This is a genomic window from uncultured Clostridium sp., assembly GCF_900547735.1.
Lineage (GTDB): Bacteria > Bacillota > Clostridia > Lachnospirales > Lachnospiraceae > Otoolea.
Map to the genome: position 1 here is coordinate 57672 of NZ_URHZ01000006.1, position 43661 is coordinate 101332.

Annotated in this window: 33 protein-coding genes (1 of these 33 only partly in view); 23 read left to right on the top strand and 10 right to left on the bottom strand. The window is 50.0% G+C overall.

Annotated elements, in window-relative coordinates:
- The 4 genes from QZT18_RS03155 to QZT18_RS03170 form a co-directional block, all read left to right on the top strand.
- Positions 1 to 496: the 3' portion of a response regulator transcription factor gene (locus QZT18_RS03155; protein WP_294144132.1), read on the top strand. It extends 188 nt beyond the left edge of the window; the window shows 496 of its 684 coding nt (coding positions 189-684); its start codon lies beyond the left edge, outside the window; it ends in the stop codon at positions 494 to 496.
- Positions 490 to 1635 (top strand): cell wall metabolism sensor histidine kinase WalK, encoded by a 1146-nt coding sequence (locus QZT18_RS03160; RefSeq protein ID WP_294144134.1) that lies wholly within the window; start codon positions 490 to 492, stop codon positions 1633 to 1635. Before QZT18_RS03155 ends, QZT18_RS03160 begins: the two co-directional genes overlap by 7 nt.
- 248 nt (positions 1636 to 1883) lie before the next feature.
- A complete protein-coding gene (locus tag QZT18_RS03165) occupies positions 1884 to 2630 on the top strand; it encodes a TraX family protein (RefSeq protein ID WP_294144135.1) in 747 nt (248 codons plus the stop codon).
- A gap of 83 nt (positions 2631 to 2713) precedes the next feature.
- Positions 2714 to 2974: a hypothetical protein gene (locus tag QZT18_RS03170; protein ID WP_294144137.1), complete on the top strand. Its 261-nt coding sequence runs from the start codon at positions 2714 to 2716 to the stop codon at positions 2972 to 2974.
- Here the strand turns inward: QZT18_RS03170 and yeiL are convergent, their stop codons facing one another.
- Entirely contained in the window at positions 2975 to 3634 is a 660-nt protein-coding gene (yeiL, locus tag QZT18_RS03175) for a transcriptional regulator YeiL (RefSeq protein ID WP_294144139.1), read from the bottom strand.
- Positions 3635 to 3726: 92 nt separating this feature from the next.
- On the opposite strand from yeiL, the gene QZT18_RS03180 reads away from it, so the two are divergent.
- The 3 genes from QZT18_RS03180 to proC all read left to right on the top strand — a co-directional run bounded on the left by QZT18_RS03180 (position 3727) and on the right by proC (position 6368).
- Positions 3727 to 4359: a class I SAM-dependent methyltransferase gene (locus QZT18_RS03180; RefSeq protein WP_294144141.1), complete on the top strand. Its 633-nt coding sequence runs from the start codon at positions 3727 to 3729 to the stop codon at positions 4357 to 4359.
- Positions 4360 to 4536: 177 nt separating this feature from the next.
- On the top strand, positions 4537 to 5517 hold the full coding sequence (locus QZT18_RS03185; RefSeq protein ID WP_294144143.1) for a hypothetical protein: 981 nt from the start codon (positions 4537 to 4539) through the stop codon (positions 5515 to 5517).
- 53 nt (positions 5518 to 5570) lie between these two features.
- Positions 5571 to 6368, top strand: coding sequence for a pyrroline-5-carboxylate reductase (proC, locus tag QZT18_RS03190; protein WP_294144144.1), 798 nt, complete (start codon positions 5571 to 5573; stop codon positions 6366 to 6368).
- A gap of 273 nt (positions 6369 to 6641) precedes the next feature.
- Here proC and QZT18_RS03195 read toward each other — a convergent pair whose 3' ends face one another.
- From QZT18_RS03195 to QZT18_RS03205, 3 genes are read right to left on the bottom strand one after another with little or no spacing between them, the layout of a single operon-like run.
- Positions 6642 to 8528, bottom strand: a complete 1887-nt coding sequence (locus tag QZT18_RS03195; RefSeq protein ID WP_294144146.1) for a GHKL domain-containing protein — start codon at positions 8526 to 8528, stop codon at positions 6642 to 6644.
- A 49-nt stretch (positions 8529 to 8577) separates the two neighbouring features.
- Complete coding sequence (locus QZT18_RS03200; protein ID WP_294144148.1) at positions 8578 to 11070, bottom strand: hypothetical protein; 2493 nt, start codon at positions 11068 to 11070, stop codon at positions 8578 to 8580.
- Complete coding sequence (locus QZT18_RS03205) at positions 11067 to 11789, bottom strand: LytTR family DNA-binding domain-containing protein (protein ID WP_294144150.1); 723 nt, start codon at positions 11787 to 11789, stop codon at positions 11067 to 11069. The genes QZT18_RS03200 and QZT18_RS03205 overlap by 4 nt, the downstream gene beginning before the upstream one ends.
- A gap of 231 nt (positions 11790 to 12020) precedes the next feature.
- On the opposite strand from QZT18_RS03205, the gene QZT18_RS03210 reads away from it, so the two are divergent.
- The 6 genes from QZT18_RS03210 to QZT18_RS03235 all read left to right on the top strand — a co-directional run bounded on the left by QZT18_RS03210 (position 12021) and on the right by QZT18_RS03235 (position 19431).
- Positions 12021 to 12749, top strand: a complete 729-nt coding sequence (locus QZT18_RS03210) for a LytTR family DNA-binding domain-containing protein (RefSeq protein WP_294144153.1) — start codon at positions 12021 to 12023, stop codon at positions 12747 to 12749.
- Between the two features lie 292 nt (positions 12750 to 13041).
- On the top strand, positions 13042 to 15834 hold the full coding sequence (locus tag QZT18_RS03215; protein WP_294144154.1) for a leucine-rich repeat protein: 2793 nt from the start codon (positions 13042 to 13044) through the stop codon (positions 15832 to 15834).
- 176 nt (positions 15835 to 16010) lie between these two features.
- On the top strand, positions 16011 to 16988 hold the full coding sequence (locus QZT18_RS03220; RefSeq protein ID WP_294144156.1) for a hypothetical protein: 978 nt from the start codon (positions 16011 to 16013) through the stop codon (positions 16986 to 16988).
- Between the two features lie 130 nt (positions 16989 to 17118).
- Positions 17119 to 17721 carry an NUDIX hydrolase gene (locus tag QZT18_RS03225; protein WP_366925784.1) on the top strand — a complete coding sequence of 201 codons (603 nt, stop codon included), beginning with the start codon at positions 17119 to 17121 and terminating at the stop codon, positions 17719 to 17721.
- Positions 17722 to 17821: 100 nt separating this feature from the next.
- Positions 17822 to 18367, top strand: coding sequence for a stage II sporulation protein M (locus QZT18_RS03230; protein ID WP_294144158.1), 546 nt, complete (start codon positions 17822 to 17824; stop codon positions 18365 to 18367).
- 215 nt (positions 18368 to 18582) lie between these two features.
- Entirely contained in the window at positions 18583 to 19431 is an 849-nt protein-coding gene (locus QZT18_RS03235) for a site-specific tyrosine recombinase (protein ID WP_294144160.1), read from the top strand.
- A 168-nt stretch (positions 19432 to 19599) separates the two neighbouring features.
- On the opposite strand, the gene QZT18_RS03240 is transcribed toward QZT18_RS03235, so the two are convergent.
- On the bottom strand, positions 19600 to 20922 hold the full coding sequence (locus tag QZT18_RS03240) for a GntP family permease (protein ID WP_294144163.1): 1323 nt from the start codon (positions 20920 to 20922) through the stop codon (positions 19600 to 19602).
- Between the two features lie 140 nt (positions 20923 to 21062).
- A complete protein-coding gene (locus tag QZT18_RS03245; RefSeq protein WP_294144165.1) occupies positions 21063 to 22034 on the bottom strand; it encodes a LysR family transcriptional regulator in 972 nt (323 codons plus the stop codon).
- Between the two features lie 250 nt (positions 22035 to 22284).
- Between QZT18_RS03245 and QZT18_RS03250 the strand changes: the two genes are divergently transcribed.
- The 4 genes from QZT18_RS03250 (at position 22285) to QZT18_RS03265 (ending at position 25418) form a co-directional block, all read left to right on the top strand.
- On the top strand, positions 22285 to 23223 hold the full coding sequence (locus tag QZT18_RS03250) for a hydroxyacid dehydrogenase (RefSeq protein ID WP_294144168.1): 939 nt from the start codon (positions 22285 to 22287) through the stop codon (positions 23221 to 23223).
- Between the two features lie 45 nt (positions 23224 to 23268).
- Complete coding sequence (locus QZT18_RS03255) at positions 23269 to 24192, top strand: fumarylacetoacetate hydrolase family protein (RefSeq protein ID WP_294144169.1); 924 nt, start codon at positions 23269 to 23271, stop codon at positions 24190 to 24192.
- Between the two features lie 113 nt (positions 24193 to 24305).
- Entirely contained in the window at positions 24306 to 25100 is a 795-nt protein-coding gene (locus QZT18_RS03260) for an SDR family oxidoreductase (protein ID WP_294144171.1), read from the top strand.
- A gap of 60 nt (positions 25101 to 25160) precedes the next feature.
- Entirely contained in the window at positions 25161 to 25418 is a 258-nt protein-coding gene (locus tag QZT18_RS03265) for a hypothetical protein (RefSeq protein WP_294144173.1), read from the top strand.
- An 882-nt stretch (positions 25419 to 26300) separates the two neighbouring features.
- Here the strand turns inward: QZT18_RS03265 and QZT18_RS03270 are convergent.
- On the bottom strand, positions 26301 to 27353 hold the full coding sequence (locus tag QZT18_RS03270; protein WP_294144175.1) for a HAMP domain-containing sensor histidine kinase: 1053 nt from the start codon (positions 27351 to 27353) through the stop codon (positions 26301 to 26303).
- Positions 27350 to 28027, bottom strand: coding sequence for a response regulator transcription factor (locus QZT18_RS03275; RefSeq protein WP_294144177.1), 678 nt, complete (start codon positions 28025 to 28027; stop codon positions 27350 to 27352). Before QZT18_RS03275 ends, QZT18_RS03270 begins: the two co-directional genes overlap by 4 nt.
- A 487-nt stretch (positions 28028 to 28514) precedes the next feature.
- On the opposite strand from QZT18_RS03275, the gene QZT18_RS03280 reads away from it, so the two are divergent.
- The 4 genes from QZT18_RS03280 (at position 28515) to QZT18_RS03295 (ending at position 35344) form a co-directional block, all read left to right on the top strand.
- The gene (locus tag QZT18_RS03280; RefSeq protein WP_294144179.1) at positions 28515 to 29696 is read left to right on the top strand and encodes an efflux RND transporter periplasmic adaptor subunit; all 1182 of its coding nucleotides are present in this window, start codon (positions 28515 to 28517) and stop codon (positions 29694 to 29696) included.
- Complete coding sequence (locus tag QZT18_RS03285) at positions 29696 to 32710, top strand: efflux RND transporter permease subunit (RefSeq protein ID WP_294144180.1); 3015 nt, start codon at positions 29696 to 29698, stop codon at positions 32708 to 32710. The genes QZT18_RS03280 and QZT18_RS03285 overlap by 1 nt, the downstream gene beginning before the upstream one ends.
- A gap of 150 nt (positions 32711 to 32860) precedes the next feature.
- Positions 32861 to 34036, top strand: coding sequence for a TolC family protein (locus QZT18_RS03290; protein ID WP_294144182.1), 1176 nt, complete (start codon positions 32861 to 32863; stop codon positions 34034 to 34036).
- 87 nt (positions 34037 to 34123) lie between these two features.
- Positions 34124 to 35344 (top strand): TolC family protein, encoded by a 1221-nt coding sequence (locus QZT18_RS03295; RefSeq protein ID WP_294144184.1) that lies wholly within the window; start codon positions 34124 to 34126, stop codon positions 35342 to 35344.
- Between the two features lie 479 nt (positions 35345 to 35823).
- On the opposite strand, the gene QZT18_RS03300 is transcribed toward QZT18_RS03295, so the two are convergent.
- Positions 35824 to 36306: a hypothetical protein gene (locus QZT18_RS03300; protein ID WP_294144186.1), complete on the bottom strand. Its 483-nt coding sequence runs from the start codon at positions 36304 to 36306 to the stop codon at positions 35824 to 35826.
- A 262-nt stretch (positions 36307 to 36568) separates the two neighbouring features.
- Complete coding sequence (locus tag QZT18_RS03305) at positions 36569 to 40816, bottom strand: acyl-CoA dehydratase activase-related protein (protein ID WP_366925785.1); 4248 nt, start codon at positions 40814 to 40816, stop codon at positions 36569 to 36571.
- Between the two features lie 397 nt (positions 40817 to 41213).
- Here QZT18_RS03305 and QZT18_RS03310 point away from each other — a divergent pair, with 397 nt between their 5' ends.
- Positions 41214 to 42059: a rhomboid family intramembrane serine protease gene (locus tag QZT18_RS03310; protein ID WP_125143975.1), complete on the top strand. Its 846-nt coding sequence runs from the start codon at positions 41214 to 41216 to the stop codon at positions 42057 to 42059.
- A 76-nt stretch (positions 42060 to 42135) separates the two neighbouring features.
- A complete protein-coding gene (pyk, locus tag QZT18_RS03315) occupies positions 42136 to 43572 on the top strand; it encodes a pyruvate kinase (RefSeq protein ID WP_294144193.1) in 1437 nt (478 codons plus the stop codon).
- The last annotated feature ends 89 nt before the right edge of the window (positions 43573 to 43661 follow it).

Here is a 43661-nt window from a genome sequence, read left to right on the forward strand (position 1 = left end):
AAAATATATCCACTCTTTGAATAAATCCACAAAAGTGCTGATTCTATCCGCCCGTTCCGAGATTTCAGATAAGATTACGGGTCTGGACGGCGGAGCCAGCGATTATCTCACCAAACCGTTTCACTTTGACGAGCTGGAGGCGCGCATCCGTGTGCTGCTGCGCCGCTCCTTTATCCAGGAGGAGGCTGCCCTGAAATGTGGGAATCTTCTTCTGGATACAAACTCAAAGACCGTGACTTACGACGGCCGTCCGGTGGAATTATCCATGAGGGAGTTTGCCATCCTGGAATATCTGATGGCGGGAATGGGACGGCCAATCAGTGCGGAGGAGCTGCTGGAGCATGTGTGGGACAGCGATGCCGATCCGTTTTCCAATCAGGTTAAGGTTTACATCAGCGTCATACGGCGCAAGCTCCAGGCGGTCACCGGGAAAGAGATAATACGCAGTATCCGGGGAGCCGGATATGTGATTGACAGGGAGGAGGAGCCATGTTGAAAAAATTATCGCTCCGCATGAGGCTGACTCTTTTGTCGGCCATGGTCATGGCCGGAGTGGCTGTTATATTGACCAGCATGTTTCTGTTCGGCGCCGACCGGATCTTTGTACAGGATTTGCCGAATCAGATTACGTATGAGCCAAAGGATGTGACGATTTCCACGGAAATCAGTAATAAGAGCGGGGCGGAAGACATGCAGGCCGTCATATTCACGGTAAAAGAGGCGGGAAACCGGTTTAATCTGTGGGGGATGGCCGGCCTTGTTCTGATGCTTGTTTTCGGAACGGGCGCAACATGGTTTATGGCAGGCCGGGTACTCAAACCGTTGGGGGATTTATCAAATACGATCGAAGAGATAAGCGGCAACGATTTATCGCGTCGCGTGGATACGGAAATACAGGACAGACAGGACGAGATCGGACGGCTGGCTCTTTCTTTTAATCATATGATGGATAAGGTCAGTGCCTCGTTTGAACGGCAGAAACGTTTTTCGGCCAGCGCGGCCCATGAGCTGAAGACGCCGCTTGCAACGATTCTGGTGAATCTGGAGGTAATGGAGCTGGACGGGCAGACGCCTCCGGCGCGGATGGAGAAGGTTCTGTCCGTGGTCAGGACGAATACGGAGCGGATGATACGGCTGACGGATGATCTGTTCCGGCTGACATCCGATAAGGACAGTGAGATGGGGGAGGAAGTGCTTCTGGAGGAGGCGGTTGCGATTGCGGTGGATGAACTGTCGCCTCTGCTGAAGGAAAAGCACCTAACGGTAACGGTTCAGGATCTGGCGGGGATTAAGATGACCGGAAACCGCGTAATGATTTACCGGGCGATGAGCAATCTGATTGAAAACGCGGCGAAGTATAACCGTGACGGCGGCATGATCCGTGTTACGGCGGAGGCTGCGGAACACGATATTAAGATAAAAATAAAAGATTCGGGGATCGGAATTCCCGCGGAGAATCTGCCCCATATTTTTGAACCGTTTTACCGCGTTGACCGTTCGCGTTCCCGTGCGGTGGGCGGAGCCGGCCTGGGACTTCCCCTGGTGCGTGACATTGTTGAAAAACATGGAGGAAAAATAGAGATAGAAAGCGTACCCGGCGAGGGGACGGAGATTACGGTTGAATTTCCGGCTTGATTTCCGGCTTACATTCCGGAAGAAAGAGAGTCCAGGGGGAACCGGATGGGAAAGATTTTCCATTTCCTGAAGCAATATCCATGACCGGCTCGTTTTAAAAGCAGGAACCATTTTTAGTAAGAAGGAATATCCGGCAGGAAAGAAGGATAATCCGGTACAGATAAACAGGGTTCCGGCGCCGTCTCTTACCGATGCACGGAAAACAAGAGACAGGGGCATTAATTTCATGGGAATGATGGGGGAATGGCATGAATACATTTGAACTTAAGATTACGGCTTTGATTCTGATGGTGATAGACCATATCGGTCTGTATTTTGAGGGGACGCCGCTGTGGTTCCGCCTGTTGGGGAGGGGCTCCTATCCTCTTTTTCTGTTCTGTATGGTATGGGGATACCATTATACCCGAAACCGCAGGGCCTATCTGCTCAGGCTGTATCTGATGAGTGTCTTTATGGGCTTTTTCTGCTATTATATGAATAAAAAGATGCTCCCTGCCAACGGATATGGGAACCACAATATCTTTGTACCAATGCTGCTGACCGGGCTTTTGATCAGCGCGATTGAACTCTTCCGGGAGGACAGGAAAAAGGGAATTGCCCTGCTTTGCGGAATCTTCGGGGTACAGGTGGTGTATTATATGATTCCGTCCATCCTCCCGTTTGTGCGCAGTTTAAGCGGAGATGTCGTGACCTCGTTTATTCCCAATCTTGGATTGAATGAATATGGTTTTCCATTCATTGCCCTGGGTGTTTTGATGTACTTTTTGAGGGATAAGAAGGATATGCTCTGTGCGGCCTATCTTATTTTCTGCATCAGCCAGTTCAGCCAGGAAATGATAGGGGAGGGCACCTTTTATCAGAGCTTTATGATCATCGCCCTGCCGTTTATGATGAAGTATAATCAGGAAAAAGGTCCGGGCATGAAGTATTTCTTCTATATCTTTTATCCTGCCCATACATTCCTGCTCTTTTATCTGGCAAACCATGTTTTTTAGTCCGCCTGGGGCTGCCGGCAGGGATATAGAAGGAAGAAAAACACAATTCAGAAAGACAGAGTCGGTTTGATTCAGGAGGGATTATGAAAAACAGAAAGATGAATAAGGCCTTATACAGCGCCGTTGTGTTCTATATGGTTATGGCGGGAGACATCCTGCTCAATTCTTACGTGGCAAACAAATGGTTTCAGGGAGTTCCGCAGATATGGCCTTCCATCCGGCTGGGATTCCTTGTTGTCAATACAATTTCCGTACCGGCTGCTTTTATGCTGGGCACCATTTTCCTGCTGACCGGGCTGAAGATCAACAAAAGAAAGAAGGCAAACGTCACGGCAAAACGGTAATCAGCGCGCCAGGGAGCGCAGAGCCTCCAAATCCAGGATGAGATATCCCTGTTTTGTCTTTTGCAGGATTCCCTTTTTGACAAAACCGGCCAGTACATAGAGCAGATGGCGGTAGGTAACGCCGAGAAACTCGGAAACCTCCGTGTGCCGTTCCCGGTACAGGCCGTTATGGGCCGTCATCAGAATAAAATCAGCCAGTCTGTTTTCCAGGGGAAAAGACTGGTTTTTTGAATAATTGCTTGTATTGCCCAGCGCCTTCCGGCTCAGGGAAAGACAGAGGTGGCGGAGAAACGTCCTGTCGTTTAACAGCCGTTCCCTGCATTCGCATATCCGTATGGCATAGCAGGTGCAGGGGGTAATGGCCGAGACGCCGTTTGAATATGTCTGGGCCCCGATCAGCTCCATTTCCCCGATAAAACAGGGGGCATTGATAAAATTAATCAGGGAAATCCTGCCGTTTTCCTGGGTCAGATAAAGTTTGGCCCGGCCGTCAATCAGATAATAGAGGCAGGAGGGGATGGAGCCTTCCTCAAGAAGCATTTCCCCGCTTTTAAAGGTTTTGACCGTGGTAAAGGGCCGCACGTCAAAGTCAAAAAAACCGGTCAAAGGGAAGTGATTATAATATTCTTCGATCGGTCCGCCGCCTTCTTTTAAATTCATCTGAAAATTCCTCCCGTATACAGTGTGAGATTTCTCATATCACAGTATCATCTTTGCTGATATAATGCAAACAAAAAAGCAAAGGGAGCAGGATGATGGAACAGGAATTTTACTGGAATGAGGCATCGGAGACAAAAACATTTACCACACCGTTTCACGCGGAGGAATTTATCCGGTATGTGGATAAGGAGAAAACCATTCTGGATGTGGGATGCGGGTATGGCCGCACCTTGGAGGAAATGCACCGGCTGGGTTACCGCCGTCTGATAGGGATCGATTTTTCAGAGGGAATGATCAACCGGGGGCGGGGGCAGTATCCATGGCTTGACTTGAGAGTAATGCAGACGGAGGAGATTGACCTGCCGGACGGGAGCGTGGATGCGGTGATACTGTTCGCTGTATTGACCTGTATCCGGGAGGATGAGAAACAGAGGAAACTGATCGGGGAAATACAGAGGGTTTTAAGGCCCGGCGGTATTTTGTATGTCAATGATTTTCTGCTGAATACGGACGAAAGAAATACGGCCAGATACGAGAAATACAGGAAACGCTATCAGACATACGGTGTATTCGAACTGCCGGAAGGCGCGGTGTGCAGGCATCATGAGGAGAGCTGGATTCAAAGTCTTTTATCCGGGTTTACCGGCTTACGGTATGAACATCTTGTATTTACGACAATGAACGGGAACCGGTCGAACGGATTTTATTATATCGGGAGAAAATAACGAAGACCTGTTGTTACTGTTCACAGATAGTATTCCGCTTACGTTCACCGTCCCTTTTTTTCTTGTATATTTGGGCGGTCTGGGGTATGATAGTTTTATAAGACAAATAGTGGAAAAATCCGGGTAAACTGCGAAGACAGGGGTTCGCCCGGTTTTTATACGTGAGAGGAGAAGTCTATGAGAGCAGGGAAAAAGTGGTACGCAGCGGCGATGACATTGATGCTGGCTGCCGGGGTATTTACGGTAACATCCTTCGGCGCCAGTAAAAACAAGATTACTTCGGTCAAGCTGGAGCTGAAGGATAATCTGCAGCTTGGGAGCGCGCTGGATGAGGATGAAGAACTGGAGATCGATACGACGGCGGATAATTACAGCGTTACGGAGTGGGAGATTGACAACGAGGGATTTACCTGGGGGCCTGAGCATAAGCCGAGGGTAAAAGTGACGATCTCTGCGGAGGACGACTATTATTTTTCAGTATCCAAAGACAAGGTGAAGATCAAGGGCGATGAGGCAACCGTATATAATACGAAAAAGGAAAATTCCCAGACCTTAATCGTTACGCTGGATCTGAAACCGATGTCCCAGAGAGTCGGCCCCATTGAGTACGCGTATTTAAACGGCACGGTTGCAACATGGGCTCCGGCACAGGGGGCAGCGGCATACGAAGTTTACCTTTACCGCGACAGCAGGGCAGTGGGCAGCAAGAAAATCACAACGGAAACTACGCTTGACTTTGGTACGGCGATACGAAAAGACGGCGAGTATTATTATAAAGTCCGAGCCACAGGCGGCGAGGGGATGAAGGAAGGTAAATTTACGGAGTCCGAGAGCAAATACGTCAGCCCTTCCGACGCGGCGGCCCTGGCCGGTTCGGGTAACGGCGCGGCGCAGAATAATTCGGAAGTCACCCCCGGACAGTGGGTGCAGGATCAGAACGGCTGGCGTTTCGTCAATCCGGATGGGTCCCAGACCACCAATAACTGGGCATTAATCAACAACAAATGGTATTTCTTCGGAGAGAACAGCTATATGGTTACCGGATGGGTTCAGTGGAAGGAACTCTGGTATTACATGGGGCCGGACGGCGATATGCAGACGAATTGCCAGACCCCGGACGGCCATACGGTGAACGGAGACGGAGTCAGGATCTCGTAGCCGGACAAAAATAAATGAAACAGACGAAATGCGACAAAATGGAGGACAGAGAAATGGCAGAAATAGGGTTTATCGGAATGGGAAATATGGGATATGCCATTCTGAAAGGACTTTTAAAGGTATACGGTAAAGAGGAAATTATTTTTACCGATGTCAACCGGGAAAGATGCGGGCAGGTCTCGGAGGAGACGGGGGTTGCTTCGGCGGCGGATAACGCGCAGTGCGCCGCTTCGGCCAAATATATTGTGCTGGCGGTCAAACCCCAGTTCTTTGCACCGGTTCTCTCCGATATTGCGGGGATACTGACAACGGATCACATAATTATTTCCATCGCCCCGGGCATCACGGTGGACAGTCTGAAGGAAAAGCTCGGGGAGGATAAGAGAATTGTCCGCGCAATGCCGAATACACCGGCTCTTCTCGGAGAGGGGATGACGGGAGTCTGCTATGAACCGTCCCTTTTCAATCCGGAGGAGCAGGAAACAATTAAAGCCTTTTTTGAGTCCTTCGGCAAGATGCAGATCGTGGAGGAGCGTTTAATGAACGCCGTGGTCTGTGTGAGCGGAAGTTCGCCTGCCTACGTTTACATGTTCATCGAAGCTCTGGCCGACAGCGCCGTTAAATACGGCCTTCCGAGGGAGGCGGCGTATAAGATGGCCGCCCAGGCCGTAGCGGGCAGCGCCAGGATGGTGCTGGAGACGGGAGAACATCCCGGGGCACTGAAGGATAAGGTGTGTTCCCCGGGCGGTACGACGATTGCCGCCGTATCCGCACTGGAGGAGTACGGGTTCAGAAATGCCGTTATCAAGGCATCGGATGCCTGCTATGACAAATGTACGAATTTAAAATAAGAATTACCAGGCTGAAATAAGAATTACCAAGCCCGCCATGGAACCGTAAATACGGCATCATGGCGGGCTTTTTCTTGATTCATAGGAAATTACGTCCTATGAATCAAAAACGCTCCGCGAGGATGCACATGCCGCGCAGAGGTAAATGGTTGCAGAAGCAACCGCGCGGCAGCGCAAGAGTTCCGCGAGCGGAACTCTTTGTTCAGTGGCAATGAAAAGTTCGCAAAAAATGCTTTTCGTTGTTTGCCGGCGGACTGTTTTGCTGACGGATGCTTACCGTGTATCCTCCGAATCCCCGGATGCAGCCTGGTTCCAGAGAACAATGGAAACCTCGAATTCCTGATCCCCCGGAGTCAGATAGAACTGGCCTCCGTTTTCCTTCACAAGGCTTTGGACACTGGAGAGCCCGATTCCAAATCCCTCATGTTTGGTTGAATGAACCCGGCGGCCTTCGGAGGAATACTCACCATTCCAGTGATTTTTAACACTGATGAGCAGATTTCCCTTTGAAATCCTGGAATATACGCTCACGTTCCGCATTTCACACGGAAGCTTTTCAGACGCCTCGATTGCATTTTCCAGGAGGTTTCCAAACAGGAGGCCCAGGCTCCAGCCCTCCAGTTTGAGTACGGGAGGCAGAGTGACCTTCAGGATCAGCGGAACCTTTTTCTGTACGGCCAGCCGCTGATAATAAGCCAGCACCGCGCCAGCTGCATGGTTTTCACACAGAACCGGCCAGGAGGACTGTTCCGTGCTGCTCTCATAGCCCTTTATATAACTGTGCAGTTCATCGTACTGTTTCTGCCGTACCAGTTCATTCATCGTATTTAAATGATGGCGCAGATCATGCCGCATTCTTCTCGTCTGTTCAAAATTATCGGATATGAGGCGGTAGTTTTCCTCCTGAAGGGAGAACTGCCGTTTCATAAGCCGTATATTTTCCGACAGGGCGGCCCGCTGTGCATAGGCGGAAACCGTGTCGTACCATAGACCTCCGGCCAACAGGAGGATGAAGAGAAAACCTGCGTTTTCAACCGGCCAGCCAAAGCGCACCGGCTCAAAGACGGGCGCAGCCTGCTGGACCAGAATGGCGGCGGCGAGTACGCACAGGCCGGTAAGCAGCAGGCTGTTCATCCTTTCCCTCTGCTCTCTGTTGAGCAGGGCGGTGGTAATAAGCCAGCCGAAGAGAGCCAGTTTGTAGATGCCGAGAAACGCTGAGTAAATCATCATGGCATTCAGGCTGTGCCGCAATAACAGGGCCGGTACGGCAAAGGAGAGGCCTGCCGCAGTATAAGTGACGGCCATCACAAGGCGGCGCGGCCGGCCGTTTATCCCGCACAGGCTGCAGTGAAGCAGTGCGGCCTGTGCCAGGAACAGACAGAAGCTCACGTCTTCCAGATGATAGGTCCAGTACCCCGCCCCGAACAGATGGAAAAGAGGGTACATTACGTGGAAGGCGAACAGCAGGCTCACGGAGGCAAACTGACTCATCCCTTTTCCGTCTTTTCCGATCCGGATCCCGATCAGCAGATAGAGAAATCCAATGGTAAGGGAAGAAATTACCATGATACAGGTGCGCAGAAAACGGAAGGAAATTAAGTCCGATACGGCGGCTGCGGTGCCGAAAGCGGGAGGGTAGACCATGCCGCTGTAGTAGTGGTAGGAATCGGCTGCCTGAACTACAATTTCCGCCTGTCCTGCCGCCTGAAACGTGATCATTCCCGTACGGATTGACGGTTCTTCCAGCAGATCCGACACATTGCCGAGGCTGCTTACAAGACGGCCGTTCACGAAAACACGGGAAGCGGAGAAAATTTCAGGAAGTTCCAGTGCATATTCCCTTGTTTCCGGGGGCAGCAGGAGCTTCAGGCGGTAAGTGGCACAGCCGTGAGGCGAACCTTCCTGCCTTTGTCCCTGATGTCCGGCCTCAAAGCCGCCGTATTCGCCCAGGTAGATTAAAAGTGGTTCTCGGCCGTCAAATCTGCCCGGGTCAATCAGTTCCTGGGAGTAGAATTCCCAGCCGTAGGTCAGGATGGACAAAAAATCCGTCTGCTCTGCACCGCGCAGATCCAGCACGCCGTTTTTTCCATATGGTTTGGAATATTGATATTTGTTGTCAAACCGGTATTGCAGGAAAATAAGGGCTGCGGTAAAAGCCACGGTGCACAGCAGCCAGGAAAAGCGTTTGACACAATTTGATGCGCTGATATTACCGCCTCCTTATCATAAAAAAGCCGATTGCAGCGCCCGAGACGACTGCAGCCAGGCCGGCGGCAGCCCGTAAGAGATCGGGGGGAAGTTTCCGGCTGTTTGCAGAGACATTGCCGGAGATGTCTTCTTTCGCTGGGGAGTTAATTCCGGATTCACGGCAGGAGGCGTCAGTCTCTCCCGCGGCTATTGCCGCCGCTGTTGTCTCGTCTGATATAATACCTGAAGCGTCCATTCTTGTCCCTGATTCCATACCTGCCCCTGCTTCTGTACCTGTCCTTGCTTCTGTACCTGTCCCTGATTCCGTACCTGCCCCTGACTCCGTTCCGGGTCCGGTTAAGCCACCTGTCATGCTGGCGTCGGGCTCTATCGAGCTTCGGTTATCCTCATCTGAATGAGCGGATGAATCGCCGTTGCTGCTGTTTGAACTGCCTGATGAGCTACTGCCGCCGCCGGAGCCACTGAAAGAACCGTGATTTCCGCCCGGATCCGTTTCACAGCCGCTATCCGGTGCGGGAGGGACCGGTGGATTGTCAGGTTCGGGCGGACTCGGTGGATTGTCGGGTGCGGGTGGATTCGGCGGATTGTCGGGTTCAGGCGGAGTGGGGGAAGGCTCCCCTTCATCTGAACCGCTGACGTCAAACAGACCTTCGGGAGCCTTGTTATGGCGTTTCCCGCCGCCCCGATCTCCATCGACTGTCTGACTGAAGGAAAGTCCCCATATACCGTGGCTCACATTGAGCCCGCCGGAAAAGGGGTTAAGATCAGAGCGGGAATTCTGTTCCACCTGGAACGTATAGCCGGTCCCATTTCTCAGTATCTCCTGCTTCAGGCCGGATATGGATAAAAAGTGATTGTTAACGGTTACATTCGGGGCGTCTGTGATATTATACCAGTCAAGATTGGCGTTATCACAGCACCAGACGGTGAGTTCGGAGGTATCCGGGAAATAGACGGGATCGAGGTTATCATTTTCGAACAGGAACTCCACCCGGTTGTTTTCATAGAGCTTCTCTTCCTTTGGGACTATGACAAAGGAAGGAAATTGCTCATAAACGGTAATTTTCAGAGTCAGCTCCGGCATGGAGGAAAAATCGAGAAGCCCGGAGTATTCACTGATGGAATCTTCTGAAAATTGTCCCCGTATGAAAGTATCGCCCGTCTGGTTCCAGTCGATGTGATCGAGAGCCTGCCGATCCCAGTCCACGTCGAGACGGACACTGTTCTTCCAGAGCCCCTGCCGCTCTCCGTAGAAAGCAAAGATTTTATTGAAAAAATCAATCTGCTCCTGTTCCTGTTCGCCTTTCAGCACTAATGTGTATAATGGCTGGATATTTCTCGGCGAGGTTCCGTAACCGAGTACCCGATAAGGTCCCTCTTCAATGGGAGTTGTATCCCAGCTGCCTTCATTCCAGGCATCTCCGCCCATCATGCCGCCGGAACTGATAAGTTCTGCTTTCAGGTCATTTTCTCCGGTTATCCGTACCAGATCCGAGCAGGGATAATCCAGATTTTCCAGGTGCATATCGACGGCCTGAAACAGAGAATTCCCGCTGACACCGGAAATCATGAGCCGGTTATCCGAGATTAGCACCCGATTGGTGCGGGTAATATTGCTCCAGTTTTTACCGTCATCCACACTTTCATATAATTCCATTGCCATATCCGGTAAACGATAAGGCTCTCCCTCCATCAGGTAGTGAAGCGTCAAGGTATTTCCCGACACTTCCGGTTGGAAGGACAGAACACGTCTCTTCACAATCTGAAGAACAAAAGAAGGGAGAGCCGCATTGCCCCAATCGACCGGATAATCAATCAGACCCGGATCAAAGGTTCCGGTGATGGTGTACGTTCCCTCTCTGTCGAAATCCACTTCGGAAAAATCCCAGTCCACATCCACATAGAAAGAATCATCCAGATGGCCGTCCGGACCGTCCAGGTAGACTTCAACCGGATTCACATCCGATTCAAATGCTTCAATACCGTCACCCGGCTCAATGAGAACCGGCCTGCTGTCATAGAGGAAGTAATAACTGCAAAGCGTATATTCCAATTCCTGCTGTCCGGATAGCGGAGAAGATATTTCCTCCGGGGCGGCCTCGGACGGAGTGGCAGGCGCGGGAATCGGAGACGGAATGGGGACGTGGATGATATCATCAGCCGGTTCCTGCTCTGGCTCTGTAACATGATGCGTGTCATCCGGCGGTCCTGGCTTTAGATGATCGTCCGGTAAAGCGTCGCCTGGTGTCGCCGGTTGGGGCCGAAGGTTGTTACCGGCATCGCCGCCTGAGTTCTTATCAATATCATGCTCGCCTTCTGCATCTGCATTTCCGGGCGTCGCAGGATTCCCTCCTTTCGTATTTTTGCCCTCCGCGATTTCGGATTCCTGTCCCGAAGCAAATGCCTGGACAGAAGCGGCGCCTCCGAGCACCGAAGAAAGCAGAAAGGCAGTGCCCGTCACTGCGCAGATTAGAGCCCTCTGTTTTCGGTTCATAGCGGTGTACCCGTCATAGAGGCGGTCAGAAAACGCCCATACTCCCTTTCAAAGATTTTTTCACACGTACGGCTTAAGGGGATTTTTTCCCCGGTTTTAAGATAGATATCGCAGCCACACCGTTTGTCGATATAGTCCATGTTAAGCAGAAAGCTTCTGTGAGTGCGCAGAAAACGGCTGTCCGAGATCTGTCCGGCGACGGTTTCTAATGTGGAACGCAGAGTAATATCCCTGCCGGCATGGACAATGGTCTGATTTCTGAATACTTCCACATAACGGATATCCTTAAGAGGTACGAGAATTTCACGGCCGCCGGAGAGAAAGGAGGCACATCTGGCCGAGGAGGCGAGTACGTCCCGGCATCGTGAAAGCGCCTGGCAGACGTGTTCGTATGTAATCGGTTTGACCAGATAGTGCTCCGCGTCCACTTCATAACTTCTGGCATAATGATCCGTACTGACGGTCACAAAGATGATAGAGCAGGAATTGCCTTCTGCACGGAGCGTTTCCGCCAAATCCATACCGGAAACAGGGGACATATAGATATCCAGAAACAGGATTCCGATATCCGGATCCTGACGGGCTTGTTCTAAAAGTGAGTCGCTTTTGCTGAATTCTAAGATTTTATAATCAAGGGTATTCTCACCCGCATAGCGGCATATAAACCCACGCAGTTGGTTTCGTATTGTTTCATCGTCATCACAGATTGCAATTTTCACAAAAAATCTTCCTTTCAGGGGTATTGTCATATTCTTTTTTTATAGCATAGAAAATTAACTGCCGCAAGGGAAATTAAAGCCATTTGTCCCGCTTTACTTCCAATTATCCCCAGTTGGTTGCCGGAAGCGGAATTTCGCCCTATTTTTATATTATTAGGAGGGGAATATTCCGCGAAGCGGCAGCTTAGATGGTACTGAATAGTTACGAATGCTTAACATGGGGGACTGGTTATGGTAGTGGCAATTTGTGATGATGACAAAGCGGATCGGACACTCGTCGGCGTTCAACTGGCACAGAAGATGAAGGGACGCAGCGAAGCCCTGGAAATTACATATTTTGATTCTGGGGAAGATCTGATTGAGCAATACGAGGACGGCAACAGGAAATACGATCTGATTTTCCTGGACATCTGTATGAAGTTTATGAATGGGATCGAGGCGGCGCGTCAGATACGCGGCTATGATGGAAAAGTGGCAATCATTTTCCTGACATCCAGCCGGGATTATGCGATTGACGGATACTCGGTCCGGGCCATTGATTATTTGCTGAAACCGCTGGAGACGGGCAGGCTGGAGGAGGCCTTAAACCGTTTTATGGTAGAACGCTATCCCAGGATCAGGCAGAGTCTTCTGGTGGTGGGCAAAAACACGGGGCGGAGAATCGCATATGACGATATTATGTATATTGAGAGCATCAGGATGAACCTCCGGATCGTCTGTAACAATGGGATAGAACATACAATCCGCAAGAAGCTGGACGATGTTCAGGCCGAATTGACCGGCGCCAGATTTTTAAGATGTAACAGAAGTTTTATTGTCAATATGGATTATATTGCAGATGCAAAAGACGATTTTACAATGGATAACGGAGATAAAATACCGATTAAAGTACGTGAAAAGAAACAGCTTCGGAAACAGTATTTTGACTATATTATGAGTCAGGAATGGAGGCTGGCTTAGACGGCCACCGTGCAGGGAGTGAACCGTAACCTTAGACGGGACGGGGCTTTAAGAAAGGGATGAAAAACGGCATGATTTTTGTATCGTAAAACGTGACTTTTAGCACACCCGGACGGCTTTGACAGGGAACTGTGATATATTTATCCTAAAATAATTCCCGGCATGTTAAGGGCAGTATATCGGACAGAAATATGGCAGGGATAAGATTATGAAATCGGGAGGTATACGGAAAAAGAATAGAAAAAACAGTCATAAAGATGAAAGGATGAAACAGGAAAAAGGAGGAAAAAAGATGAAAAGGAGATTGCGGAGTACGTTGAGCACTGCGCTCATTGTAGCAATGCTGGGAACCATGTTCAGCGGAACGGCGTTCGGCGCGGGAGTAAGAAAAGCGTCGGGACTATTTGAGAAGAATATAGTACCATTCCTGATGGTTACTGAGTGGCTGGGAGATTATGGAGATATAGAGCCGGAGTATCAGGAGATATCTGTCAACCTTGCCAGCCCGGCAAATGCGTTGATGGCATCCGGATCTGAACTTGCCGCATCCAGCTCTGAACTCGCCGCATCGGCGAGTGATCTTATAAACTGGGAGTATGATGAAGATGCTTCGGAGCTTAACGTTGCACTGAATAATGAATGGGATTATTTCTACAAAGAGAAGCTCCCGGCCAGAGTGAATTTCAGTGTAGGGGAAGGAAGCGGGCAGTATCAGGGAGAAGTTGAGATCAGAGGAAACTGGTTCCTGCGTGTATTTTCAAATAATATTACTAGGGGCTATGACAGAAAAACACAGGAAGTAATGCTTGAGAAAAGTGAGTACTGGGCAAGCCCAAGCAATTTGTCCGATAGCAGTTATACAGTAACCATTACAGAGAATGGAGCTTCAGTATCGGGGGCAGACGTTGAAATTAACAAAAATGCCACTTATGGGATCTCCTTAAATTTCAAGAAGGATCTGGTTGATCCTGCAAACAGAAGGTTTGACAGGATATTCAAAGCAGAACTGAAACATGGAAAAGAACTGATTGGGTATACCTATTTCGTTCTTCCGCAATACAGCAAAATAAACGGGACTGTCTATCCCAGCATAAGCAAGTATCTGGCTGATTTGAGTGACAGCGAAAAGGGGAATATAAAAGAACTTAAGATAACGGAAGGTGATATAACAGCCAACGAGTGGTATCAGCTTATAAACCTGCCCAATCTCAAGAAGCTATACCTGTCAAAGGATCTTGACAGAGTATTTATGACCGGACTTTATGATGATGCTCATAACAATACCCTGGAAGAGATTTATTTTAACTGGAACGGAGAAACTGCGACGAAGAACAGTCCGGCCAGGTCAGGTTATAATACGAGTGTAGAAAACATTGTAGAGGGAGCGTTCAAAGGGTTTGACAAGCTTAAAAAAGTAAGCATGCCAGGAGTCACATCTGTCGGCCGGTCTGCTTTCTATGGCAATGCGGAATTAGCCGATATAGATGCACCGGATTTGCAAACCATCTATAACAGTGCATTTGAGGGCTGTACATCTTTAAGTACGGTCGATATGCCGGAACTGGAAAAAACGGGAGAAAGAGTGTTCTCAGGCTGCACCTCCCTGACTTCGGTTGATATGCCGAAACTTGATACCCTTGGACAAAGAGCGTTCTTAGGATGTACATCGCTGAAGGGGCTGGAGCTGCCGACAGCGGAGACTATAGGAGATAGTGCATTTGAGAACTGCACAGGCTTAGAATCAATCGCCCTTCCAAAGATTGACTGGGTACCGGATAAACTGTTTAAAGGCTGCGAGAATTTGAGGGTGGTTGATATTTCATCTGCAGAGTATGTGCGGGGCAGCAGTTTTACAGGGCTCAGTACTTCTCCTGAAAACCGTATCAAACTGATCCTGCCTGAGTCTGCACCTTATATTTGGAATAATTTCCAGGAGGAGCAGAGGTTTGACTACAGCCTGGTGAATGAAAGGGGAGATGCGCTGACAGGCAGCAGGCTTGATGATGCGGTCGCCGGGTATTCCCGTGTTCCGGAATGGAGCAGGGTTCTGGACTTATCAAGCATATCAAGCAAAGAGATGACTGCAGAGTACATTTTCGCGGGAGAGAGCGCTTCTCATTTTGACAGAGGAGAAAATCTGCATGAAATTATGCAGAAAATAAGCGGAAATGGGTCGTTGTCCAATGTGAAATGGTTGAGTGTGGCCGGTGCAAAACTTACGGCGGAAGACTGGAGCCAGCTTGAGAATTTGACGGCCCTCGAGACTCTGACAGTGGGAAGATCGTCGGAGGCGAACAATGCTAAATATGCAACGGAAATTCCTGAAAACTGCAAATTACCTGCATCACTGAAATGGGTATTTTTAAATACGGTAACCAAAATCCCGGCCGGCGCTTTTAAAAACAATACCGGACTGGTACAAATGAGGCTTGAATCAATTAAAGAGATCGGCGATGAAGCGTTTGCAGGATGTACCTCCCTGCATTGGCTGGCAGTGCCCAATACACCGCCAACCCTGGGGAATAACGTATTTGCAGGATGCACTTACCAGGGCAAGACGATTGAGACGCTGAGGTGGGTAGGTGATAGAGAATTACAGAATTTCTATGAGAGATATGTAAGCTCCGATCAGCAGTGGCTGCCATGGATCCCGGGAGATAGGCCGACACCGCCGCCGACTCCCGACACTCCTGACACCTCTTCTCCATCCACTTCGGGCAGGGACAGAGGAACCCATTACGGAAGCTGGGTTCAGGATGCACGCGGATGGCGTTATACACTGAACGGACAGATACCGTCCGCCCAATGGGGATACCTTCCATATAACGGAAAGTTTGCATGGTACTATTTTGACCAGGACGGCTATATGAAGACCGGCTGGTTTACAGATGAAAAAGGCAGAACCTATTATCTCCATCCGGCGGCAGACGGAACAAGGGGGTATATGTATACGGGTTGGAACCTGATTGACGGAAAATGGTACTATTTCAGCACGGAAGAGGGCTCCGGCAACGGAATGCTTCTTAAGAACACAACAACACCGGACGGATACAAAGTAGACGGGAACGGAGTTTGGGTTCAGTAGAACGGTTTAAGAGCTGACACAAGGGCGCGGCAGAATTTCCTGCCGCGCCCTTGTGCCGGTACTTGAAAAACAGCGGGGACTGAGGTATGATGAATTAAGAACCCCGGTCACCGGCAGCAGCCATGCGGCATTAACAGAATCCGTGAAATGGCTGTTTACGGATAGGGAGAGGTTTTATGAAAAATAAAAAGAAACTTTATGCGGCCATGCTGGCCGCTTTGGCGGTATCCGGGTTTGCGGCGATGAATTCGTTTGCGGCGTCCAGGAATAAAATATCGTCAATACGCCTGGAGGTAAAGGATCATATGCAGCCCGGCAGCGCCCTGGATGAGCCGGAGGAACTGTCAATTGAAACCGGCGCGGAGAATTATGCGGTAAGCGGCTGGGAGATTGAAAATGCCGGCTATACCTGGAAACGCAGTGACAAGCCCAGAGTCAAGGTGAGAATCGTTACGGAGGATGACGGGTATTTTGACGTTTCTAAGGCTCAAGTAAAGGTGAAGGGCGATGAAGCGACGGTTTATTCGGTACGGAAAGAGGAATCCCAGGTTCTGACCGTTACCCTGGATTTGAGGCCCATGTATCAGCGGGTGGGAGCCGTTGAGGACGCCTGGCTGAAGGATACGGTTGCGGCCTGGACGCCGGCAATCGGCGCGGAGAGCTACGACATCTACCTGTTCCGGGATGAACGCGCCGTGGGCAGCAGGAAGACGACAACGGAGACCACCTATGATTTCGGGACTGCGATGCATAAGGACGGAGAGTATTATTATAAGGTCCGTGCAGTAGGCGGAGAAGGGGTTAAGGAAGGTAAGTATACAATATCGGAGAGCTTCTATGTCAGCCCGTCCGACACCGGTCAGGAAACGGGGGAAACAAAAAAAGCGCTGAACAATTCGGAACGTATCCCGGGAGAGTGGATTCAGAATGAAAAGGGCTGGAGATGGACCGGCACAGATGGTTCGAGGCCGGTAAACAGCTGGGCCGACGTGGATGGAAAGAGGTACTATTTCGGCGGAGACGGATATATGGTAACCGGATGGATCAAGTGGGAAGATAACTGGTACTATCTGGGGCCGGAAGGGGATATGCAGACGAACTGCCTGACCCCGGACGGTTACATCGTGGATGAGAACGGCGCCCGGGTCTGGTGATTTCATAAAGCCTGCGGGTAAGCCTGCCGAACCGAATCTTCTGCGCCCTCTCCAAACAAAACGCAAAATGCCGGTTTTTTAACCGGTTCTATCATAAATTTAAATGGATGAAAAGGAGCAGCAGAAGAAAATGGTTGAAAAAGCAGATAAGAATTTCATTGGAGAAACAACAGACGGCAGGCATGAAACCGTCCCGGTCGAGAGACTGAAAAGAGAGCTTAAATACGAGGGCACCGTCCTTAAAATGTATGAAGATACGGTCAAAGTGAACGGCCATGAAGCAAAATGGGATTTTATCCATCACGACGGAGCGGCGGCCGTGGTAGCCGTGAATAAGGAGGGGAAACTTCTTATGGTGCGCCAGTACCGTAATGCCCTTGACCGCTATACGCTTGAAATTCCCGCGGGCAAACTGGATTTTCCTGGAGAACCCAAAATAGAATGCGCCTTCCGGGAACTGGAAGAGGAGACCGGGTTTAAGACGGATCATCTGGAATTTCTGCTGAGTGTCAACACCACCATTGCATTCTGCGACGAGGCCATCGATATTTTCCTGGCGAGAAATCTGATCCCGTCGAGCCAGCATCTCGATCCGGACGAGGAGATTGATGTGGAGGAGTGGGAGCTGAAGGATCTGCTGGAACTGATTTATTCCGGTAAGATGACGGATGGGAAGACGATTGCCGCCATCCTGGCTTACGCATGTAAATTTGGCGGCGGCAGCCAAAAGTAGGGGCTGTATAGAATAGAGAGACAGAACGCAGCATAGATTGGAAGAAATGGGGTAACTGCGGAACGGTTCCGTGGTTACGAAGCGGGAAAGGTGAGCCTGTATGGGAAAAAATCATGCACCATTTCGTTTTCAACCGTCTATGCTGACAGCGTTCTGTTTTTTTGTGGGGATATTAGCCGGAACGGTGTGGGTTAACCGGATGGGGGACGGCCTAAAGGAGCAGCTCGGCGTGTTCGGACAGGCGTTTCTGTCGGGCGGCGCACCGCCTCCCTCCATGGAACAACTGGCGGAGCTGATACTGAAACGGGGACTCTTGATGGGGATTCTGTGGCTTCTCGGAATGTCCTTATTTGCCATTCCCGGGTTCTGCCTGGCGGCCGTCTATGCCGGATTCTCTCTGGCATTTCTGATATCTTCCATGACGGTCCAGGCAGGGGTGATGGGAGTCTTCCTTTTTCTTCTCTCGGTGTTTCCGCAGATGGTATTTTACCTGCCGGTATTTGCCGTGCTCTACATATGGGGGATGGCTCCCGGCAGCAAAATCCACGGCGGTGGCTTTGCCGTGCTCCTTCTCCTGACAGCGGCCGGTGCGGCGTCGGAACTGTGGCTGAACCCCTGGTTTATGCATTTCACGTCCGTATTCTGAGAAAAACTTAAAAAATATTTAAAATATTTTTAACAACATGTAGGGGAGGCAAAACCTGCCTTCCAACATGTTGTATTTTTTATGTTAATCAGCCGGAAAATGGTATAAAAGTGGGAAAAATGTGTTTGATTTTATCAAAAAATGTATATATAATGTTACGTACAGGCTGGTTTTTGCCTTGTTTTGGAGGAAAGATGGATAGGGGAAGCAGTAGTATGGTAGCAGAAATAGAAATTTTTATAAAATACCTGCAGGAGGTCAAAAAGATGTCCCGGAACACCGTTTTATCATATCACCGGGATCTTTTACAGATGGCAGCCTATATGGCGGAGAGAGGAATTACCGAGGCTGGGAAAGTTACAAAGACCAGTCTTATGTCCTACATTCTTTTTATGGAAAAGGAAGGAAAGGCAACCACCACCATATCCCGTATGCTGGCATCCATGAAAGCATTTTTCCACTATGAATTTTCGGAGGGAAAGATAAGGCGCAATCCGGCCGAACTGGTACATGCCCCGAAGATTGAAAAGAAGGCGCCGGTCATCCTCACGGTGGAGGAAGTCACGGCCTTACTCAGACAGCCGTCCGGCCGTTCCCCGAAAGAAATCAGGGACAAGGCCATGCTGGAGCTTCTCTATGCAACCGGTATCCGTGTATCGGAACTGACGAACCTGACGCTGTCGAATATAAACATGAGCATCGGCTTCATCACCTGCCACGACGGCGGGAAAGACAGAACCATCCCGTTCAGCAGAGTAGCCAAGAGCGCAATGGAAGACTACATACAGAACGCCCGCCCGGAACTGACAAAGAAGAAAGAGTCGGACTGGCTTTTCGTAAACTGCAACGGCGGCCAGATGAGCCGTCAGGGTTTCTGGAAGATCATCAAATACTACGGTGACAAAGCCGGAATCGATTCCGACATCACCCCCCATACCCTGCGCCATTCATTCGCAGCCCATCTGATAGGCGGCGGCGCCGACATGAAAGCCGTCCAGGTCATCCTTGGCCACTCGGACGTTGCAACCACGCAGATGTATGCCGCATATGTTGGGAAACGGTAGGCAGGAAGATATAAATAAAATGTTCAATTTCAAACGCCCGGACAGTGTTAAGCTGTCCGGGCGTTTTTATCGGTTCTGGCAAGTTGAGGACATTAGACTTTTCCGATATTCCCCCAAATGGATGTGTAAGTATTATATCTTCGGTCAATTGGTGATAGGAACAGTGTATTAGATAATTCCCGCAAAATAGAGAATCAGGGTGGTGACTGAACAAAAAATGCCGGACAGCGCGGAGGCCCCGCTGATGGACAGGAAGGAATCTTTCATATCCATCTTGCACATGGAGCTGACCAGCCAGAAGCCGGAGCTGTTGGCATGGCTGACAAATACGGCGCCGGAGCACATGGACAGAAATGCAGCCAGAGGTGAGAGGCCTAGTACACCCAGCATAGGAAGGCTCAATGCGGCGGAAGTTGTGACGCCCAGAGTGTTGGAGCCGGTGATGGTCCGGATCAGGCAGGCAATAATCATAGGAACAAAGACTCCCGGGATATGTGCCTGTACAATCATGTCTGCCAGCATTTCCGCCACTCCGGCATTTTTGATAAAGGCGGCCAAAGAGCCGCCCAGCGCCGTGATAAAGACCGGACCGGCACAGCCGAGGATGGCTTTATCGATCCAACCGCTTCTCACGTCATCTTTTTTCCACCAGTCTCTGACCTGCGTAAAGACGGCCAGCATACATCCGATTGTGAGGGCAGACAGCGGTTCACCGATGAATGACATGATATTGCTGACGGCAGTGCCGGGGATAACGGCATCACAGACGGTATGGATTACAATTAAAAGGACCGGAATCAAGACAGGACCGATCGATTTCAGGAAAGAGGGGAGCCTGTCCTCCGGAATCTGCTCTCCCTGTAAAAAGGCCTCATTGAGGGGAATCTGTTTTTTCAGTTTGGAGGCATAGAATACCGTTATGACCAAGCCTGGAATCGAAACGAGAATTCCCCAGGGAATCGCGACTCCCAGAGGCACGCCCAGGATGGCGGCAGCCGCCACGGGCCCGGGCGTCGGGGGAACAAGAGAACTGGAAGTGACTCCAATTCCGACGACGGCGGCAAAGGCCACCATAGAAATCCCGGTCTGGGCAGCCAGATTCGTACAGATTGGAATAATCAGCAGACTGATAGTGTCGGGAAAAATCGGAATACCTAAAAGATAGCAGCTGATACCAACAGCAGTCAGGACATGCTTTTCCCCAAAGAATTTGACAAAGGTTTTTGTGATTTTAACAGCGGCGCCGGTGGCGCTCATAACTTCGCCCAGAAGGGAGCCCAGAAGAATAATCAGGCCTACACTTTTGCAGGTGTTTCCAAAACCGGTGTTAATCAGGCCTGGTATTTCATTGAGCGGTGTTCCAATCAGGAGCCCCAGTAAGATTGTGACGAAAAAAAGTGATGTGACCGCATGTATTTTGAATTTTGCTATCATCAAAATCAAAACTGCAATTGCGGCAAAAAATACGGCAATAATATAAAGATTCGACATACGTCCTCCCAAAGAATATAGTTTTTCGGTTTTGTGCGCACAAACCTGTATTCTATGGTTTGAATTTTAACATATGGCTACAGAGAAGTCTAAGACAGAAATGACAATAAAACTATTAGCGAATACTAATAGCAAAAGGGTTAATCACCCTGCAAGGTCCTGATTTTTTCTGAAGCACGGTTTTTTTCAAGGATGCCGTGGTAATAATCGGAAATAATGTCAATCAGGCAGTGGGACAGCGGAGAGAGATAGCTGTTTTTCCGGTAGATAACGGAAAGCGGGATCTCTAAATCTGGGGTCTGTAAATCAAAAAAAGTCAGTTCCGGATGTCGGATCGCATCTTGGAGCCCTGTCTCCACCAGAAAACAGAATCCCAGACCGGCTGCCGCCAGCTTTAAGGCCGTACTGTTATTTGTCGTGTTCAGCTGATCGGGGAAGACTAGTAAATTCTTTTCCAGATAGTTGTGAACATGGCGCCCTACAGTCAAATTCCTGTTTAGGGAAATGAAGCGCTCTTCTTCAAGAAGGGATAGCAGTTCCTGTTTGCTGAGTCCGGAATTTCCGGTAAACTCTTTCGTAATCGCAGAGCGGCAGTTCGTGACCAGCAGAATCCTCTCGTGAGAGATGGTGTCGCTGACTATCTCCTCCGGTATAACAGCGGCAGTCGTATTCATCACGGCAAAATCAATACGGCCGGACTGGATTAAAGCAAACAATTCGCTGACAGGGTACTCATGAAGATTGATCCTGGCCTGTGGATGCTCCTTTAAAAATACCGGCAGAATTTCCGGAAAGAGAATTGAACCCCGCCAAGTCCCCAGGCCGAGATCTACGGTCTGGCTTTTATTTCTGTTCAGATTACTCAACTCTGCCTCAAATTTCTGGTACAGGTAAGTATCACTTTCCAGATAATTTTTATAGATCTCCCCTGCCGTTGTCAGTACAAGCGGATTTTGGGAGCGGTCAAAAAGTCTCACTTCCAGAGCGGCTTCCAGCTTAGCGATGTACTGACTTAAGGACGATTGGGAAATATAGAGTTTCTCTGCAGCTCTGGAAAAATTCCGCTCGCGTACAATTGTCAAAAAGTATTCCGGATTTCTGTTTACTACCATAATGCACACTCCCATTATATCTGCATAGATTGAACTGGATTTTCAGTAAGGTTTTTTACAGTATATCATTCTGCGCTCTGAAAGTCTAAATAAAAATCAAGTTGCTATTAGATTTCACTTATACTAACATGAGGGTTTCAATATTGGATTTTTTCTCCTGAATCGATTACCATGAAGTTACAGCACATTTGTATCCGCGGTGAAAACTGCCGGAATACAAAGTGAATTTTATACAGGAGGTATTAAGAATATGGCGAAAATCCTGATTACGGAATCGATCCATCCGTCGGGACCGGAGCTTTTAAAAAAGGCAGGGCACCAGGTCGTGATGGTAGAAGGAAGGGATTACGGACAGGTCAAAAAAGAGATTGCCGACGCAGATGCGGTAATTGTGCGGATTATGGAGCTGCCGCGGCCGCTCCTTGAGACGGCTGAGAAGTTAAAAATCGTGAGCAAACACGGAGTAGGGATTGACAATATCGATCTCGAGTATTGCCGGGAGGCCGGTATTGCCGTGACGGTTACGCCGAACGCCAACAGCCTATCTGTGGCGGAGCATGCGTTTGCACTGATGATGGCGTTGGCTAAGAATGTGATTCCCGTCTCTAATGCTTACAGAGAGAATGGCTTTTCAGCCAAAAATCATAAGGAAGGCGTAGAAATATCAGAGAAGACGCTGGGCCTGATTGGCCTGGGATGTATTGGAAGCCGTTTTGCGGATATGGCGGTGGGCGGTTTTCATATGAAAGTGCTGGCCTATGATCCTTACATAGCAGAGGAGCCGGATGGTGTTATCATGGTAAGGGATTTAGAAGAGCTGCTTAAAAAGGCGGATTTTGTTTCTCTCCACTGTGCACTGGTTCCTGAAACCAGACATATGATCAATGCTGAGCGTCTGGCACAGATGAAACCCTCCGCTTTTCTGATCAATTGCGCCCGCGGCGCGCTGGTCGATGAGGCGGCGCTAGTAGAGGTGCTGCAGAAAGAAAAACTGGCTGGAGCCGGACTTGATGTGACCGATCCGGAGCCGGAACCGGCTGATAGCCTTTTATTTAGGATGCCGAATGTGATTGTGACTCCCCATTACGCGCCGTCTACCATAGAAGCCGCTGCCCGGGTATCACAGATGGCTGCTGAAAATATCAGGCAGTTTTTAAGCGGCATGGATCCGGAAGGCAGAAAAATTTAGTTTTCACAGAGTATAAATCAAGCAGAGAAAAGGAGGAATAGAGCAATGAGACTTGCAACGATTCGATTAAACGGGGCGGAGATTGCCGGTATTGTTACAGAAAAGGGGATTTGTCCGATTCGGGCGTTAAATTCTTTTAAGGGGACATCCTGGAAGGAGGAGATGTTCGACTTAATTCAGGCAGAGCAGATACCGGATTTAACCGTCTGGTACAATAACGGCGGAAAAGAAGAACTGGAAACTATACCGGGTCTGGTGGCGGCTGATGAGGCAGTCTATGGGCCTCTGTACCGCAATCCGAAAAGAATTTTCGGCATTGGCCTGAACTATGTGGATCATGCCGGAGATATCGGTACGGCTGCTCCTACCGGTTTTCCGGGCAGTTTCTTTAAAATGGCGGATACCCTGATTGGCCCAGGAGATACCATTGAGCTGCCTGCTTTAAAGGAAGCGCAGAAGACGACGGCAGAGGCAGAGTTGGGAATTATCATGGGCCGTGACTGCCGTGATGTGGCGGAGGAAGACTGGGAGAGCGCAATTGTGGGTTACACCACAGTCCTTGATATGACAGAAGAATCGATTTTAAAAGGAAATGATTATGTCCAGGGAAATCCGCGCTATCTGTGTATTGTGAAAAATTTCCCCACCTTCTTTTCCTTCGGTCCTGAGTTGGTGACCCCGGATGAGGTTCCGGATGTGCTGAAGCTGGAGGTACAATCCGTCTATAACGGTGGGATTTATGCAAAAAATACAGTCAGTAATATGACACACCGCCCGTCAAGGCTGGTTTCTCTGCACAGCAGCATCCAGGGCTGGTATGCAGGGGATATCCTGTCTACCGGAACCCCGCGGGCGTTCCATATTCAAGACGGAGATGTGGCAGAGTGCCGAATCTATGGTCCGGACGGATTTGAGATGAAGCCGCTGGTAAACCCTGTGTTAGACCGAAAACTTCATCCGGAGCTGTAAAATAAAAGGTAACGGGTTTAGAAGATAAAATTCTGCAGTAATGATGAAGGTACTGAATAATTCTTATTTAAAAAACGAAAATATAAATTTAAACCGGCAGGAGGAAAAGAAGGATGAATTTGGGATTAAAGAATAAAGTAGTTCTCTGCATGGCATCTGCGGCGGGATTGGGAAAAGGAATCGCAGCAGAGATGGCGAGAGAAGGCGCGAAGGTAATGATGTGCACGGCAAAACCGTTTGAAGAACAGCTGGCCGCAGCACAGGAGGAAATAGAAAAGGAAACGGGTAATCGCCCGGCGATTTTTCTTTGCGATGTAAATGATCCGGAGGATATTAAGAAGCTGGTGACACATACCGTGGAGCAGCTGGGAGATATCTGGGCTTTGGTGAACATGTGTCCGGGACCCAAACCGGGAGACTTTGATTCTTTCCAGGATGATGATTGGGAGAAGGCATTTCAGACGTGTCTTCTGTCTTATGTAAGAACCATTCGGGCCTGCCTGCCTTCTATGCGGAGGCTGGGTGGAGGGAGGATTATAAATTCCACCTCCTCTTCGGTAAAAGACTGTCTGGACAATCTGATTCTATCGAACACCATGCGGATGGGAGTAGTAGGGATGAGCAAAACACTGTCTTTCGAGCTTGGAAAAGATAATATCCTGATTAATGTCATTGGACCCGGACGTATCGGCACAGCTCGTATCACAAGCCTCAATACGATGCGGGCGGAAAAAGCGGGAATAACGGTGACGGAATATGAGAAAGAAGATTTAAAGAGCTTCCCTCTGGGACGATATGGGACGACGGATGAGTATGGCCGGCTGGCGGCATTTCTCTGCTCCGAGGCGAACAGTTATATCTCGGGCCAGACCGTTCTGCTCGACGGAGGAATGACAAGAGCTTACTAAAAGACAGAGGGATAAAAATGAGAGAACTCAGCCAAACTAAGGAAAAAAGGAGTTTTAGTCATGAGAGAAGAGACCTTAAAAGGCCAGAGAGACGCCATAATGGACATAGTAAAAACCATGCCTTACGGCCAGAAAGAAAAACTGCTGACAGAAATAGCAGAAGAAATTTCCCATTTTCCGTCCCAAACCAGTAAAAAAGCATCCGGTTCCCTGTCGGAAAAGGAGTGCAATGTGATTCTTTCAAGAATTGCAGGGGAACTGGGGCTGAGCGATGCCTCAAAACTGCCCTATGCCTCGTTTTTGTCCCACCGCCATTAAGAGGGGTTTTAGTTGAGATGTGAGGACGCCTCTGAAAGACGGCGGACGGGGTGGTGGGAGGGTGTATATGAGCCTTCAGTCCCGATTGGTAGGGTACGGTAAGGGGGAATCCAGGAGAAAAAATTCCTACGGGGACTCGCTCCCGCTTGTGGAATGCGTAGCGGATGCTAGATTCGAAAAAACCTCATCAAGCACCGGCGGATTCCAATGTCCCCTTCGGAAAGTTTTCTCCTTCCTTCCCCAGGCAGGTAGTCGACGGGACTGAAGACTCAGCGAAGGTATTGCCCGTCCGCCGTCTTCAGAGGCTGATTGTCTCTTTCGTCAAGTGCGGGAGAGGTATTGTCGCGGCTACTATGTGGTCGTGACTTTTTTTACATTTTTAAGGTATTTCGGGATGAATCCAGAGTTGAATTTAATGATCAATCGTTAGAAAATTCAATGTTATATACATAGATATGACAAGCGTCAAAATTCAGGCACATCAATTTAAAACTAAACCGGAGGCAGTCTCCTGGCATTTGAAGGAACATAGTGGTAGCGACAGGAGTCCCCCGCACTTGAAGGAATAGAACAAATCAGCCTACGCAGGCCGAGGTTCGGGATGGCGAAAACCTTCGCGTCTTCAGTCCCGGGCCATAACTTCCCCGTGGGGAAGAAGGGAGAAAAAGATTCCGGAGGAAACCTGGGAGTCCATCGGCACTTACCGAGGTCTTTTCGAGGTTAGTGCCCGCTATGTACTCCGAAGAGCGCAAGCGTTTTCCGCAGGAACTTTTTCTGCCCGGATTCCCCACTTGCGACATCCTACCTCCCGGGACTGAAGACTCATTCCCTCCCTCTCACCATCCCGAACCCCGACCGTCCGGCGGCGTTCTCATTTCTCAATTAAACACCCCGTGGCAGAATCACCTTAAAACAGCTCCCTTCATCCACCCTGCTCTCCACCGAGATTGTCCCGCCGGACAGCTCCACAATTCTCTTCGTAATCGACAGTCCCAGCCCGTTTCCGCTGCGTCCCAGCTCCTTATTTGCGCTGTAGAATTTCTCAAATACGCGCCGCATGGTATTTTCATCCATTCCAATCCCGGTATCCGAAATCGTGATCTCCACTGCTTCCGGCAGAACCCGCATGGAAGCGGCGATGCTGCCGCCCGCGGGCGTGAATTTGACTGCGTTTTGGAACAGGTTCAGCCATACCTGCATCAGAAGATCCGCATTGCCGAAATAGCGGACGGGAGGCAGGTCAATATCCAGATCCAGATGCTTTTTCTCCCAGAGAGGTTCCAGCATAAGCAGGGCCTGGCGTATCTGCTCATCCAGCTTAAAGTTTGACTGGCCGGTTATAATCTCCTGCTTTTCCAGACGGGAGAGCATGAGGATATTGCCGGCCATGGAGGAGAGCTGCTTCGTGCTGTCCATTATAATGCGGATATATTCGTTTTTATCCTCCTCCGAGAGGGAAGGCTCCTGAAGCAGGGTGGCATAGCCCTCGATAGCCGCAAGGGGAGTCTTAAATTCATGGGAAATATTCGTCACAAAGTCGTTGCGGAAAGACTCGATGCTTCCCAGCTCCTGTACCATCCGGTTGAAATTGTCGGTCAGTTCCCGCAGTTCCCCGAGCGATTTCCCGGCCTCCACCTGTATCGTAAAATCGCCTTTCGCCACTTGCTTTGCAGCCTGGCTCAGATTGCCCAGGGGAACCAGCACCTTAATCCACAGTCCCATAGAGATGCCGAAGCTGATAAAGACACTGCTCAGAAAGAAGATCAGGCTGGGGAAAAACGGGTTAAACTGCAGGAAACGAATCTTGCGTTCTTCGCCGTTCGCTATGATATTTACGAGAAAACCCGCCATCAGCGGCATCACCGACAGGGTGATAAAAATAAGAATCAGCATAAGAAACCAGTACTGTGGAAGATGAAAGCGTTTCTTTTTCATAGTTCGGACTTCACCACCTTATATCCCAGACCTCTCACGGTCATGATCAGAAAATCGTCACAGTCGCGGAAACGTTCCCGCAGCCGGTTAACATGGACATCCACGGTTCTTTCATCCGAGGTGGAGTCCATTCCCCAAATCTCATCCATAAGCTGCTGTCTGGTAAAAATCTTGTTGGGGTAGGACATCAGTTTATAGAGCAGATAGAACTCCTTTTGCGGGAGTAGAGTCTCCTCTCCGTTTATGGTCACGGTCAGGGCGTCATAATTGAGCGTTGTATCGCCGCATGTGATCCGGCGGTCCGTGGCGATCCTGGCCCGCTTTAACAGGGCGCCGACCCTTAAGACCATCTCGTTTACATCAATGGGTTTTACCATATAATCATCGGTTCCGGCGAGGAACCCTTCCTGTTTGTCTTCAAACCGTTCTTTGGCTGTAATAATAAGAATCGGGAGCGTGTACCCGTTTCCCCTCAGCGTCCGGATCAACTCATAGCCATCCATCCCCGGCATCATGACATCGGAAATGATCAAATCAATATATTCGGTGTCCAAAAGTTCAAGCGCCTCTTTTCCGTCCGCCGCCGGAACGGCCAGATACCCGCTGCGGTTTAAGACGGTGCAGAACAGGGAGCGCAGTTTTACGTCGTCTTCTACGACCAGAACATGAAACATATATTTATCCTCCGTTCAATCAAACATATCATGTAACGATTCAGTCGTACCTCCCTCATAGTCACGAAGATGCACACAAGTCACAAAAAACGAGACTTGGCGCCGCTGAACTTGGGATTTTATGCAAAAAACGCACGAAAACACCTCGCGGGACAGCGTGCCCCGTTTTATCGGGTATACATCCGACTGAATCGTTATCATATCATTTCTAAAATTCATATCACATCTTTATGAACTAATTATAAACCGGAAGCTCAATTATAGGAATATTTTTAGAAAGCGGGAGGGAACACAAAAAAATCACGGTTAGTTTATATTCAGTTCATGTTCAGTTGATTTTCCATTTAAAGAGGGGTGATATACTCAGCTCAATTTAAAACCTGAGGTGGGGAATGTCTTTGTGTGCAGAACCGTGTTTTTACAGGGTCTGCAGTACGGCGGACAGTGGGCCGGGATTCCCGCACCGGTCAGTGAGGAGGACCAGATAATGATAAAAGAGAAAGTAAACTCGTTTATAAAAGCGGCTAAGAAGAGGAAGAAACTGACAGCGGCAGCCGTTATTCTGATTGTTCTGGTTGCGGCGGCAGCGGCCAGGGGAGGAAAAGAAAAATCCATGCCGGCCGGGATGATGGGCGGCCAGGAGATGAACAATGTCGCAACTGTAAAAGCGGAAGTTCCGGGAACCGGCAGTCTTGAGAAGACGACCAGCCTGGCGGGGACGGTGGAACCGGCGGATGTGGTTTATGTTTACGCGAAAGCGGGAGGAGATGTAACGTCCGTTCTCGTCAAAGCGGGAGATACGGTGGAAGCGGGGCAGCTTTTGTGCACCATAGACACGGAACAGGTGGACACCGCCAAAAACTCCATGGATTCGGCGGCGATTTCCCTGTCGGAGGCTCAGAGCACCCTGAACAGGATGCAGCTTTTATACCAGGGAGGCGACATATCCGACCAGGAATGGGAACAGTACCAGAACAATGTAAAGAGCGCCAAACTGCAGTATGAATCGGCAAAGCTGGCCTACGAAAAGCAGGTGGAATACAGTTCCATAACAGCCCCCATCGGAGGAAAGATAGAGAGCTGCGATCTTGAAGTGTATGACCGTGTAAACCAGTCTGCCCAGCTCTGTGTCATTTCAGGCCAGGGCAACAAGAGAGTTTCCTTTTATGTAACGGAAAATGTGGTCCAGAATCTGAGCCAGGGCGATAAGATGACAATCGAGAGAGATGGAAATTCCTATGAGGGCGTAATCAGCGATATCAGCACCATGGTGGATGATTCAAACGGCCTTTTCAAGATAAAAGCGGATCTGACGGAAGTGAATACCGTGGCAACGGGCAGCGTGGTCAAGGTGAAGGTGGTTTCCGAAAGAGCCGACAACGTGATGACGGTGCCGGTGGATGCCATTTATTATGACGGAGGCGTAGGAAATGTTTACGTATACGAAGACGGGATTATCCATAAAAAAGAGGTGGAAGTCGGCCTTTATGATTCGGAAACAGCGGAGATACGCTCCGGCCTGACGGCGGAAGAAATGGTAGTCAGCACATGGAGTTCCCAGCTCTATGAGGGTTCTACGGTCAATTTAAAAACGGAGGAAGATACCACGCAGGCGCTTGCAGACGCAGGTGATGCAGCGGGAGAAAAACCGGCGGGAGGGGATAATTAATGGGAAGAGGAATTACAAAGTACGTCCTTAAACATCCGGTTACTACGGTTATGGCGCTTCTCTGCCTCATCGTTTTCGGTATCTCATCCATTTTCTCGGCAAAGCTGGAACAGATGCCGGATATGGAGACGCCGATGTTGATTGTCAGGGCCAGTTATTCCGGCGCAGGTCCGGAAGATATCTGTGAGCTGGTGACGGAGCCGATCGAGGATGCCATCAGCACGCTGGAAGGCGTAAAGAGCATGAGTTCCTCATCAAACGACGGCAGCGCCATGGTAATGCTGGAATACGATTACGGAACCGATATGGATGAAGCTTACGACAATCTGAAAAAGCAGCTTGAGAATGCGGAGAGGAATCTTCCCGACGATGTGGACACCTCCATCATGGAGATGAGCATGAATGCGGGAACGACGATGATGCTCTCCATCAGTCATTCAGAACAGGATAATCTCTACGATTACGTCGATCAGAATGTTGTGCCGGAGTTTGAACGTATTTCTTCGGTAGCGGAAGTGAGCGCCATGGGCGGTTCCTCCGAATATGTAAAGATTGAGCTTCTTTCGGAAAAACTTACACAATATGGCCTGACCATGAACGACGTCACTTCGGCCATCAGCTCGGCAAACCTGGCCTATCCTTCCGGCGAGGCCGTGGCCGGAAACCTGGAATTGTCGGTGACGACATCCCTGGAGACGGAAAAGGTGGATGAACTGAAAGATATTCCGATTGCCACCGCCACAGGCGATCTGGTTATGCTCTCCGATGTGGCCAATATCTATGAGGCAAAAGAGGAGAGGGGAGGGGTTTCCCGCTATAACGGAGAGGAGACCATTTCCCTTTCCATTACAAAGCAGCAGAGCAATACGGCTATGGAAGTTTCCAGTGCGGTAAAGAGCGCCATCGAGGCGCTTGAGGCAGCCGATGAGAACCTGCATATCAATGTGGCAAACGATACTTCGGAGAGCATTATGGATTCGCTGATGGATGTGGCGGAGACCATGGTGCTGGCCGTTATTATTTCCATGATTGTCATTTTCCTGTTTTTCGGTGATTATAAGGCATCCCTGATTGTAGGAAGTTCCATCCCCACGTCGATTCTGATGTCGTTAATCGCAATCACGGCAGCCGGTTTCTCTCTGAACGTCATCACGATGAGCGCCCTGGTTCTCGGCGTCGGAATGATGGTGGATAACTCCATCGTTGTGCTGGAAAGCTGTTTCAGGGCGACGGCGGAGGGAGATGATAAGGGAATCCTCGGATATGGTAAGGCGGCCCTGGAAGGAACGTCGATTGTCGGAAACTCCATTATCGGCTCCACCATCACAACCTGTGTTGTTTTTATCCCTCTGGCGGCAATCCAGGGAATGACGGGCCAGATGTTTAAACCACTGGGCTTCACCGTTGTATTCTGTATGCTGGCTTCTCTTTTGTCGGCCATGACGATTGTTCCGCTCTGTTATCTCTTCTATAAACCGATTGAGACGCAGAAGGCCCTGATGTCACGCCCGATAGACCGGTTCCAGCGGTTTTACCGCAGAGTGATGGAAAAACTGCTGAGACGGAAGGGAATTGTAATGCTGGCTTCCATCGCCATTATGGCCGCCACCATTTACATGGCGACCGGGATGGAGACGGAGCTTATGACCTCCGACGATACCGGAACGGTCAGCGTCAGCATTGAGACGAGGCCGGGGCTTTTACAGGAGAAAGTAAGCGATGCCCTGGAACAGGCTGAGGCGGTCGTAGCGGCTGATGATAACGTAGATTCCTACATGCTGCGTTACAACGGGGACAGCGGCAGTATTACCGCCTACCTGAAGGATAAACGGAGCATGGACACGGAGGATGTTGCCGATCTGTGGCAGAAGGAGATGGATAACATTGAAAACTGCACCATCGACGTCTCGGCGTCCACGTCTATGAGCTTTATGGGAGGCCAGAGAGGCTATGAGGTACTCCTGCACGGCACCCAGTACGATGAACTGAAGGAAGTCAGTGACAAGATAGTAAAGGAACTGACGGCGAGGGATGACATCATCAATGTTCATTCCAGTATTGAAAATAATGCCCCTATCGTTACGCTCAAGGTAGACCCGGTAATGGCAAAAGCCCACGGCCTGACCGCTTCCTCCATTGGTTCCACGGTCAACCAGATGCTGAGCGGCGTCGAGGCCACGACACTGAAAGTGGACGGCGAGGAGATTTCCGTCCAGGTGGAATACCCGGAGGAGGAATACAGAACCGTGGATCAGGTGAAAGACATTATACTCACCGATTCAAAAGGCGGAAAAGTAGCTCTGACCCAGGTTGCAGACGTCATTTTCAAAGACAGCCCGTCCTCCATTTCAAAGACCGATAAAGCATATGAAATTACGATCAGCGGAGATTACACGGGTGGAAACACCAAAGCAGCCATCGACAGTGAAGTTATTTCACCAAATTTGACGGGAACCATTACGCTGGGAACCAACAGCAGGGACAGGATGATGCAGGAGGAGTTCAGTTCTCTCTACTCGGCCATTGCCATTGCCGTATTCCTGGTATTCGTCGTAATGTCGAGTCAGTTTGAGTCGGTAAAATTCTCCGTCATGGTTATGACAACAATTCCGTTCAGCCTGGTGGGTTCCTTCGGTTTCCTGAAAATAACCGGAGTCACCATCAGTATGACGACGCTGCTTGGTTTCCTGATCCTCATCGGAACCGTTGTAAATAACGGTATCCTGTACGTGGATACGGTGAACCAGTACCGGCAGGAGATGGATTTACATACGGCCCTGATTGAGGCGGGGGCAACCCGAATCCGGCCGATTCTGATGACAAGTTTGACAACGATTCTTTCCATGATCCCGATGGCTATGGCAATCGGAAGCAGCGGCTCCACGACCCAGGGTATTGCGATCGTAGATATCGGAGGACTGGCGGTCGGCGTCGTTGTGGCATTGTTCATGCTGCCTGTTTATTACGGACTGCTGAGCAGGAAGCCGAAAGAAGAATATCAGGATATCGATTAGAAGAGACGGTTTTTTTGCAGGATGATTTCGCGGGATAAAAGAGCCGCGGAGACAGAAAAGGGATATCAGAAACAGAAGAAATTATTTACCCTGAAAGGATTTGCCGTAATCGGATAAAAGAGTTACAGGAAATCAGGAAGGAAGAGAGGAATGAGGAAAAATAACAGAAAAAGGGCGCGGTTCTGCGCCCTGGCAGCCGGAACCGCCATATTTTCTTTCACGGTTCCCCAGGCAGCCCTGGCGGCCAGCCCGCCGTTTGCCTATACCGAGGAAAAATGGGCGTCCCTGAGGGATAATAAGCTGGAATTTGACGAGATAGGAGATCTGATTCACGAGTATAACAGCACCGTTTTGAGCAATCAGATTGCCTACGAGGACTATAAAGGAAAAGACAGTGACGAGGTGGCCCAGACTTACTATGATACAGCCGACGAGATATATGGAAGTATCGAGTACCCGGATTCGGATGACGTGAGTTACGGTTCCAGCCTGGCGGCGGCCCAGAGCAGTGAACTTCAGGCCGACCAGATGATGGAACGGGGAGATGAAAATGTGTCGGACGGCGACGTGGTGAAGTGGGGATATGACAAGACGGAAAAATCCCTTGTCCAGTCCGCCCAGAACCTGATGATTACGTACTGGAACTCCGTCCTGTCCCTGGAAAACAGCAAAAACACCAGGGAGACGGCCGAAAAGGCGTGTCAGACGGCCGAACTTCAGGCCGCGGCAGGCACGGCAACCCAGACGGCCGTCCTGAACGCGAAAGATACGCTGCTTCAGGCGGAAGCAGCCATTACATCGGCTGAAAGCATGATAACGTCTACAAAAGAAAACCTGTGCCTGATGATGGGATGGAAATACGGGGATGAGGTGGAAATCGGCGCCCTCCCGGACCCGGATCCGTCAAAGAGCGGCACGATTAATCTGGAAGAAGATCTGGTCAAAGCGGTGGAAAACAACTATGAACTTAAAATTCTGTCCAGGCAGGTTAAAAACGCCAAGGTGGGCGCTACACAGAGGCAGTACGAGGAGACGCTGAAAAGCAGCGAGGAGGCGGTGAAAGCCAATGTCAAATCGGCATGGCAGAGTCTTCTGCTGGCGGAGAACCAGTATGCCCAGACCCTGAAGAGCTTTGAGCTGGAAGAAAAAACCATGCAGTCGGCCGAGCGCAGGAAGACGGCCGGAACCATGAGCCAGAACGCATACCAGAGCCAGCAGACCTCCTATACAAAGGCAAAGACGGAAAAGGATACGGCCGCGCTGTCTCTTTTAAAGGCCCAGTATGCCTATCAGTGGGCGGTGGACGGCCTGGCCTCCACAACGTAAAGAATCTGCGGCGGATGCGCCAAAAGGAGAGTCATCCGCCGCGTAATGCGTCCGAGGCGTAATGCACAGCATAAAGGAGGAAGCAGATTGAATAGAAGAATAGCGGGATGGGCGGCAGCAGCCGGAACGGCCATAAGCCTGCTGTACCAGCTTCCGGTGCAGGCCGCGTCCAGTCCCCTGATATCGGGCCTGGAGGAGGCGGGAGAAGCGGAGGGGCCGGCCCTTTCCGAGAATTGGGAAGAAGCGGAGGATTCCGGAGAAACGGCGGCAGTCAGCGACGAGGCCCTGAATGACAACCTAATCGAGTACATAGAACTGGAACAGCTCATCCGCACCGGAAACAGCAGCGCAGTCAACACACAGAAGAGCTATGAGAACAGCCTGGAAATCTATCAGGCAGCCTATGATTCCCTGATAAGCGCAAAACGTGATATGATCAACAAGGCGGATGAACTGGAGGACGAAGGAGCAGCCGATGAGCTGATTGCGAACTATGATCAGAATGCAAAGATTCTCTCCTCTTCGGCCGGACAGATGAAGAGAAGTATCAATTCCCTGAACTCCGCCACCAGCCAGGCCTCTATCAACAGGACAATTAACAGTCTTGTCAAATCGGCCCAGACCCTGATGTATTCCTGTAAGCAGATGGAATATCAGGCCAGTGCAGCCGAAAAGAGGGTAGAAGCCCAGAATGCAGCATATGAACTGGCATCATCCAGGAGGCAGGCCGGATTGATGACGGAGACAGAACTTCTGGAGGCGGAAAAGAGCCTTTTAAACGCCCAGGCCTCATTACAGTCCACAAAAGACAGCGCAGATAAGCTGAAACGCCAGTTGGCCGTTATGATTGGGAAAAACGCAGATGAGATACAGATAGGCGAAATTCCGGCCGTCACGCAGGAAGAGCTTGCCGGGATGAATCTCCCGGAGGATAAACAAAAAGCGGTAATCGCCGACTCAAACGTAAAATCGGTCAAGAAGAGTACCGCAACCGGCGACACGGCCCGGAAACTGCGAAGACAGCAGCTTGCAGAGGCCGAGGGAACCGCCAGTCTGACCATGGATGAACTCTATCAGGCCGTGACAGAGGCAAAACAGCTTTATGAAGGTGCGGCGGCATCCTATGCGGCCGCAGAAAAAGATTACGGCGCCTTACAGACAAAATATAGGGCGGGTATGATTAACAAAAGCACCTATCTGTCAGGAGAGGCAACATGGTATACGGCCATCGCCTCCTACAGAAGTGCGGAAATTACGTTTAAGCAGGCAGTGGAGTCTTATCAGTGGGCCATTAAAGGGATCAGTTGATAAGATAATTCATAGATAAATCTAGTACTAAACATAACCCCAAATCCCAGCCGAAACACCTTAAGACAACATGCCAGGTATTCTCACGGCATCCGAAGAAACATAGTGGCTGCGACAATACCCATCCCTTTTGAAGAAATAGAACAAATCAGCCACCGCAGGCCGGGGCGGAATGGCGAAAACCTTCGCGTCTTCAGTCCCGGCCATAACCTGCCTGGGGGGGAAGAAGGGAGAAAAAGATTCCGGAGGGAACCTGGGAGTTCATCGGCACTTGCCGAGGTTTTTCACGAGGTTAGTACCGTTATGTACTCCGAAGAGCGCAAGCGTTTCCCGCAGGAACTTTTTCTGCCCGGATTTTCCCCGCGACAACCTACAAACCGGGACTGAAGACTCATAATCCCCCTCTCACCATCCCGCCCCCCGGCCGTCCCGGCGGCGTTCTCATTTCTCAAACCACAACATAAAAAAGAACCGGCGGATTACTCCGTCGGTTCTTTCACGATCGCAACAAAACTTTTCTTCAAAACTTTCGTAGCTTCCTGACATGACTTATATTCTTTGGAAGTCGTATCTTCCAGATAATCTTTGTATTCCGGTTCCAGTATGTAGGTCTTGTTGTCATAAAAACCGAGGATGGAACATCCCTGCAGATCTTTATAATCGACGTCTTCATAGCAGATAATGGAGAAGAGCAGACCTGACCCGTCCTCCTCGTATGCAGCTTTATCATAAATTTCATAGACGGATTCACCGGGAACTATGACACAGTTGCCGGACCATCCGCTTGGCATTTTAAAAGAAAAATCGTCTGTAATGACCTTTGAACCCGTAAGTTCAATGGCAGCATCGGAATCAACGCTCTGACCGAAGCTTACAACCTGGGCAGTATGTTCAGCACCAAAAGCAGTGACGGAAAATGTCAGCGCCATCAGCGCAGTACAGATTAAAGTTCTGAACCGCATCCTTAAACCCTCCGTATTTGTCTCTGGCAAAAAAGAGACATATTTTTATATAGTATACTATGAGTACCAGAATCGAAATACATCATCAAGTATTTATAGTACACCGTAAATGCTAAGCTCGGAAAAACCCCGCTAAGTATTTAGGTGTGACTCATACTGGATTCGAAAAAACTCATCAAGTACTCCTAGTATACCATGTTGGAAGAAAATTGTCAGCAAAAAATTGGAAGAAACTCAGTAAAAAATTTCCAGTTTAGGGAAACTAGGAAACTTCTCCCGGTTTGCCGATGTTTTTCTGTGCTGTTGCCAGCATGAGTTTGATACGGTTTAACTGGTTGACCTCACTTGCGCCCGGGTCGTAATCGATGGCGATGATGTTGGCCTCAGGATGGCTGCGGCGCAGTTCCTTGATGACTCCCTTGCCTACGATATGGTTCGGCAGACAGCCAAACGGCTGGGTGCAGATAATATTTTTTGTTCCGCTCTTGATCAGCTCCAGCATCTCTCCCGTGAGGAACCAGCCCTCTCCGGTCTGGTTGCCGATGGAGACATAGTGGGCGGCCATGGAGGCCAGGTCGTCGATCTTGGCGGGAGGCATGAAGTGTACGCTCCGCTCCAGCGCCTTTCTGGACGTCCGGCGGAAATACTCAAGCAGTGAGATTCCCATATTGCAGAGATAAGCGCTGGAGCGTTTGCCGCCCAGGTTATCCGCCTTAAAGTTACTGTTGTAGAAACAATACAGCAGGAAGTCCATAAGATCCGGCATAACGGCTTCCGCACCCTCGGATTCCAGCAGATCCACCACATGGTTGTTGGCGAGAGGAGAGAACTTTACAAGGATCTCCCCAACAATGCCCACCTTCGGCTTTACGACGTTTCTGCGGGGAAGCTCATCAAAGTCTTTAATGATACCGCGGAGGTTTTTGTTAAACTCCATCATGTTCGGAGCGCGTTTGGAGAGAGACTTCTGGCAGATATCCCGCCATTTTTCATGGAGTGCGTTGGCCGAACCGGGCTTCGCTTCGTATGGCCTGGTGGCGTAGAGCACACGCATGAACAAATCTCCATATACAACCGCCTGCATTGCCTTTGTAATCAGGGGCAGTGTAATCTTGAATCCCGGATTGGTCTCCATGCCGTTGGCATTTAAGGAGATAACGGGAATCTGCGGCATACCGGCACGCTCTAAGGCACGCCTGATAAAACCGATATAGTTGGATGCACGGCAGCCGCCGCCTGTCTGGCTCATAATCACGGCCGTGCGGTTTAAATCATATTTGCCCGAGAGCAGGGCGTCCATAATCTGCCCCACTACGATCAGGGAAGGATAGCAGGCGTCGTTATTGACATACTTCAGTCCCGTGTCGACGGCCCTGCGGTCCGCATTCTGCAGAACCTCCAGCTTGTAGCCAAAGCTCCTGACCGCTTTCTCGATCAGTTCGAAGTGAATCGGGGACATCTGCGGGCAGAGGATGGTATAATCCTTCTTCATCTCTTTGGTAAAGAAGACACGGCTGTATGCGCTTGATACGGCCGACTTGTGGTAATGCTTCATCTCCCTGACACGGATTGCGGAGATCAGGGAACGCACGCGGATTCTGGCGGCTCCCAGGTTGTTGACCTCGTCGATTTTGAGCAGGGTGTAAATCTTGCCGGAACGCGTCAGGATATCATTCACCTGGTCGGTGGTGACGGCGTCCAGGCCGCAGCCGAATGAGTTGAGCTGGATTAAATCCAGGTTCGGCTGATTCTTGACAAAGCACGCTGCTTCGTAGAGGCGGGAGTGGTACATCCACTGGTCGGTGACGATCAGTGGGCGGTCCACACGGCCCATATGGGAAACGGCATCCTCCGTCAGTACGGCAAAACCGTAGGAGGTGATAAGCTCCGGGATTCCGTGGTTGATTTCCGGATCCACATGGTAAGGACGGCCGGCCAGGACAATACCGTGATGGCCCGTTTCCTTCATCCACTTCAGAACTTCCTCGCCCTTTTTCTCCATGTCTTTTCTGGAGTCAATCAGTTCTTTCCAGCCCTTCTTAGCCGCATCGCGGATTTCCTGTTCCGGAATGGAGAAATCTTCACGGAAGACTTCAATCAGGCGTTTGGTCAGAATCTCTTCATCGGTAAAAGCCATGAACGGATTGGAGAATTTCACCCTGTGCTCGGTCAGCTCCTCGACGTTATTCTTGATGTTCTCTGCATAGGAGGTGACCATCGGGCAGTTAAAGTGGTTGCCTGCATCGGGAGTCTCGTTGCGCTCGTAAGGGATGCAGGGGTAGAATATGTACTCAATTCCCTGTTTAATCAGCCACTGTATGTGACCGTGTACCAGCTTGGCGGGATAACATTCCGACTCGCTTGGTATCGTCTCAATTCCCAGCTCGTAGATTTTTCTCGTGGACTGAGGGGAGAGGACGGTGCGGAATCCCAATGCTTTAAAGAAAACGGCCCAGAACGGGTAATTCTCGTACATGTTGAGGACTCTCGGGATTCCTACGGTGCCGCGGGGCGCCATATCGGCGGTCAGAGGCTCGAAGTCAAACATTCTGTGGTATTTATAGTCAAATAGGTTGGGGACGTCACGTTTGGCCCTTGTGCCGCCGAGGCCGCGTTCACAGCGGTTTCCGCTTACGTACTGGCGGCCGCCGTCGAAACGGTTGATGGTCAGGACGCAGTGATTGGTGCAGCCCTGGCATCTGGCCATCTTGGTCTCATAGGAAAGATTTAAAATCTTATCCATCGGGAGCATCGTGGTGGTCTTTGATTCATCGTAGCGTTCCCTGGCGATGAGAGCGGCTCCGAAGGCGCCCATGATTCCGGCGATATCGGGACGCACGGCCTCACAACCGGCGATTTTCTCAAAGCTCCGGAGGACGGCGTCATTGTAAAACGTGCCTCCCTGTACGACAACGTGGTGTCCGAGATCCTCGGCGCTGGTGATTTTTATTACCTTGAACAGCGCATTCTTGATGACGGAGTAGGCGAGGCCTGCGGAAATATCGGAGACGGTTGCTCCCTCCTTCTGGGCCTGCTTTACGTTGGAGTTCATAAAAACGGTGCATCGCGTTCCGAGGTCGGTCGGGTTCTTTGCGAACAGAGCTTCTTTCGCAAAATCGATGACGCTGTAGTTTAAAGACTTCGCAAAGGTTTCGATGAAGGAGCCGCAGCCGGAAGAGCAGGCCTCGTTGAGCTGTACGCTGTCCACGGTGCCGTCCTTGATCTTGATACACTTCATATCCTGTCCGCCGATGTCCAGAATACAGTCCACATTCGGCTCGAAAGCCGCGGCCGCATAGTAGTGGGAGATGGTCTCAACCTCGCCCTCATCCAGCATCAGCGCCGCCTTTAACAGCGCCTCGCCGTAGCCGGTGGAACAGGAATATACGATGTTTGCCTTTTCGGGAAGAATCTCATGGATCTCCTTCATGGCGCGGATTGCGGTCGCCAGCGGGCTTCCGTTATTGTTGCTGTAGAAATGATACAGGAGAGCTCCGTCCTCGCTGACCAGGGCCACCTTTGTGGTGGTGGAACCGGCGTCGATGCCGAGATAGCAGTTGCCCTCATAGGCCGATAAATCGGCTTTTCTCACATTGTGGCTCTCATGGCGCTTTGTGAACTCGTCGTATGCCTCATGGTTTTCAAAGAGAGGCTCCATACGGTTGACTTCAAAGTCCATCCTGATGCCGTGGGAGAGACGTTCAATCATATCTTCGAGTGTTACCGTAGCCTTACCTTCCGAGTTCATGGCAGCTCCCACGGCGGCAAAAAGATGCGAGTGGGATGGGGCAATGATCTGGTCTTCGCCCAGATTCAGTGTCCGGATAAATGCCGCGCGCAGCTCGGACAGGAAGTGGAGCGGTCCGCCGAGGAATGCCACGTTGCCGCGGATTGGTTTGCCGCAGGCCAGGCCGCTGATTGTCTGGTTAACAACCGCCTGGAAAATAGAGGCGGAGAGATCTTCCTTCGTGGCGCCCTCGTTAATGAGCGGCTGGATGTCGGATTTTGCAAAGACACCGCAGCGGGCGGCAATCGGGTAGATGGATTTATAGTTTTTGGCGTAATCGTTCAGGCCGGATGCGTCTGTCTGAAGCAGAGAGGCCATCTGGTCAATAAAAGAGCCGGTACCCCCGGCGCAGATTCCGTTCATCCGCTGATCGATACCACCGGTGAAATAAATTATTTTGGCGTCTTCTCCGCCTAGCTCGATGGCAACATCGGTCTGGGGAGCAAAGTCTTTTAAGGATGTGGCTACGGCTACGACTTCCTGGACAAATGGAACACCCAGATGTTTGGATAGTGTCAGACCGCCTGAACCTGTAATCATTGGTTCTACATTCAGATTGCCCAGAGTATCGGCGCCCTTTTTCAGAAGACCCGAGAGGGTTTCCTGGATATTGGCAAAATGACGCTCGTAATCGGCAAAGAGAATTTCGCCCGCATCGTCAATGATGGAGATTTTTACTGTGGTGGAACCTATGTCGATTCCTAATCTTTTATTAGAATTCATGATCAGTCGGGGATTACCCCTTCCCTCCTTTGTATTACACATGTATTCGGCCTAAGTTTAACATAGAATAGGAAAGAAAACAATTGATCCTATGCGTTAAAAAGCCGCTAAAAAACGCGCTTATTTGTTAATTCTGCCTATTGCGGACGACATTTGGAAGAAAGGCAGAAGCGTTGTTAAAACGGTGTTACAAAGCAGTTAATGCCGGTCGAAAAAAGGGGTAAAAAGACGCTTTTTGTCCGCTGCCGCCGGTCGGAATATGGGAGGTCTTCGAACCGCTTTCCGGGTCTGCTTATTGTATACATTTAAATACATTTGACAAAGCAGGCACCGGTATCTATAATTAGAATTCAAAAGGCATTTTTGCGGCCTTTTAATGAAGAAAAGGATGTGAACTATGAACTTTTTTAGGAAAATGGAATATAAGTACGGGAAGTATGCAATCCGCAATCTGATGTACTATATTATCATCATGTATCTGGCAGGGATTCTGCTGAATCTGATTAACCCGATGTTCTATTATATGTACCTGTCCCTGGATGCAGGAGCCATTCTTCGCGGCCAGGTGTGGAGAATCGTGACGTTTTTAATCTGCCCGCCCGCATCGGGAATTTTGTTTAACCTGATTGCAATGTATCTTTACTATTCGCTGGGAACGACGCTGGAGCGCACTTGGGGAGCATTCCGGTTCAACGTTTATTTCTTTATGGGAGTTCTCGGCCATGTTCTGGCGGCATTTATCATTTATTTTGTGACGGGGGTTTCCTATCCGCTGACCACGTATTACCTGAATGAGTCTCTTTTGCTGGCATTTGCGGCCACATTTCCGGAGATGCAGTTCTGGCTCATGGGAATCCTGCCGATTAAGGCAAAATGGCTTGGTATCTTTATCGGGGCCCAGTTCGTCTATGATTTCTTTTTCGGAGGAATCGTTTCCAGGATTGGAATCGGCCTGTCCATGCTGAACTTTGTGATTTTCTTCCTGATGACGAGAAACTACAGGCAGATTAATCCGAAAGAAGTGAAGAGAAAGCAGGAATTTAAATCCCAGATGAAGAAGGCCGAGGTGCAGAAGATTATTCTGTCCCATCATAAATGCGCCGTATGCGGAAGAACGGAGAAGGACAATCCGGGCCTGGAATTCAGGTACTGTTCAAAATGCGCGGGCGGCCTTGAATATTGCATGGATCATTTATATACTCATAAACATGTAAGTGAAGAAGAGCTGAAAGAAATGCAGTAACATAGGTTATATTATATTTAGAATAGAGAAAAGACCTGAAAAAGATGCAAAACGGTGACAGGAGGAATATTGACCGATGAAGAAAACAAAGATTATCTGTACCATGGGGCCGAATACCAACGACAGGGAAGTGATGAAACAGCTTGCCTTAAACGGTATGGATGTAGCCAGATTTAACTTCTCGCATGGGGACTACGAGGAGCATATGGGACGCCTCAGAATTCTTGAAAGCGTCAGGGAAGAGCTGGATCTTCCGATTGCAGCCCTGCTTGACACAAAGGGGCCGGAGATCCGTACCGGAAAACTGAAAGACGGCCGTAAGGTTATGCTGAAAGAAGGGGAAACATACATCCTCACAACAGAAGAAATCGTTGGGGATGATAAGAAAGGATATATCAACTATTCGGGTCTTGTGGAAGACGTGAAGAAAGGCGACAAGATTCTGATCGACGACGGACTGATTGAACTGGACGTCGAAGCGGTAAACGGCCGGGAGATTGTCTGTACGATCGTCAACGGAGGGGAACTGGGAGAGCAGAAGGGCGTCAATGTCCCGAATGTAAAAATCAAGCTTCCGGCCCTGACGGATAAAGATAAGGATGACATCCGCTTCGGTATCGAGGCGCGTTTTGACTTTGTCGCAGCCTCCTTTGTAAGGAACGCGGACGCTATCAGGGAGATTCGCCGGATTATCGAGGACGGCGGCTCCACGATGCAGATTATTGCAAAGATTGAGAATGCAGAGGGAATCGAGAATATCGATGAGATTATTGAGGCAAGCGACGGCGTCATGGTTGCCCGCGGAGACATGGGCGTCGAGATTCCGGCCGAGAAAGTTCCCTATATCCAGAAGATGCTGATTCGAAAATGTAATGAGGCCTGCAAGGTCGTTATCACGGCCACCCAGATGCTGGATTCCATGATCCGGAACCCGAGACCAACGCGTGCGGAGGTGACGGACGTTGCCAATGCCGTATACGACGGAACGGATGCCGTGATGCTGTCGGGAGAGACGGCTATGGGCCATTATCCTGTGGAAGCAGTCAGGATGATGAGCCAGATTGTGGAAGATTCCGAGAAACATCTCGATTACCTTTCCTATCAGAAGAGAAAAGTCAGCGCGGAGAATGTAAAGAACATCTCCAACGCCGTCTGCTATTCCTCCGTATCCACCGCCCATGATCTGGGAGCCCGCGTCATTGTGGCGCCGAGTATCAGCGGATTTACGACCAGGATGCTTTCCAAATGGCGCCCGAATGCAATTATCGCAGGACTTTCCCCGAGCATGTCGGCCGTAAGGCAGATGCAGCTCTACTGGGGAGTAAAACCGTTCCACGCCAAACGCGCCGAGTCAACCGACGTTCTGATCTATTCTTCGATTGAGCTTCTGAAGGAGAAGAAGATTGTAGAAACGGGAGATATTGTCGTAGCGACGGCAGGCGTTGTGACATATGCCAACCGCCATTCACCGGCAGCGGATACGAATATTATGCGTGTGGTGGAGGTCGATTGAGGATTTAACTGAGGTGAGGAGGACGCGTCCGGAACGGACCATGTCCGGTGTGGTGAGGGGGCTGGCTGAGTCTTTTGTCCCCTATTGGA

What these genes read in the sequence shown, in the direction of transcription:
- QZT18_RS03235 (WP_294144160.1), top strand. Translation starts at nt 18,583, where the DNA reads ATGGTAGCAGAAATAGAAATTTTTATAAAATACCTGCAGGAGGTCAAA.
- QZT18_RS03305 (WP_366925785.1), bottom strand. Translation starts at nt 40,816, where the DNA reads ATGAATTCTAATAAAAGATTAGGAATCGACATAGGTTCCACCACAGTA.
- QZT18_RS03285 (WP_294144180.1), top strand. Translation starts at nt 29,696, where the DNA reads ATGGGAAGAGGAATTACAAAGTACGTCCTTAAACATCCGGTTACTACG.
- QZT18_RS03280 (WP_294144179.1), top strand. Translation starts at nt 28,515, where the DNA reads ATGATAAAAGAGAAAGTAAACTCGTTTATAAAAGCGGCTAAGAAGAGG.
- QZT18_RS03180 (WP_294144141.1), top strand. Translation starts at nt 3,727, where the DNA reads ATGATGGAACAGGAATTTTACTGGAATGAGGCATCGGAGACAAAAACA.
- yeiL (WP_294144139.1), bottom strand. Translation starts at nt 3,634, where the DNA reads ATGAATTTAAAAGAAGGCGGCGGACCGATCGAAGAATATTATAATCAC.
- QZT18_RS03165 (WP_294144135.1), top strand. Translation starts at nt 1,884, where the DNA reads ATGAATACATTTGAACTTAAGATTACGGCTTTGATTCTGATGGTGATA.
- proC (WP_294144144.1), top strand. Translation starts at nt 5,571, where the DNA reads ATGGCAGAAATAGGGTTTATCGGAATGGGAAATATGGGATATGCCATT.
- QZT18_RS03310 (WP_125143975.1), top strand. Translation starts at nt 41,214, where the DNA reads ATGAACTTTTTTAGGAAAATGGAATATAAGTACGGGAAGTATGCAATC.
- QZT18_RS03185 (WP_294144143.1), top strand. Translation starts at nt 4,537, where the DNA reads ATGAGAGCAGGGAAAAAGTGGTACGCAGCGGCGATGACATTGATGCTG.
- QZT18_RS03260 (WP_294144171.1), top strand. Translation starts at nt 24,306, where the DNA reads ATGAATTTGGGATTAAAGAATAAAGTAGTTCTCTGCATGGCATCTGCG.
- QZT18_RS03275 (WP_294144177.1), bottom strand. Translation starts at nt 28,027, where the DNA reads ATGTTTCATGTTCTGGTCGTAGAAGACGACGTAAAACTGCGCTCCCTG.
- QZT18_RS03300 (WP_294144186.1), bottom strand. Translation starts at nt 36,306, where the DNA reads ATGCGGTTCAGAACTTTAATCTGTACTGCGCTGATGGCGCTGACATTT.
- QZT18_RS03240 (WP_294144163.1), bottom strand. Translation starts at nt 20,922, where the DNA reads ATGTCGAATCTTTATATTATTGCCGTATTTTTTGCCGCAATTGCAGTT.
- QZT18_RS03255 (WP_294144169.1), top strand. Translation starts at nt 23,269, where the DNA reads ATGAGACTTGCAACGATTCGATTAAACGGGGCGGAGATTGCCGGTATT.
- QZT18_RS03210 (WP_294144153.1), top strand. Translation starts at nt 12,021, where the DNA reads ATGGTAGTGGCAATTTGTGATGATGACAAAGCGGATCGGACACTCGTC.
- QZT18_RS03225 (WP_366925784.1), top strand. Translation starts at nt 17,119, where the DNA reads ATGGTTGAAAAAGCAGATAAGAATTTCATTGGAGAAACAACAGACGGC.
- QZT18_RS03265 (WP_294144173.1), top strand. Translation starts at nt 25,161, where the DNA reads ATGAGAGAAGAGACCTTAAAAGGCCAGAGAGACGCCATAATGGACATA.
- QZT18_RS03245 (WP_294144165.1), bottom strand. Translation starts at nt 22,034, where the DNA reads ATGGTAGTAAACAGAAATCCGGAATACTTTTTGACAATTGTACGCGAG.
- QZT18_RS03250 (WP_294144168.1), top strand. Translation starts at nt 22,285, where the DNA reads ATGGCGAAAATCCTGATTACGGAATCGATCCATCCGTCGGGACCGGAG.
- QZT18_RS03160 (WP_294144134.1), top strand. Translation starts at nt 490, where the DNA reads ATGTTGAAAAAATTATCGCTCCGCATGAGGCTGACTCTTTTGTCGGCC.
- QZT18_RS03220 (WP_294144156.1), top strand. Translation starts at nt 16,011, where the DNA reads ATGAAAAATAAAAAGAAACTTTATGCGGCCATGCTGGCCGCTTTGGCG.
- QZT18_RS03215 (WP_294144154.1), top strand. Translation starts at nt 13,042, where the DNA reads ATGAAAAGGAGATTGCGGAGTACGTTGAGCACTGCGCTCATTGTAGCA.
- QZT18_RS03270 (WP_294144175.1), bottom strand. Translation starts at nt 27,353, where the DNA reads ATGAAAAAGAAACGCTTTCATCTTCCACAGTACTGGTTTCTTATGCTG.
- QZT18_RS03290 (WP_294144182.1), top strand. Translation starts at nt 32,861, where the DNA reads ATGAGGAAAAATAACAGAAAAAGGGCGCGGTTCTGCGCCCTGGCAGCC.
- QZT18_RS03200 (WP_294144148.1), bottom strand. Translation starts at nt 11,070, where the DNA reads ATGAACCGAAAACAGAGGGCTCTAATCTGCGCAGTGACGGGCACTGCC.
- QZT18_RS03170 (WP_294144137.1), top strand. Translation starts at nt 2,714, where the DNA reads ATGAAAAACAGAAAGATGAATAAGGCCTTATACAGCGCCGTTGTGTTC.
- pyk (WP_294144193.1), top strand. Translation starts at nt 42,136, where the DNA reads ATGAAGAAAACAAAGATTATCTGTACCATGGGGCCGAATACCAACGAC.
- QZT18_RS03230 (WP_294144158.1), top strand. Translation starts at nt 17,822, where the DNA reads ATGGGAAAAAATCATGCACCATTTCGTTTTCAACCGTCTATGCTGACA.